The sequence below is a fragment of the Streptomyces sp. NPDC001220 genome (assembly GCF_053597895.1).
This window is the reverse complement of record NZ_JBSFJE010000003.1, coordinates 117,018-173,446: the sequence shown is the minus strand read 5'-3', so window position 1 is coordinate 173,446 and position 56,429 is coordinate 117,018. Positions and strand designations below refer to the sequence as shown.

48 protein-coding genes and 1 riboswitch are annotated in these 56,429 nt (G+C 72.5%); of the genes, 25 read left to right on the top strand and 23 right to left on the bottom strand.

Going from position 1 to position 56,429, the window contains the following annotated elements; translation table 11 throughout:
• Positions 1–4 precede the first annotated feature (4 nt).
• Positions 5–2,371: a SpoIIE family protein phosphatase gene (locus ACWDGI_RS08795; protein WP_450756806.1), complete on the top strand. Its 2,367-nt coding sequence runs from the start codon at positions 5–7 to the stop codon at positions 2,369–2,371.
• A 339-nt stretch (positions 2,372–2,710) separates the two neighbouring features.
• On the opposite strand, the gene ACWDGI_RS08790 is transcribed toward ACWDGI_RS08795, so the two are convergent.
• Positions 2,711–3,517: a peptidoglycan-binding protein gene (locus tag ACWDGI_RS08790; RefSeq protein WP_450756804.1), complete on the bottom strand. Its 807-nt coding sequence runs from the start codon at positions 3,515–3,517 to the stop codon at positions 2,711–2,713.
• 174 nt (positions 3,518–3,691) lie between these two features.
• Between ACWDGI_RS08790 and ACWDGI_RS08785 the strand changes: the two genes are divergently transcribed.
• The 4 genes from ACWDGI_RS08785 to ACWDGI_RS08770 all read left to right on the top strand — a co-directional run bounded on the left by ACWDGI_RS08785 (position 3,692) and on the right by ACWDGI_RS08770 (position 8,418).
• Positions 3,692–4,435 (top strand): TetR family transcriptional regulator, encoded by a 744-nt coding sequence (locus tag ACWDGI_RS08785; protein ID WP_450756802.1) that lies wholly within the window; start codon positions 3,692–3,694, stop codon positions 4,433–4,435.
• 189 nt (positions 4,436–4,624) lie between these two features.
• A complete protein-coding gene (locus tag ACWDGI_RS08780; RefSeq protein ID WP_450756800.1) occupies positions 4,625–5,059 on the top strand; it encodes a Zn-ribbon domain-containing OB-fold protein in 435 nt (144 codons plus the stop codon).
• Between the two features lie 51 nt (positions 5,060–5,110).
• Entirely contained in the window at positions 5,111–5,497 is a 387-nt protein-coding gene (locus ACWDGI_RS08775) for a nuclear transport factor 2 family protein (RefSeq protein ID WP_450756798.1), read from the top strand.
• 155 nt (positions 5,498–5,652) lie between these two features.
• Complete coding sequence (locus tag ACWDGI_RS08770) at positions 5,653–8,418, top strand: hypothetical protein (RefSeq protein WP_450756796.1); 2,766 nt, start codon at positions 5,653–5,655, stop codon at positions 8,416–8,418.
• A gap of 244 nt (positions 8,419–8,662) precedes the next feature.
• On the opposite strand, the gene ACWDGI_RS08765 is transcribed toward ACWDGI_RS08770, so the two are convergent.
• Together ACWDGI_RS08765 and ACWDGI_RS08760 are read right to left on the bottom strand one after the other, a co-directional pair.
• The gene (locus ACWDGI_RS08765; protein WP_450756794.1) at positions 8,663–9,058 is read right to left on the bottom strand and encodes a PPOX class F420-dependent oxidoreductase; all 396 of its coding nucleotides are present in this window, start codon (positions 9,056–9,058) and stop codon (positions 8,663–8,665) included.
• Between the two features lie 37 nt (positions 9,059–9,095).
• On the bottom strand, positions 9,096–10,268 hold the full coding sequence (locus ACWDGI_RS08760) for a MalY/PatB family protein (protein ID WP_450756792.1): 1,173 nt from the start codon (positions 10,266–10,268) through the stop codon (positions 9,096–9,098).
• Positions 10,269–10,459: 191 nt separating this feature from the next.
• Here ACWDGI_RS08760 and ACWDGI_RS08755 point away from each other — a divergent pair, with 191 nt between their 5' ends.
• Entirely contained in the window at positions 10,460–11,833 is a 1,374-nt protein-coding gene (locus ACWDGI_RS08755) for a S1 family peptidase (RefSeq protein ID WP_450756790.1), read from the top strand.
• Positions 11,834–11,915: 82 nt separating this feature from the next.
• Here ACWDGI_RS08755 and ACWDGI_RS08750 read toward each other — a convergent pair whose 3' ends face one another.
• Both ACWDGI_RS08750 and ACWDGI_RS08745 read right to left on the bottom strand, forming a co-directional pair.
• Positions 11,916–12,104, bottom strand: a complete 189-nt coding sequence (locus tag ACWDGI_RS08750; protein ID WP_351323903.1) for a hypothetical protein — start codon at positions 12,102–12,104, stop codon at positions 11,916–11,918.
• A 141-nt stretch (positions 12,105–12,245) separates the two neighbouring features.
• Complete coding sequence (locus tag ACWDGI_RS08745; RefSeq protein WP_450756788.1) at positions 12,246–13,403, bottom strand: ROK family protein; 1,158 nt, start codon at positions 13,401–13,403, stop codon at positions 12,246–12,248.
• 133 nt (positions 13,404–13,536) lie between these two features.
• Between ACWDGI_RS08745 and ACWDGI_RS08740 the strand changes: the two genes are divergently transcribed.
• On the top strand, positions 13,537–14,739 hold the full coding sequence (locus ACWDGI_RS08740) for a Gfo/Idh/MocA family protein (protein ID WP_450756786.1): 1,203 nt from the start codon (positions 13,537–13,539) through the stop codon (positions 14,737–14,739).
• Positions 14,740–14,768: 29 nt separating this feature from the next.
• On the opposite strand, the gene ACWDGI_RS08735 is transcribed toward ACWDGI_RS08740, so the two are convergent.
• Positions 14,769–15,464, bottom strand: a complete 696-nt coding sequence (locus ACWDGI_RS08735; protein WP_450756784.1) for a L,D-transpeptidase family protein — start codon at positions 15,462–15,464, stop codon at positions 14,769–14,771.
• A 141-nt stretch (positions 15,465–15,605) separates the two neighbouring features.
• Between ACWDGI_RS08735 and ACWDGI_RS08730 the strand changes: the two genes are divergently transcribed.
• Positions 15,606–17,000 (top strand): pyridoxal phosphate-dependent decarboxylase family protein, encoded by a 1,395-nt coding sequence (locus ACWDGI_RS08730; RefSeq protein ID WP_450756782.1) that lies wholly within the window; start codon positions 15,606–15,608, stop codon positions 16,998–17,000.
• Here the strand turns inward: ACWDGI_RS08730 and ACWDGI_RS08725 are convergent.
• Entirely contained in the window at positions 16,986–17,804 is an 819-nt protein-coding gene (locus ACWDGI_RS08725) for an SDR family NAD(P)-dependent oxidoreductase (protein ID WP_450756780.1), read from the bottom strand. The two genes, ACWDGI_RS08730 and ACWDGI_RS08725, sit on opposite strands and share 15 nt — an antisense overlap.
• A 50-nt stretch (positions 17,805–17,854) precedes the next feature.
• Between ACWDGI_RS08725 and ACWDGI_RS08720 the strand changes: the two genes are divergently transcribed.
• On the top strand, positions 17,855–18,382 hold the full coding sequence (locus ACWDGI_RS08720; RefSeq protein WP_450756778.1) for a hypothetical protein: 528 nt from the start codon (positions 17,855–17,857) through the stop codon (positions 18,380–18,382).
• Positions 18,383–18,496: 114 nt separating this feature from the next.
• Here ACWDGI_RS08720 and ACWDGI_RS08715 read toward each other — a convergent pair whose 3' ends face one another.
• Both ACWDGI_RS08715 and ACWDGI_RS08710 read right to left on the bottom strand, forming a co-directional pair.
• Positions 18,497–19,126 (bottom strand): MBL fold metallo-hydrolase, encoded by a 630-nt coding sequence (locus ACWDGI_RS08715; protein ID WP_450756776.1) that lies wholly within the window; start codon positions 19,124–19,126, stop codon positions 18,497–18,499.
• Positions 19,126–20,214, bottom strand: a complete 1,089-nt coding sequence (locus tag ACWDGI_RS08710; protein ID WP_450756774.1) for an S-(hydroxymethyl)mycothiol dehydrogenase — start codon at positions 20,212–20,214, stop codon at positions 19,126–19,128. The genes ACWDGI_RS08715 and ACWDGI_RS08710 overlap by 1 nt, the downstream gene beginning before the upstream one ends.
• Before the next feature lie 221 nt (positions 20,215–20,435).
• Between ACWDGI_RS08710 and ACWDGI_RS08705 the strand changes: the two genes are divergently transcribed.
• Positions 20,436–22,214: an ABC transporter ATP-binding protein gene (locus ACWDGI_RS08705; protein ID WP_450756772.1), complete on the top strand. Its 1,779-nt coding sequence runs from the start codon at positions 20,436–20,438 to the stop codon at positions 22,212–22,214.
• A gap of 111 nt (positions 22,215–22,325) precedes the next feature.
• Here ACWDGI_RS08705 and ACWDGI_RS08700 read toward each other — a convergent pair whose 3' ends face one another.
• Positions 22,326–22,622, bottom strand: a complete 297-nt coding sequence (locus tag ACWDGI_RS08700; RefSeq protein ID WP_450756770.1) for a hypothetical protein — start codon at positions 22,620–22,622, stop codon at positions 22,326–22,328.
• A 172-nt stretch (positions 22,623–22,794) separates the two neighbouring features.
• On the opposite strand from ACWDGI_RS08700, the gene ACWDGI_RS08695 reads away from it, so the two are divergent.
• The 3 genes from ACWDGI_RS08695 (at position 22,795) to ACWDGI_RS08685 (ending at position 24,290) form a co-directional block, all read left to right on the top strand.
• Complete coding sequence (locus tag ACWDGI_RS08695) at positions 22,795–23,160, top strand: nuclear transport factor 2 family protein (protein ID WP_450756768.1); 366 nt, start codon at positions 22,795–22,797, stop codon at positions 23,158–23,160.
• Entirely contained in the window at positions 23,148–23,315 is a 168-nt protein-coding gene (locus ACWDGI_RS08690) for a hypothetical protein (protein ID WP_450756766.1), read from the top strand. The genes ACWDGI_RS08695 and ACWDGI_RS08690 overlap by 13 nt, the downstream gene beginning before the upstream one ends.
• Positions 23,316–23,332: 17 nt before the next feature.
• A riboswitch (ZMP/ZTP riboswitch) is annotated at positions 23,333–23,415 on the top strand.
• A 26-nt stretch (positions 23,416–23,441) separates the two neighbouring features.
• Complete coding sequence (locus tag ACWDGI_RS08685) at positions 23,442–24,290, top strand: bifunctional 5,10-methylenetetrahydrofolate dehydrogenase/5,10-methenyltetrahydrofolate cyclohydrolase (protein ID WP_450756764.1); 849 nt, start codon at positions 23,442–23,444, stop codon at positions 24,288–24,290.
• On the opposite strand, the gene ACWDGI_RS08680 is transcribed toward ACWDGI_RS08685, so the two are convergent.
• A complete protein-coding gene (locus ACWDGI_RS08680) occupies positions 24,291–25,274 on the bottom strand; it encodes a CU044_5270 family protein (RefSeq protein WP_450756762.1) in 984 nt (327 codons plus the stop codon).
• Positions 25,267–25,809, bottom strand: a complete 543-nt coding sequence (locus ACWDGI_RS08675) for an RNA polymerase sigma factor (protein ID WP_450756760.1) — start codon at positions 25,807–25,809, stop codon at positions 25,267–25,269. The genes ACWDGI_RS08680 and ACWDGI_RS08675 overlap by 8 nt, the downstream gene beginning before the upstream one ends.
• Before the next feature lie 105 nt (positions 25,810–25,914).
• Between ACWDGI_RS08675 and ctaD the strand changes: the two genes are divergently transcribed.
• Both ctaD and ACWDGI_RS08665 read left to right on the top strand, forming a co-directional pair.
• Positions 25,915–27,522, top strand: a complete 1,608-nt coding sequence (gene ctaD, locus ACWDGI_RS08670) for an aa3-type cytochrome oxidase subunit I (RefSeq protein ID WP_450756758.1) — start codon at positions 25,915–25,917, stop codon at positions 27,520–27,522.
• Positions 27,519–27,854, top strand: coding sequence for a hypothetical protein (locus tag ACWDGI_RS08665; RefSeq protein ID WP_450756756.1), 336 nt, complete (start codon positions 27,519–27,521; stop codon positions 27,852–27,854). Before ctaD ends, ACWDGI_RS08665 begins: the two co-directional genes overlap by 4 nt.
• 95 nt (positions 27,855–27,949) lie before the next feature.
• Here ACWDGI_RS08665 and ACWDGI_RS08660 read toward each other — a convergent pair whose 3' ends face one another.
• The 4 genes from ACWDGI_RS08660 to ACWDGI_RS08645 form a co-directional block, all read right to left on the bottom strand.
• On the bottom strand, positions 27,950–29,929 hold the full coding sequence (locus tag ACWDGI_RS08660; protein WP_450756754.1) for a ricin-type beta-trefoil lectin domain protein: 1,980 nt from the start codon (positions 29,927–29,929) through the stop codon (positions 27,950–27,952).
• Between the two features lie 201 nt (positions 29,930–30,130).
• The gene (locus ACWDGI_RS08655; protein ID WP_450756752.1) at positions 30,131–30,796 is read right to left on the bottom strand and encodes a TetR/AcrR family transcriptional regulator; all 666 of its coding nucleotides are present in this window, start codon (positions 30,794–30,796) and stop codon (positions 30,131–30,133) included.
• Positions 30,797–30,957: 161 nt separating this feature from the next.
• Positions 30,958–32,814: a cellulase family glycosylhydrolase gene (locus ACWDGI_RS08650; RefSeq protein WP_450756750.1), complete on the bottom strand. Its 1,857-nt coding sequence runs from the start codon at positions 32,812–32,814 to the stop codon at positions 30,958–30,960.
• A gap of 83 nt (positions 32,815–32,897) precedes the next feature.
• The gene (locus ACWDGI_RS08645; protein WP_450756748.1) at positions 32,898–34,988 is read right to left on the bottom strand and encodes a GTP-binding protein; all 2,091 of its coding nucleotides are present in this window, start codon (positions 34,986–34,988) and stop codon (positions 32,898–32,900) included.
• Between the two features lie 533 nt (positions 34,989–35,521).
• Here ACWDGI_RS08645 and ACWDGI_RS08640 point away from each other — a divergent pair.
• On the top strand, positions 35,522–36,628 hold the full coding sequence (locus tag ACWDGI_RS08640; RefSeq protein WP_450756747.1) for an XdhC family protein: 1,107 nt from the start codon (positions 35,522–35,524) through the stop codon (positions 36,626–36,628).
• Between the two features lie 403 nt (positions 36,629–37,031).
• Complete coding sequence (locus tag ACWDGI_RS08635) at positions 37,032–38,426, top strand: hypothetical protein (protein WP_450757455.1); 1,395 nt, start codon at positions 37,032–37,034, stop codon at positions 38,424–38,426.
• 120 nt (positions 38,427–38,546) lie between these two features.
• Here the strand turns inward: ACWDGI_RS08635 and ACWDGI_RS08630 are convergent, their stop codons facing one another.
• Positions 38,547–39,047: a metallophosphoesterase family protein gene (locus ACWDGI_RS08630; protein WP_450756745.1), complete on the bottom strand. Its 501-nt coding sequence runs from the start codon at positions 39,045–39,047 to the stop codon at positions 38,547–38,549.
• 90 nt (positions 39,048–39,137) lie between these two features.
• On the opposite strand from ACWDGI_RS08630, the gene ACWDGI_RS08625 reads away from it, so the two are divergent.
• From ACWDGI_RS08625 to rfbC, 5 genes are all read left to right on the top strand, one after another.
• Positions 39,138–39,575 (top strand): MarR family winged helix-turn-helix transcriptional regulator, encoded by a 438-nt coding sequence (locus tag ACWDGI_RS08625; RefSeq protein ID WP_384481385.1) that lies wholly within the window; start codon positions 39,138–39,140, stop codon positions 39,573–39,575.
• The gene (locus ACWDGI_RS08620; protein WP_450756743.1) at positions 39,572–40,984 is read left to right on the top strand and encodes an MFS transporter; all 1,413 of its coding nucleotides are present in this window, start codon (positions 39,572–39,574) and stop codon (positions 40,982–40,984) included. Before ACWDGI_RS08625 ends, ACWDGI_RS08620 begins: the two co-directional genes overlap by 4 nt.
• Before the next feature lie 8 nt (positions 40,985–40,992).
• Positions 40,993–41,577 (top strand): hydrolase, encoded by a 585-nt coding sequence (locus ACWDGI_RS08615; RefSeq protein WP_450756742.1) that lies wholly within the window; start codon positions 40,993–40,995, stop codon positions 41,575–41,577.
• 148 nt (positions 41,578–41,725) lie between these two features.
• The gene (locus ACWDGI_RS08610) at positions 41,726–43,747 is read left to right on the top strand and encodes a glycosyltransferase family 2 protein (RefSeq protein WP_450756740.1); all 2,022 of its coding nucleotides are present in this window, start codon (positions 41,726–41,728) and stop codon (positions 43,745–43,747) included.
• Positions 43,748–43,752: 5 nt separating this feature from the next.
• On the top strand, positions 43,753–44,346 hold the full coding sequence (gene rfbC, locus ACWDGI_RS08605; protein WP_450756738.1) for a dTDP-4-dehydrorhamnose 3,5-epimerase: 594 nt from the start codon (positions 43,753–43,755) through the stop codon (positions 44,344–44,346).
• Positions 44,347–44,397: 51 nt separating this feature from the next.
• Here the strand turns inward: rfbC and ACWDGI_RS08600 are convergent, their stop codons facing one another.
• From ACWDGI_RS08600 to ACWDGI_RS08575, 6 genes are all read right to left on the bottom strand, one after another.
• Positions 44,398–45,225 carry a hypothetical protein gene (locus ACWDGI_RS08600; RefSeq protein ID WP_450756736.1) on the bottom strand — a complete coding sequence of 276 codons (828 nt, stop codon included), beginning with the start codon at positions 45,223–45,225 and terminating at the stop codon, positions 44,398–44,400.
• A gap of 194 nt (positions 45,226–45,419) precedes the next feature.
• Positions 45,420–46,301: a dTDP-4-dehydrorhamnose reductase gene (gene rfbD, locus ACWDGI_RS08595; RefSeq protein ID WP_450756734.1), complete on the bottom strand. Its 882-nt coding sequence runs from the start codon at positions 46,299–46,301 to the stop codon at positions 45,420–45,422.
• Positions 46,301–47,299 carry a dTDP-glucose 4,6-dehydratase gene (gene rfbB, locus ACWDGI_RS08590; protein ID WP_450756732.1) on the bottom strand — a complete coding sequence of 333 codons (999 nt, stop codon included), beginning with the start codon at positions 47,297–47,299 and terminating at the stop codon, positions 46,301–46,303. The genes rfbD and rfbB overlap by 1 nt, the downstream gene beginning before the upstream one ends.
• Entirely contained in the window at positions 47,296–48,363 is a 1,068-nt protein-coding gene (locus ACWDGI_RS08585; RefSeq protein WP_450756730.1) for a glucose-1-phosphate thymidylyltransferase, read from the bottom strand. The genes rfbB and ACWDGI_RS08585 overlap by 4 nt, the downstream gene beginning before the upstream one ends.
• Positions 48,364–48,545: 182 nt before the next feature.
• The gene (locus tag ACWDGI_RS08580) at positions 48,546–48,821 is read right to left on the bottom strand and encodes a hypothetical protein (protein ID WP_450756728.1); all 276 of its coding nucleotides are present in this window, start codon (positions 48,819–48,821) and stop codon (positions 48,546–48,548) included.
• Between the two features lie 81 nt (positions 48,822–48,902).
• On the bottom strand, positions 48,903–51,347 hold the full coding sequence (locus tag ACWDGI_RS08575; RefSeq protein ID WP_450756726.1) for a SpoIIE family protein phosphatase: 2,445 nt from the start codon (positions 51,345–51,347) through the stop codon (positions 48,903–48,905).
• A gap of 196 nt (positions 51,348–51,543) precedes the next feature.
• Here ACWDGI_RS08575 and lanKC point away from each other — a divergent pair, with 196 nt between their 5' ends.
• The 3 genes from lanKC to ACWDGI_RS08560 all read left to right on the top strand — a co-directional run bounded on the left by lanKC (position 51,544) and on the right by ACWDGI_RS08560 (position 56,142).
• Positions 51,544–54,123, top strand: coding sequence for a class III lanthionine synthetase LanKC (gene lanKC, locus ACWDGI_RS08570; protein WP_450756724.1), 2,580 nt, complete (start codon positions 51,544–51,546; stop codon positions 54,121–54,123).
• Between the two features lie 69 nt (positions 54,124–54,192).
• Complete coding sequence (locus ACWDGI_RS08565) at positions 54,193–54,309, top strand: SapB/AmfS family lanthipeptide (protein WP_351696969.1); 117 nt, start codon at positions 54,193–54,195, stop codon at positions 54,307–54,309.
• Positions 54,310–54,408: 99 nt separating this feature from the next.
• A complete protein-coding gene (locus ACWDGI_RS08560; protein ID WP_450756721.1) occupies positions 54,409–56,142 on the top strand; it encodes an ATP-binding cassette domain-containing protein in 1,734 nt (577 codons plus the stop codon).
• The last annotated feature ends 287 nt before the right edge of the window (positions 56,143–56,429 follow it).

The window sequence follows — 56,429 nt, the reverse complement described above, 5'->3', positions numbered from 1 at the left end:
ATCCGTGACGAGCGAGCAAGCGCCGCCGGTCGGCACAGGGGCCGGCGCCGAGCCGGCGGCCCTGGCCAAGGTGGTGTCCCGGCAGCGCGCCGAGCTGGACCGGCTGCGGGACCAGGCGGCCGCCTCCGCCGTGGTGGAGCGGGCCACGGGCGCCCTGATGGCCACCACGGGCTGCGCCCCCGACGCCGCGCACGAGGCGCTGGCGCAGCGGGCCCGGGCCGGGAACCGCACGCTGCTGGAGGAGTGCTGGCTCACCCTCGGCGCCCTCATGCCCGTCGCGCCCCCGGCCGCCGACCCCGTCACCGAACCGCCCGCCCCGGTGGAACCCCGCAGGACGCCCGCCCCGCCCGGCACCGCCGAGACGCTCGGCCGCCTCGGCAAGGCCCTGGTGCACGTCGGCTCGCCGCAGGAACTGGCCGGCACGCTGCTCGACCAGCTGGCGCCCGGGACCGGCGCCGACGCGGTACTGCTGTACCGGCGACTGCCCGGCCAGGGACTCGAACTCATCGGGTACGCCGGTGTCGACGCGGCGCTCGCCGCCCGGTGGCACCGGGTACCGCCACTGAGCGGGTTCGCCCCGCTGGAGAGCCTCAAGACCGGTGCGCCCCTGTGGCTGGAACACTTCGCCCGGGACCGGCAGGACTACCAGCTCATCGACGAGCCGCCCGGTCGCTGGCTGTCCCGGGCCTGGCTGCCGGTCACGGCCGGGGACGCGGCCGGTGTGACCCTCGGTGTGCTGCGCCGGCACGGCGCGGTCTTCGATCCCGCGGAACGCGAGCTGCTGCGGGCCGTCGCCCGGCTGTGCGCGGGCCGGCTCACCTCTCTCGGCGCCCCGGCCGAACCGCCGGCCTCTGACTTCTCCCGGACGGTGCAGACGGTGCTGGACGCGCTGCCCGGAGCGGCGGTCCTGCTGACCCCGCTGCGCACCGCCATCGGGGAGGTCGAGGACTACCGCATCGAGGCGGCCACCCCGAACGCCGTCGACATCCTGGGCCGTACCGGCCGCGAGCTGGTCGGCGCGCACATCCTGGAGAGCTATCCCTCCGTCGCCGGGGAGTCGCTGTGGCAGGGGTATCTCAAGGCGCTCGACGGAGAGCCGTACGAGGGTGAGCCCTTCGTCCACGAGGAGGCCGTCGCGGGCGCGACCGTGCGGGGCGCCTACTCGGTACGGGCCTCGCGGCTCGGCGACGGGCTGCTGGTGACCTGGCTGCGGCACGACATGGAGGGGCGCCAGGAACAGCGCCTGGCGGACATGCAGCGGCTGGGCAACCTCGGCTGGGCGAACTGGAACCTGATCACCCGTCAGATCAACTGGTCGTCCCAGGTGTACACGATCCTGGGCCGTGACCCGGGACGCGGAGCGGTCGCGCTCGACCTGCTGCCGGACCTGGTGCTGCCCGAGGACGCGCACGCGCTGGCCCGCGCGGTCGCCGAACTCGCCCGCAACGGCGGCTCGTTCGACGTCCCGTTCCGTATCAGGACCGGCAACACGGTACGGCATCTGCGCGCCGTCGCAGAGGGGGTGACCGCCGCGGACGGCATGGTCGTCGAGGTGCACGGCTTCGTCCAGGACCTCACCGCGCAGCGCAGTGCCGAACTCGCCCTGGTGGACAGCGAGCGGGCGATCCTGATGCAGCGCGGCGTCCTGGAGGCCGAGCGCGCGCTGGCCACCCGGCTCCAGCACGCGCTGCTCCCGCTGCCCAGCGGGCCGGTGCGGCTGTGCGGACTGCGGGTCGAGGTCGCGTATCTGCCCGCGCAGGCGGGGGTGCACGTCGGCGGCGACTGGTTCAGCGCCATCGAACTCCCGGACGACTCCGCGCTGTTCGTCGTCGGCGACGTGGCGGGCCACGGCGTCGACGCCGTCGCGACGATGGCCCAGCTCCGGTTCACCGCCAAGGGCATGGTGACCACCGGCTCCTCGCTGACCGGTGCGCTCGCCCGGCTGAACTTCCTGCTCCTGCACTCGCGCGACAGCCAGTCCACCGCGACCCTCGTCCTCGCCCGGTACCAGCCCGCCGAGCGCCGGCTCGTCTGGGCCCAGGCGGGTCATCTGCCGCCGCTGCTGGTGCGCGCGGGTGAGGTCCGGCGGCTCGACCGCCCCGACGGCATGCTGCTCGGGGCCTCGGCGGATCCGGTCTACGAGTCCGCCGAGTTCCAGCTGGAGCCCGGCGACCGGCTGCTGATGTACACCGACGGCCTGGTGGAGCGGCTCGGCGAGGACATCGACCTGGGCCTGGCCCGCCTGGCCGAGGCCGTCCGCATCTCCGAACCCGGGTCCCTGGACGCGCTGCTCGCCGCGATGCTGGAGGGCGAACGGCGGGACGACGTGTGTGTGCTGGACATCCGGGTGCCGGTGGCGGACGAGGAGTAGCGGAGCGGCCGCGGCGGTCGGTCGTCGTCGCGGTGCCGCCAGTACCGGAACAGGCCCACCGCCAGGGCCGGCAGGAACACGGCGGGCAGCAGCAGGCCCGGGATGCGGGAGCCGTTCATCGGCATGGCCTTCGGGGCCGTTCGGCGTGACCTTCAGGGGTGTACCGGCGGCGCGAGGCCACCGGTGGCTGCCCCTGGTGACGCCCGCTCCCCGCACGTTCCCGGCGCTTCCTGATCCGTTGCCCGGCGTCGGAAGGCACCGGCCGGAACGGCCGGCGGGATCGCCCACCGGCCGTTCGGTGACGGTCGGCGGGATCGCCCACCGGCCGTTCGGTGCCGGTCAGCCGTCGGTCGGGCTGGTGCGCGACTCCAGGGCGCGGCGGGTGTCGTCGCCGTAGACGCCCCGCTCGTCGCCGCTGATGCCGTACCAGATCTGGAAGCGTTCCACGGCCGCGGTGAGGGCGGCGTCGTACGTTCCGCCGGTGGAGCCGTCGCGGTAGACGTCGGGGATGCGCAGCAGGCGCTGCTCCAGGTCGACGACCTCGGGGCCGGCGTCGCCCGCGCGGAGGGTGCCGGCGCCGTCGGGGTCGGTGGCCGTGTCCGACGCGGGCGGGGTGGTGGCCGGTGACGTGGTGGTGGACGGGGAGGGCTGGGCGGCCGCGGCGGTGCCCTCACGGCCGGGCAGCAGGAGTGCGCAGCCGAAGCCGACCAGGGCGGCCGCGCCGACGGCCACCACGGCGGCGGCCCGGCGCAGTCCCGGGCCGAAACCGAAGGCGCGGGGGGAGCGGGCGCCGTGGCCGTCCCGCCCGGTGCGCGGGCCGTCGACGACCGGCGGCAGCTCCTGGGTCTCGTCCTCCGTGCCGGCGTCGGGCCATCGTTCCCCCTCGAAGGCCTCGAAGCCCGCCGGACCCGGCTGTTTCCCGGCCTGTTTCCGGGGCTGCCTTCCGGACTGGTTCCCGGTCTGGCTCCCGGACTGCCTGCCGGTCTGGCTCCCGGCCTCTCTCGCCTTCTCGTCGGCCTCCGCCTCCTCCCGGATCTCGCGCATCAGCTCCGCGAGAGCGTCGAGTCGGCGGGGGCGCAGGACCCGGACCGGTTCCAGGATCGGCCCGCGGTGCGGTTGCTCAGGGTCGGGCGGTGTCGACAACACTGCTCTCCTTCCACGTCCCGTGCGCACGGGTGTCCGCGATCCCCGGGAACACATACGGCAGGACCGGTCCACCGGTTCAGCACGGGCCGGACCGGCGGCGGAGGAGTGCACTCAGTTCCCCACTGGGTGTGCACTGAGTGCCATGAGGTGCGGTGGAGTGCTACGTTCGCGTCCATGAGCTCCAGCAGCACCGCGCCGCACGCGAAGCCGCCCATGCGGGACGCCCTGGTCGCGGCGGCCTTCCGGCTGTTCCTGGAGCACGGCTACGAGCAGACGACCGTCGACGACATCGTCGCCCTGGCCGGGGTCGGACGGCGCTCGTTCTTCCGGTACTTCCCCTCCAAGGAGGACGTGGTCTTCCCCGACCACGAGGGCTGCCTGGCCGACATGACCGCCTTCCTGGCGGCGAGCGACCCGGAGTGCGAGCCGGTGCGGCGGGTGTGCGACGCGGCGCGGCTGGTGCTGCGGATGTACGCGGAGAACCCGACGTTCTCGGTGCAGCGCTACCGGCTGACCAAGAAGGTCCCGGGACTGCGCGCGTACGAGCTGTCGGTGGTGTGGCGCTACGAGCGCGCGCTGGCCGAGTATCTGCGGGGCCGGTACGCCGGCCGCCCGGACGGCACACTGCGGGCGGACGTGATCGCGGCGGCCGTGGTCGCGGCGCACAACAACGCGCTGCGCTCCTGGCTGCGTTCGGACGGCGAGGGGGACGCCGCGGCGACGGTCGACCACGCCCTCGGGTACGTGCAGACCGCGTTCGGCACCGAGACCGCGGGGCCCGCCGCGGGTGGTGAGCGGGCCGCGCTGTTCGGCACGCCGGTGGAGCATCCGGACGACGTGGTCGTCCTGGTCTCCCGGCGGGACGCCCCGCTGTGGCGGGTGGTGCAGGAGATCGAGACCGCGTTCGGCCGTGCCTGACGGCCCTGGCATCCGCTGATCCTCGCAGAATCCCCGCAATTTTGGGGTACGCAGTGCCTTTACGGCTGACACTGAGTGCCATACGCTGACGGCGTGCACGGTGGCACGGCGAACCGGGCACATGCGTGCGCGGCCGGGTCCGGGCACGCCGGATTCGGGTTTCCGGGCGAGCGCAGGGAGTTGACCAGCGTGTACCACCACTCAGCGAGCGCCGCGCAGTCGGCGGTCGGATTCGCGACGAGCGTTCTCGACCCCGCGCCCGCGGACCAGCGCCTCGCGGACCATCACAAGGACGCCATCGTCTTCCAGCGCTGCACCTGGTGCGGCACCGCCACGTACCACCGGCTGCTGTGTCCGGTCTGCCAGGGCAGCGAACTGCGTACGGAGCGCAGCGAGGGCACCGGTACGGTCCGCCACTCCACGGTGGTGCACCGCAACACGCCCGCCGCGCGCAACGTCTCCCTGATCGAGATGGCCGAGGGGTTCGTCGTGCGGGGCCGGGTCATGGGCCCGCCGATCGGCATCCACAGCGGCGACCGGGTCAGGCTCTCCACGGCCAAGGACCCGGTGCGGGGCGAGCCGGTCTTCCAACTGCTCGACGAGCCGTACCGGGCCTGGAGCTGACGGCCCGAAATCCGCTTGCACGGCAACCGGCGGCCTGGCGAGCATGCGTCCATGAGCGATGAATCGGCCCAGGTGGAGGCGGCGATCGCGGGCGAGCTGCGGCTCATGGACCCGGAGGTGCGCGCCTCGCGGGAACTCGCGGCCGAACTGCTGGACCCGCAGTTCGTGGAGGTCGGCGCGTCCGGCCGCCGGTACACGTACGAGCAGGCGCTCGGCGGACTCGCGGGCCGGGCCGGCGCCTCGAAGGACGGCCCACGCTACGAGCCCTCCGGCATGACCGGGGTGGTGCTCGCTCCCGGTCTGGTGCAGCTGACCTTCGAGGCCCGCCTCGGCGACCGCCGCTCCCGGCACAGCTCCCTGTGGCGCAGGCGCGACGGAGAGAGCGGCTGGCGGATGTACCACCACCACGCCACGGTCGTGCCACCCGGCGTCGCGTAGCGCGGCGGCACCTTCGCCGGGTGCCGCGCCTCCCGTACGTAACCAATCCCTCTTCCGGCACAGGCAACCCACAGACTTTCCTCTCCGTCCTCCGGGGGGCGAGGGGCTCCTCGGGACGGCCGGGGCGCCCGTACTCGCCTTCCGAGGAGGGAACATTGGTCCGTACCCGGCGCATATGGGTCACCGCGGCCGCGGTGCTCGCGCTCGTGGGAGGGGTGTCCGGCACCGCCGCGCACGCCCGGCCGGCCCCGGCGGCCGCCGAGTCCGGCGGGAAGCTGCCGCCGGGCTGGCGCATCGACGGGGGCCGCTCGGCGCCCCAACTGGTGTGGCGGTCCGGCAGACAGGTGCCGATGGGCGACGCACGGGTGGAATTCCGTGCGGGGGGACGGCTGTTGGGGGTGCCGAAGCCGGAGCGGGACGGACACACCTTCCGGCTCGGTCTCGAACCGGCCCGCGCCGGTGAGCTGACGGGTCTTCAGGTCTGGTCGGGCGGACGGCGGTTGGACACCCGGTCCGCGGCCACCGAGGCACCCGCGGCGGCCGCCCGGCCACCGGCCCCACTGCCCGCCGGCCCGGTGGATCCGGGCAGGCCCGGCCGCTACCGCACGACCACCGGCGAGTACCGGCTCAAGCCGGTGCGCCTGCCCGGGTTCTCCGTCCCGGTGGAGATGAGCGCCGTGGTGGTCGCCCCCACCGGCGTCACCGGCCCGCGCCCGCTCGCGCTGTTCCTGCACGGCCGCCACGCCACCTGTTACACCCCGCACGGCGACGACGGGCAGGCCTCCGGCGCCTGGCCCTGCCCGGCCGGGACGCTCCCGATACCGAGTCACCGGGGCTACCTCCGCGACCAGCGGCTGCTGGCGTCCCAGGGCTATGTGACCGTGTCGATCTCGGCGAACGGGATCAACGGCCAGGACTGGCAGGCCGAGGACGGCGGCGCCCAGGCCCGTTCCTCGCTGATCCGACTGCACCTTGGCCACTGGGCCGACTGGGCACGGAACCCGCGGCAGGCACCGCCGATCGTCCGCGGCGCACCGCGCGCCGACCTGTCCCGGGTACTGCTGATCGGGCACTCGCGCGGCGGCGAAGGTGTGAACCGGGCCGCGCTGGACAGTCTCTATCCCCCGCCGGCCGACCAGGACGGCTACCACGGGAAGGTGCGCTGGCACGTCAGCGGCACCGTACTGATCGGCCCCACCGTCTTCGGCCAGAACCCGGTTCCGGACGTCCCGTCGCTCACCGTCCTGCCGGGCTGCGACGGCGACGTCTCCGACCTGCAGGGCGAGATGTACGTCGACGGCACCCGTGCGGTCAGCACCGGCAGGGCCCTGCACAGCGCGGTCTACGTGATCGGCGCCAACCACAACTTCTTCAACACCGAATGGACGCCGGGACAGGCGCAGGCTCCGGCGGAGGACGACTTCTACGACGACCCCGACCAGCGGGACCCCGTCTGCTCCCCGGGGACCGCGACCCGGCTGACCGCCGACCAGCAGCACCGGGCGGGCTCGACGTACATCGCGGCGGCGGCCCGGCTGTTCGTCGCGGGGGACGACAAGGTGCGTCCGCTGCTGGACGGTTCGGGGCGGCGGGCACCTTCGGCGGATCCGGTGCGGGTGCTGAGCCACGCGGTCGGCGCGAACCGTGGCGCCGGGTTCCTGCCGGACGGCAAGGTGACCGTGAGCGGCGGCCGGCTGTGCGCCGCGGCCGATCCGGACCCGGCGGCGGCCTGCCTGGGCGAGGGCACCGAGGGCGGCTCGCCGCACTTCGCCCAGTGGGAGACGGCACGGGAGTCAGGGCGGAACGCGGTCGCACTGCGCTGGACGTCCGCGGGCGCCACGACCCGCGTCACGGTGGCGCGGCCGGTCTCCCTCCGGGGCGCCGAGGCGCTCGCGCTCCGGGTCTTCGTGCCCCCGAACACCCGGGGCACCCGGTTCGACGTGACCGTCACCGACACGCACGGACACCGGGCCGGCCTCGGCCGGGTCCGGGTCGACGGGCTGCCCGGCAGCGGGCGCACCGCGTCCTACTGGGCGCGTGAACTGCGGGTACCGCTGACCGCCGCCCATCGGGCCGGGGTCGAGCTCAGCTCGGTCAAGTCCCTTGAGCTGACCGCTCGTTCGGCCTCGGGGCGGGCCTGGCTGATGGACGCCTGGGGCTGGCGGCCGGGCACTCCGGCGGTACGGGCGGCCACGCTGCCGCGCGTCGACGTCGGCCGTCTCAGGGTCGACGAGGGCGACTCGGGCGTACGCACGTACCACGTTCCGGTGCGGGTGTCCGGGCACGGCAGCGGGCAGGTCCGGGTGTACGTCGTCGACCCGGCGACCGGCACCGCGAAGGACCGCCTGGTCACCGTACGGCCCGGCGGCCACGCCGCCGACGTACCGGTCCAGGTGCGGGGCAACACCCGCTATGGCGCCGACCTGCCGTACGACGTGCTGGTCAAGGCCGTCCACGGGGCGGTCGTCGGCTCCTACCGGGGCGGGCTGACCGTGCACGACGACGACCCGGCGCCCTCCGTCACCGTGACCCCGCTCGCGGACAAGGTGACGGAGGGTTCGGCGCTGAAGTGGCGGATCTCGCTGTCGGAGGCCGCGGACACGGACATCGGTGCGCTGTTCGTCCCGGTCCCGCCCGGCGATGGCGCTCCCGAGCTGTCCACCAAGGACGTCGACCCGCAGTGGCTGGCCGACGTCTCGGGCGCCGCACCGGACCCCGAGCGGCCGCTGTCCAAGGTGGACGGCCTCGGTCTGTGGCTGGACATCCCGGCCGGCCGGACCAGCCTCGACGTGTCGGTGCCCACCGTCGCGGACCGGGTCGGTGAGCCGGCCGAGTCGGTCGGCTTCCGGCAGACCGGCGACGACGGTACGCCGCTGCCGGACGGCCTGCTGCTCAACGGCACGGTGCTGGACGCCTCTTAGCGCTCCTCGCGCCCCTAGCGCCCCTCGCACGCCCGGACGCGTCCGCGCCCCTCACCCGGCCGGACGCGCCTCGGACTTCTCCCGTGGCCGGACGCGCCTCGGACTTCTCCCGTGGCCGGACGCGCCTCGGGCTTCCCGCCCGGCCGGACGCGCCTCGGGCTTCCCGCCCGGCCGGACGCGTGTCCCGGGCCTCGCGCGACGGACGCGTCTTACGCTCCTCGTGCCCCGGGGAGACACGGCCTCCTCAGGGCGCGAGGGTCACCCGGATGCCGACGGTGCCCTCGCGGCCGCGCCGCAGCCTGCTGCCGAGCAGGGTGAGGCGTCCGGTGATGCCGTACTTGCGGGCGATCAGGTCGCGGTAGCGGGCGGTGGTGGCCCCGTCGGTGATCTCGGCGGTGGCCGGGACCGGGTCGCCGGTCGGCCGTCCGCGCAGGTCGCAGGGGCCGACCCGGACATCGGCGCGGCGGCGGATCCGCTTGACCTTCCACGAGTCGGCGGTCGTCCAGACGCCGAGCGTGTCTCCGTCCCGCACCACCCAGACCGGGGTGGGCACGGGGCTGCCGTCCTTGCGGAAGCTGGTGACGAGCAGGTACTTGCCGGCGCCGAGCCGGTCGAGGTCGGTCCCGGTGGTGTCGTCCATGCCGGAAGTGTAGGGGGCACCCCCGCCGCGCGGTGCCTCAGACCAGGGCCGCCGCCATCCGCCGTACCGCTTCCGTGATCACCTCGGGCGAGGTGGCGAGGTTGAGCCGTACGTGCCCGGCGCCGCCCGTGCCGAAGGGGATCCCGGAGTTGACGGCGACCCGGCCGCGTGCCAGGAAGACCTCGGCCGGATCGTCGCCGAGTCCGAGGGCACGGCAGTCGAGCCAGGCGAGGTAGGTGGCCTCGGCGGGCCGGTACCGGACCGCGGGCAGGTGGCGGTCGAGGAGGCCGGCGAGCAGACGCCGGTTCTCGTCCAGGCCCACGAGCAGGGCGTCCAGCCAGGCGGTGCCGTCGGCGAGGGCGGCCGTGTGCGCGATGACGCCGATGTGACTGGGGCCGTGGCTCACCTCCTCCGGGAGCCGGGCGAGGTCGGTGGCGGCCCCGGGTCCGGCGACGGCGAGCGCGGCCTTCAGGCCCGCCAGGTTCCAGGCCTTGGACGCCGACATCAGGGACAGTCCGCGCTCGGCGCCCGGCACGCTCAGATACGGGACGAAGTCGACGCCGGGGGCGGTGAGCGGCGCGTGGATCTCGTCGGCGACGATCCGGACGCCGTACCGCTCGGCGAGTTCCGTCACGGCGGTGAGTTCCTCGGCGGTGTGGACGGTGCCGGTCGGGTTGTGCGGGCTGCACAGCAGATGGGCGGCCCGCCCGCCGCCGAGCCCGCCGAACGCGTCCTCCAGGACGTCGAGGTCGATACGCCCGTCGCCGCCCAGCGGGGCCTCCACCACCCGCCGGTCCATGTGCTCGATGAACTGGTAGAAGGGCGGATACACCGGCGAGTTGACGACCACCGGGTCGCCGGGCCCGGTGACCAGTCTCAGCATCTCGACCACCCCGAGCATCACGTCGGGGACGATCGCGGTCCGGGCCACGTCCAACCCGTGCCAGCCCCAGCGCTTCGCGGCGAACGCGGCGAGCGCCTCGGCGTAGCCGGTGCCCGCCGGGTAGCCGGTGTCCCCGAGTTCCATCGCATCCGTGACCGCGCGGACGACCGGCCCGGCGAGCGGCACGTCCATCTCCGCCACCCACACCGGGAGCACGTCCTGCGGATAGGTGCGCCATTTCATGCTGGTACGGCGTCGCAGCCGGTCGAGGGTGAGGGCGCGCAGCGGGTTCGGTTCGTCCGGGTTCTCCTGCGGGATGCTGGTCATGGGGTCAAGATAGGCGGCCCCCGGGTGCCCGGGAACGCGCCCGGACGGCCATGTCGTGCCGCCATGGGATCGCAAAGATCACCCTCGTGGTGAACACCCCCGCGTCCGGGCCCGTATGGAGAGCAGGGCGCTCGACGACCGGAGGGCCCCGCGGTGTCCGCACCGCGCGTTCGGGGTTTCGGGAGCCATGGATGAGGCACGCACGACGACGGGTCGTCCGGCGGGGGACACAGCTGGCGGCGGTCGGCGGACTCCTTCTGGGAGGCGCGATGGTCACCACGGCCATGGCGAGCGAGACTCCCGGCACGTCCGCCGTCCCGTTCAGCTCCGCGACCCAGGCCGGTGACACCGGCGCCGCGCTGGTGGCCGAGCTCGGTACGGCCCGTACGGCGGGCAGTTGGATCGGCGCCGACGGCAAGCCGGTGGTCGCGGTGACCGACGAGCGGGCCGCGGCGATGGTGAAGCAGGCGGGCGCCGAGCCCAAGATGGTGTCGCACAGCATGAACGAGCTGAAGGCGGCCACCGCCACGCTCCATGGGGCACCGCGGGTGGCCGGCACCGCGTGGGCGGTGGACTACCGGACCAACCGGGTGATGGTGGAGGCCGACAGCACGGTCTCGGCCTCCGACTGGTCGGACCTGAGCCGGGTCGCCGCGGGCATCGGCAGCTTTGTGCGGATGCAGCGCTCCCAGGGCACGTTCTCCCCCCGGCTCAACGGGGCGCAGCCGATCCTGTCGACGGGCGGCCGCTGTTCGGCGGGGTTCAACGTCACCAACGGACAGACCGACTTCATCCTCACCGCCGGTCACTGCGGTCCCGCCAACACCATCTGGTTCGACGACAGCCAGGGCAACCAGCAGCTGGGCACCACGATCAACACCCAGTTCCCGGGCAACGACTTCTCACTGATCCAGTACGCCGGCGGCAAGGCCGGTGACAACGCGGACGTGGTCGCCATCGGCAACGGCCAGGGCGTGCGGATCACGGGGGCGGCCGATCCGACGGTCGGGCAGAAGGTGTTCCGCAGCGGCTCCACCAGCGGGCTGCACGACGGTACGGTGACCGCGCTCAACGCGACCGTCAACTACCCCGAGGGCACGGTCACCGGGCTCATCCAGACGAACGTGTGCGCCGAACCGGGCGACAGCGGCGGCCCGTTGTTCTCCGAGGGCATCGCGCTGGGCGTGACCTCGGGCGGCAGCGGCGACTGCACCGCGGGCGGGGTGACGTTCTTCCAGCCGGTGACGCGGGCGATGGCGGCGCTGAACGTGCAGTTGATCGCGCCGACGCAGAACGCGGCCGGGGGGCAGGGCGCCTCACCGGCACCGTCGGCGGCCGCGACCCACAGCGCGATCGCGCCGAGCGCGGCCTCGCCGGGTTCGTCGGCGCCGGTCGGCTCCTCGGACGACACCAGCCTGGTCGCCCGGCTCACGGACACCCGTAATGTCGGTCCGGGCCTGCTGGTGATCGGGGGCAGCCTGGTCGCCCTGGTCGCGACCCGCTACTTCCGGGCGGAGCAGGACCGTAAGGCCTACCAGCGCTACTACTCGGCTACTTGGGGCTGACGGCGGGGCCCGGGGAGGCTCCGGAAGGGCCCACGGGGCCACGAGAAGGGCACCCGTCCCGACGGGTGCCCGGGACGGGCGGTCAGGCCGCCTGGTCCGGCTGGTGCGGGGAGGCGGCCGCCCATTCGAGGACGAGCCGCTGGTATTCCTCGCGCTGCTCGGTGCTCAGTGTCCCGCCCGACCGGAGCCACAGGGCCCGGATCTCCTCGTTGACCTCGTCGGCCGATCGCTCGGTGACGGCTTCAACAGTGGTGGACATGGTGTGAAGCATATGCCGATCGACGTGAAGGCGCCGTGAGTAAGTACGACCGATATGGACATATCGGACCGTGTTAATCATCACGTCAATGACTCGGGGAGAAAGGGGAGTTAGATACCGGGCAACGGCGGGCGTCCGGGCGGAAACGGCAGTTCAGGCCCCGTCGCCGCCGAGCACGAGTACCTGGATCGCCAGCACGGCCGCGCCGCGCGCCCAGTCGTGGAAGTCGGAGACCTTGGTCTCCAGGTGGATCGGCGCCGCGAGCGGATGCCGGTGGGCGCGGACGGTGTCCCGCACCGTGTCCCCGGCCACCTCCATCAGGCCGACCCCTTCCCCGGCGAGCAGGATCTTCTGCGGCATGACGAAGTTGGCGATGTGCGCGAGCAGGGTGCCCAGCGCCCGGCCGGCCTCGCCGATCACCCGCGCGGACATCGGCTCGCCCGCCGCGGCGCGCGCGAGGATCTCCTCGTAGGACGCGTCCTGGCCGGTGGCGGCGCCGATCTGGTAGCGGATGCTGGGGATGGTGAGCAGCGACACGGCGCTGCCGCGCTCGCCCTGGGGGGTCAGCGGCCCCTGCGGGTCGATGATCCAGTGCCGGCCGAAGCCCCGGTCCTCCTCGGCGTACGGCACCCGCCGGCCGCCGAGCACCAGCCCGTAGCCGATACCGGCGCCGATGGTCAGGACGACGAAACGGTCGAGTCCACGTCCGGCGCCGAACCAGGTCTCGGCCTCGACCAGGGCGGCCACGTCGTTCTCCACCACGACCGGCAGCCCGGTGCGCCGCCGCACCAGCTCCGCCAGCGGGACGTCACGCCAGCGCAGGTACGGCGACTCACCGACCACCGCATGCTCGCGCACGAACCCGCCGACGCCGATGCCGACGCCCGCGACGGCGGGGTGCCGGGCGCCCAGCTCCGCGGCCATCCGGGCCAGCAGGTCGGCGACCTCCTCGGGGTCGTGGCTGGTGAGCGGCCGGTCGAGGCGGGCGACGATGTCGCTGCGCAGGGTGGTGACGACGCCGTACACCGTCTCGTCGGTGACCTTGAAGCCGAGAAAGAGGCGGGACTCGGCGACCACGTCCAGCGGCTGCGAGGGACGGCCCTGGCGCGTCTCGGCGGGGGCGCCCGCCCAGGGGGCCTCGACGAGTAGCCCGGACTCGATGAGCGGTTTGGTGAGGCGGGTGAGGCTGCCCTGGGAGAGGTTCAGCCGGCGGGCCAGCTCGGTGCGCGACAACGGGCCGTGCACGAGCGCCTCGATCGCCACGGAGCGTTCCGCGGGGCTCAGCGGCAGCCAGTCGGACACGGCATCCATTTCCTTTCGCGTCTGAAGTAACTTGGTCAACCCTACCGTGCGCCGGGTGCGCCGCAGAAGCGCCCTTCTGACGTCCTTCCTACTTCCGCCCGCCCCTTGACGGCGAGATTCTTCCGAAGCAAAAGTAACCACCATGACTTTCTCACTCGGCATCGTCGGTGCCGGCCAGTTCTCCGGCCAGTTCGCCACGCTGTTCCAGGCCCATCCCGGCGTCGGTGACGTGTACGTCACCGACCTGCTGCCCGAGCGGGCGGAGCAGCTCGCCGCCGCCCAGCGACTGGCGGGGACCTTCCCGTCGTACGAGGCGATGCTGGAGTCGGCGGACGTCGACGCGGTCGCGATCTTCACCCAGCGCTGGACGCACGGCCCGCTGGTCCTGGCGGGCCTGAACGCCGGCAAGCACGTGTACTCGGCGGTTCCCATGGCGATCACCGCCGAGGAGATCGCGGCGATCATCGACGCGGTCAGGGCGACCGGCCTGACGTACATGATGGGCGAGACCAGCCAGTACAACCCGGCGACCGTGCACGCCCGCAACCAGATCGCCGAGGGCGCCTTCGGGCGGCTGTTCTACGCCGAGGGCGACTACGTCCACGACATGGACCTCGGCTTCTACGACGCGTACCGCTACAGCGGGGGCGACAACTGGAAGGCGACCGCCAGCTATCCCCCGCTGCTCTATCCGACGCACGCGGTGGGTGGGGTGCTCGGCGCCTGGCAGACGCACGCGGTGAGCGTGTCGGCGATCGGGGTGGTGGACGACCGCGGCGACGGCGTCTTCGACAAGGACGTCAGCCAGTTCGGCAACGACGTGTCCAACGCCACCGCGCTGTTCGAGGTCGCCGGCGGCGGTTCGTTCCGCACGAACGAGTTCCGGCGGGTGGGCTACCCGTCGCACATCCGCGAATCACGCTTCCGGTTCTTCGGGACCGAGGCCAGCATGGAGCAGCTGGCGACGGTGGCGCTGTGGCAGGACAAGAAGGGCGTGAAGGACATCAGCGAGCTCCTCGAGCCCAAGCCCACCATGTCGCCCGACGATCCCTCGCTCCAGCACATCGCGCCGGAGCTGCGGGCGGCCTTCACCTCCGGGTCGGCGCCGGTGCACGACCGGGAGCGGCTGCCGCGGGAGTTCGACACGCTGCACAACGGGCATGAGGGCAGCCACCACTTCCTGGTCGACGACTTCGTGACGGCCGTCAACACGCGCGCCCTGCCGACGGTCAACGCGTGGGTCGCCGCCCGCTACACCCTGCCGGGCATCATCGCGCACGAGTCCGCGCGGCAGGGTGGGGCCAGGCTGGAGATCCCGGACTTCGGGGACGCCCCGGAGAGCTGAGCCGGGGCGCCGGCCGGGGCCGGGTGCCGTCAGGTGCCCGGCTTGCGGCCGTACACGTAGACGTCGTCGCCGTTCTTCAGCAGGGACCAGTACTTCTTGGCGTCCTTGGTGGTCATGTTGACGCAGCCGTGCGAACCCGGCGGGTTCCACATGCTGAGACCCACCGAGTGGAAGGCCTGGCCGCCGTCGAAGAACTGGCTGTAGGGCATCGGCACGTTGTACACGGACGAGACGTGGTCGATGTCACGCCAGTAGATCTTCTTCAGACCGGTCCGGGTCTCGTACCCGTTGCGGCCGGTACGGACCGGCACCGGGCCGTAGACCAGCTTGTTGCCGTCCTGGACCCAGCTCAGCTGGAGCGTGAGGTTCACGCAGGCGATGCGCCCCTTGTTGGTGGGGCACTTGCCGTCCTTGTTCGGCTTGTCGCCGACGGCCTTCTGCTTGTTCATCAGGTCCATCACGCCCCAGGTGACGGGGCCGGCGTAGCCGATGTCGGGCGTGATGCCGTGCTTGTCCTGGAAGGCCTTGATCGCCTTGCAGTCGGCGGCGGACTGCTTGCCGTCCACCGGCCGGCCGAGGAACTTCTCCACCTGCTTCTGGTACGGCCCCGCCTGCGTGGTGCAGCTCGCGGCCTGGGCCGGAGCCGAGGTGAGGGCGAGCGTGAGCGGTGCCACCAGTCCGGTGACGCCGAGTACGACGACACCTCGTCTACGTATGTCCCCCATGTGAAGTATGTCTCCTTCCTGTGTCCTGCGATCTCGTGGTCCTAGACCGGTCGATCGAGGGCATTGGTTGTAGCACCGGCCGGGCTGTGACGAAACGGTTAACTTCGGCGTCGTGGGCGCGGGCGGCCTAGGCTGCCGTCCATGCACCGCATGCTTGCCGACGATCTCGCCCGGTTGCCCGAACTCCTGCGGTCGGCGCGTGACGCGGCCGCCCGTGCGCTGGCCGGGCTGGACGAACGGCCGGTGGCCGCGCTCGGCCCCGTACCCGCGCGGGCGGCGCTGCCCGAGCGGGGGGAGGGCGGGGAGGGCGCGCTGGCCCGGTTCACCGAGCGGTGGGCGCCGGGTCTGTCCGCCTCGGCCGGCCCACGCTACCTCGGTTTCGTCACCGGCGGTGTGACGCCCGCCTCCCTCACCGGCGACTGGCTGACCTCGGCGTACGACCAGAACGCGGCCGGGGCCGCCGGCTCCTGGGGTACCGCCCTGGAACGCGAGACGGTGGCCTGGCTGGCCGAACTGTTCGGGCTCGGCGAGGCGCACAGCGGGGCGTTCGTGACCGGGGCCACGATGTCCAACACGGTCGGTCTGGCGATCGCCCGGGAGTGGCTCGGGGAGCGGCTGGGGGTGGACGTCTCCCGGGCGGGCGCCGCCGCGCTGGGCCCGGTCGACGTGCTCTCCGGCAGCCCGCACTCCAGCGTCGGCAAGGCGCTGTCGGTGCTCGGTATCGGGCGGGACCGGCTGCGGCCGGTGCCGCTGCTGCCCGGCAACCGGGAGGCGGTGGACGTGACCGCGCTCGACGCGGAGCTGGCCGCGCTCCAGGGGCGGCCGGCGATCGTCGTCGCCAACGCCGGCACGGTGAACACCGTCGACTTCGACGACCTGCGGGCGATCGCCGCGCTGAGGGAGCGTCACGACTTCTGGCTGCACGTCGACGCCGCGTTCGGCGCCTTCGCCGCCCTCTCCCCCGCCCACGCCCCGCTGGTCGCCGGTCTGGACGCGGCCGACTCGGTCTGTGTGGACCTGCACAAGTGGCTCAACGTCCCCTACGACGCAGCCGTGCAGTTCACCCGGCGCCGCGACCTCCAGGTGGCCGTCTTCCACAACGAGTCCCCCTATCTGGGGCCGCCGACCGGCGACCCGGACTTCCTGCACCTCACCCCGGAGACCTCCCGCCGGATGCGGGCGCTGCCGGCCTGGTTCTCCCTGACGGCCTACGGCCGTGCCGGGTACCGCGAGATCGTCGAGCGCAACGTCACCGAGGCCGGGCGCCTCGGCGTGGGCATCGACGCCCTCCCGGACCTGCGCCTGCTGGCGCCGGTCCGGCTCAACGTGGTCTGTTTCACCCTCGCCGAGAACCCCACGCAGGAGCGGGTGGACGCCCTGGCCCGGGCGCTGGCCGCGTCCGGGGAGACGTTCCTCACCCCGACGGTGTACGGCGGGGTGCCGGCGCTGCGGGCGGCGTTCAGCAACTGGCGGACCACCGAGGACGACACCCGGCGGGTGCTGGCCGCGGTCACGGCGGCGTCAGCCGCCCTGTGAGGCGTGCCGGGCCTCCCGGTGCGGCCGCAGCGCCGCGTGGAAGCCGCTGTGGACCGCGGTGAGACCGCCGTCGACGCGGAGCGTGGTGCCGGTGATCCAGGCGGCGTCCCGGGAGGCGAGGAAGGCGACGGCCGCGGCGACATCGGCCGGCTCGCCGACCCGCCCGAGCGGGTAGAGCGGCCGGAGGGCGTCGAGTTCGTCCTCCCGTCCCGCCCAGGCCGAGGTGCGGACCGTGCCCGGCTCCACCAGGTTGACCCGGACCCCGCGCGCGGCGGCGTGCCCGGCGAGGGTACGGGTCAGCGAGCCCAGCCCGGCCTTGGCGGCGCTGTAGGCGTGGTTGCCGAAGTCGGCCCCGGCGTTGACCGAGCCGATGGTGACGACGGCGCCCCTCCCGGAGGCGGCCAGGTGCGGCAGGGCGGCCCGGCAGCAGCGGTGCACGCCGGTGAGGGTGATGTCGAGGTCGAGGTCCCAGCCGTCGTCCGGCTGGTCCTCGAAGAGCGGGACGTCCGGGGTGCAGTGCGCGGCACAGTTCACCAGCACGTCGAGGCGGCCGAAGGCACCGACGGCACGGTCGACGGCCGCCGCCACGGAGTCGCGGTCGGCCACGTCGCAGCCGAACGCCTCGACCGCCAGCCCCTGTTCGCGCAGGGCGGCCGCCGTCCGCTCCGCCTCCGGCAGGTCCCGGTCGGTCGCCAGCACCCGTGCGCCCTCCTCGGCCAGCCGCCGGGCGACGGCCGCGCCGATGCCGCGGGCCGCGCCCGTGACGAGAACCCCGTGTCCCGCGAAGCGATTGAGTCCGGTCATGGCAACGACCGTACGGGCCAAAGGATCAACAGGACAGATAGCGTGCGGGCATGTCCGCGTTCTTGCAGCAACTCCCGGCCCTCATCGGCGTCGTGATCGGCGCGCTCGGTTCGTATCTCGCCGTGGTGCGGGGTGACCGGGTGCGGTTCCGGCGGGAACAGGAGGCGCGCTGGGACGAGCGCCGGCTGACCGTGTACGCGGAGTGGGCCCAGGCGCTGAAGAAGACCGTCTCCGTCGACTACCGGGTGGCCGCCCATCTGGGCAATGACCCGCATCCCCACCCGCTCTCCCCGCAGGAGGCCGAACCCCTGCTGGCCGCAGCCCAGTTGGCCCGTGATCCGTACGGCGAGAAGCTCATCATGCTGGGCAGTCCGGCGGTGGTCGCGAAGGGCCAGGAGTGGGTGCTCGCGGTCATGGCGATGGAGCGGTTCCTGCGGGAGGGGCGGCGGGATCCCGAGGCGTGGCGGATCCTGCTGGAGCGGCAGCGCGACGGCCGCGACGACTTCTACGCGGCCGTCCGCGAGGACCTGGCGCTGCCGCCCGGTCACCCGGGACGGCTGCCGCTGGCGGAGGCGTAGTCACCGGCCGGTCCGTCGGACGGTCCGGTGGGTCAGGCCTCCGGCGTGCGATCCCTCGCGGTCTTCGTCGAGGGCCGCGCGGAAGCCTGACATCCTCCGTCGCCTTTCCCGGCGTCAGTGGCCGCGGGTGATCCACTCCGCCAGGTGAGGGGCTTCGGCGCCGATGGTGGTCGACTCGCCGTGCCCGGTCAGGACCTTCGTCTCCGGCGGGAGGGTGAGCAGCTTGTCCCGGATGGAGTCGATGATCGTCGGGAAGTGGGAGTACGACCGTCCGGTCGCGCCGGGGCCGCCCTGGAAGAGGGTGTCACCGGTGAAGACGGTGGCCAGGCCGGGCTCGTACAGGCAGACGGCACCGGGCGCGTGGCCGGGCGTGTGCAGCACGGTCAGGTCGGCGCCGGCCGCCTCGATGACCAGCCCGTCGGACAGGTGGTTGTCGGGTTCGCGGTCGGGGTGGGTGAGCTTCCACAGCGGCAGGTCGTCGGGGTGCAGCCAGATCTTGGCGCCGGTCAGGTCCGCGAGGGCCGGCGCGGCGCCGACGTGGTCGTTGTGGGCGTGGGTGCAGACGATGGCCTTCAGGACCCGGTCCTCGACCGCCTCGGCGATGGCCTGGGCGTCGTGGGCGGCGTCGATGACGATCACCTCGCGTTCGTCGCCGATGATCCAGACGTTGTTCTCGACGTCCCAGGTGCCGCCGTCCAGGGTGAACTGCCCGGAGGTGACGACGCGTTCGATGCGCGTGGTCATCACAGCACCACCACCGAACGCAGCACGTCGCCCTGGTGCATCCGGTCGAACGCCTTCTCCACCTCGTCGAGCTGGATGGTCTCGGTGACGAAGGCGTCCAGCGGCAGCCTGCCCTGCAGGTGCAGGTCGATCAGCATGGGGAAGTCCCGGGAGGGCAGGCAGTCGCCGTACCAGCTGGACTTGAGCGCGCCGCCGCGGCCGAAGACGTCCAGGAGCGGCAGTTCGAGCTTCATCTCGGGGGTCGGTACGCCGACGAGGACGACCGTCCCGGCGAGATCGCGGGCGTAGAAGGCCTGCCGGTAGGTCTCCGGGCGGCCGACCGCCTCGATGACGACGTCGGCGCCGAAGCCGCCGGTCAGCTCACGGACCGCCTCGACGGGGTCGCTCTCGCGCGAGTTGACCGTGTGGGTGGCGCCCAGGGTGCGCGCCGTCTCCAGTTTGCGGTCGTCGATGTCGACGGCGATGATCTTCGCGGCGCCCGCCAGCCGGGATCCGGCGATCGCCGCGTCGCCGACCCCGCCGCAGCCGATCACGGCGACCGAGTCGCCACGGCCGACGCTGCCCGTGTTGATCGCGGCGCCGATGCCGGCCATCACCCCGCAACCGAGCAGACCGGCGACCGCCGGGGAGACGGCGGGATCGACCTTGGTGCACTGTCCGGCCGCGACCAGCGTCTTCTCGGCGAAGGCCCCGATGCCGAGCGCCGGGGACAGCTCCTGCCCGGTCGAGGCGAGGGTCATCTTCTGCTCGGCGTTGTGGGTGTTGAAGCAGTACCAGGGGCGGCCGCGCAGACAGGCCCGGCAGTTCCCGCACACGGCGCGCCAGTTGAGGATCACGAAGTCCCCGGGCGCCAGGTCCGTGACACCCGCGCCGACCGACTCCACCACTCCGGCGGCCTCGTGGCCGAGCAGGAAGGGGAACTCGTCGTTGATTCCGCCCTGTTTGTAGTGCAGGTCGGTGTGACAGACCCCGCAGGCCTGTACCTGTACGACGGCTTCGCCCGGCCCGGGGTCGGGCACCACGATCGTCTCGACCCGCACCGGCTCGTCCTTGCCCGGTGCGATCACGCCGCGTACTTCCTGCGCCATGGACCTGCCCCTTTCGTCGCTGTGCTGACGTGCCTGTCTTCCGACCCTACGCGTGACCGCTCGGTAACGGCACGGAGCACGTCGATCATCGCGGATCTTTCCGGCACATATACCCCCTGGGGGTAACGCGACCGGGGTCGGGGAAAGGAGTGCCGCCGTATGGCCGGAGCGGGCCGACGTAGCCTTGGTGCGCGCCGCCCACCGCCCGGACGAGGAGCACCGTGACCACCGCAGACGCAGTTTCACCGCGACGGGCGGGAGACCGCACCGGTCCGTCCGCGTTCCGGCTGCTCCTCTCCTACGTACGGCCGCACCGCTGGGCCCTGTTGGCGGGTGCGGTGCTCTCGCTGCTGACCGGGGCGACCGGGCTGCTGCTGCCGCTGGTGGCGCGCGGGCTGATCGAGGACCTCTCCCACGACCGTTCCATCAGCGGGAAGTTGCTCGCCATGGCGGGTCTGGTGGTCACCAACACCGTGGTGGGCGCCCTGGGTTCGTACGTGCTGCGGCGCACCGCCGAGTCGGTGGTGCTGGGGGCCCGGCGCACCCTGTCGTCCTACCTGCTGCGGCTGCGGATCACCGCCGTGGACCGCACCGAACCCGGTGACCTGATGGCGCGGATCACCTCGGACACCACCCTGCTGCGCGAGGTCACCACGGACTCGCTGGTCGCCCTCGGCACCGGCGGGCTCACCCTGGTCGCCACCGTGGTGATGATGGGGGTGGTCGACCCCGTGCTGCTGGGTGTCACGGTCGCGGTGATCGCCGGGGCGGGCATGGTGCTGGGCACCATCGTGCCGCGCATCAACCGGGCGAGCCGGCGGGCGCAGGACGCGGTCGGGGTGATGGGGGCCTCGCTGGAGCGGGTGCTGGGCGCGCTGCGCACCGTGAAGGCGTCGGGCGCCGAGCACCGCGAGGAGCGTGCGCTGCACGAGGCCGCCGAGGAGTCCTGGCGGCAGAGCGTGCGGGCCGCCAAATGGGCCGCCGCGGCGGGCAACACGGCGGGGCTCGCGATGCAACTGGCGTTCATCACGGTCCTGGCGGTGGGCGGGGCGCGGGTGGCGACCGGCGCGATCGGCATCGGCACGCTGGTGGCGTTCCTGCTCTACGTCTTCTACCTGATGTCGCCGATCCAGCAGGTCGTCGGCGCGGTCACGCAGTACCAGACCGGCGCCGGGGCGCTCGCCCGGATCCAGGAGGCACTCTCCCTGCCCGCCGAACCGCCCTCCGAGCCCGCCGAGTTGCCGTCCGCCGGCGCCGAACCGGCCGCCGTCACCTTCACCGACGTACGGTTCCGCTACGCCGACGACCTGCCGTACGTCCACCACGGGGTCGGCTTCGCGATACCCGCCCGGGGCATGACGGCGTTCGTCGGCCCGTCCGGCGCGGGCAAGACCACCGTCTTCTCCCTCATCGAGCGCTTCTACGAGCCGGAGTCCGGCACCATCACCCTCGACGGCCGCCCGCTCCCCGACTGGGAACTGCCCCTGCTGCGCTCGGCCATCGGATACGTCGAGCAGGACGCCCCCGTACTGTCCGGGTCGTTGAAGGACAATCTGCTGCTCGGCAATCCGGAGGCGGGCGAGGACGCGGTGACGCGGGTGCTGAGGACGACCCGGCTGGACGGTCTGGTGGCGCGGCTGCCGCAGGGCCTGGAGACGCTGGTCGGGCACCGCGGGACCAGGCTGTCGGGCGGCGAGCGGCAACGGGTGGCGATCGCGCGGGCGTTGCTGCGCCGGCCCCGGCTGCTGCTCCTGGACGAGGCGACCTCGCAGCTGGACGCGGTGAACGAGGCGGCCCTCCGGGACACCGTCGCCGATGTGGCACGGTCGACCACGGTGCTGGTGGTCGCGCACCGCCTGTCGACGGTGACGATGGCCGACCGGATCGTCGTGATGGACACGGGCCGGGTCCGTGCGGTGGGCACGCACCGGGAGCTGGTGGCGGCGGACCCGCTGTACGCGGAGCTGGCGGCGACACAGTTCCTGGCGGCCGAGCACTGAGCACGCGGATCCCGGCCGCCGGCCACCGAGCGCGCGGTAGTCGGCCGCCGAGCGCCGAGTACGGCGAAGGGCCGCCCCTTGTCCGGGACGGCCCTCGGGGTGGGGCGCGGGTCAGTACTCGATGCCCGGCACCAGTCCCATGGCCGGCGCGGCCAGGTCGGTGACCTGGTGCAGTTCGCTCAGCTTGTGGACTCCGTTCAGCCCCTGCACCTGCTCCGAGACCTTGGGGATCTGGTCCTGGTACTCCGCCGGGATGCCGATGCGGGAGACCGAGTCCAGCACGCCGAGCGCGGTGAGCTTCCCGGGGTCCTGTGCGCTCGCGTCGGCCGCGTTCGCCATCGGGACGGCGAGGCCGGTGACCCCGACGGCGAGGCCGACGGCGGCGACGATACGTCGTGTTGAGATCATGTCTCCAGCAACGGCCCGGGCGCCGGGCCGGACACGGGCAGCCGGTCCCCCTCACCCGTCAGGCGGAGCGCCCGGCCTGCGCTTGCCGAGCCCGGCGGGGCGGAGGAGGCTCGAAGGTGGGGCTGTCGCGGCCCGCTCCGCATCGGGTCGCGGGCTCCCGCAGGAGGTCATCATGGGCACCGCGACAGGCTCCACGTTCGACATCGCCACGCTGCGCCGGGCCGTAGAGGGGAACACGGGGAACACGCTGCTGGCGCTCTACGCGGACGACGCGGAGATCCGTATCGTCGACCGCACCACCCAGCCCAGCCACCCCAAGGTCCTGCACGGCCGCCGGGACATAGCCGCGATGCTGGACGACGTCTACAGCCGGGACATGACGCACAAGCTGGACCAGTGCATCGTGCAGGGCGACCAGGCCGCCTACAGCGAGTCCTGCGAGTACGCGGACGGCGTCCGGGTGCTCGCCGAGTCGATGATCACGCTGCGCGACGGCAAGATCGCCGAACAGATCATGATCCAGGCATGGGACGAGTAGCCGGAAGGACCGCGAGGGTCCAGGTCAGCGCGCGGCTGACCTGGACCTTCTCGGCACGGGCCGGGCTGGGGCACAGGCGCCGCACGCCTCCGCGCGCGTCCGTCGTGCTGCTGCGGACGGCCCTGCGGGCGGCGCACCGCCGTGGGAAACGCTGAGCACCTCGGTTACGCTGGGCGCGGGCCGTGACTGGCGCTGAGGTGGAGCACCACCGTGGAGCGGCCCGCACCGTCGATGCCGTGCGCCTGGGCGATCAAGGTCTGACCAGCTCAGGAGTGTGCCGCATGACCCATGCCCGTCTCATGGACGGAACCGCCGTCGCCCGCCGGATCGTCGAGCAGACCGCGCGGCGGGCCGCCGAGTTCACCGCACGCACCGGCACCACGCCGTGCCTGGCGACCGTGCTGGTCGGCGAGGACCCGGCCTCCGTCACCTATGTCCGGATGAAGCAGAACCGCAGCCGCAAGGCCGGCATCGCCTCCCGGCACGTGGCGCTGCCCGCCACCACGACCACCGGGGAACTCGTCGGCACGCTGCGGGAGTTGTCGGCCGACCCGGCGGTGCACGGCATCCTGCTCCAGCACCCGGTCGGCGAACACATCGACGAGCGGGCCGCGTTCGAGGCGATCGCGCCGGAGAAGGACGTCGACGGCGTGACCTTCGCGTCGTTCGCGACGATGAGCTTCGGCCTGCCGGGCTTCGTCTCCTGCACGCCCGGCGGCATCCTGCGGCTGCTCGACGCCTACGACGTCGACCCGGCCGGGAAGCGGGCGGTGGTCGTCGGCCGCAGCGCGATCCTGGGCAAGCCGGCCGGCATGCTGCTGCTCGCCCGCGACGCCACCGTCACCTACTGCCACTCCCGCACCCGGGACCTGTCGGCGGCCGTCCGCGAGGCCGACATCGTGGTCGCCGCCGTCGGCCGCCCCCGGCTGATCCGGGGCCAGGACATCAAGCCGGGCGCGGTCGTGCTCGACGCGGGCTACAACGAGGGGAACGTCGGTGACGTCGACTTCGACACCGCCGTCGAGCGGGCCTCGCTGATCACGCCGGTGCCGGGCGGGGTCGGCCCGATGACCATCGCCGTGCTGCTGGAGCAGACGGTCACCGCGGCCGCCCGGCAGCTCGGGGTGTGATCAGCGCATCCAGGCGCTGTACTCCATGACGTCACCGGCCCGCACGCCGTACTCGGGGTCCTCCCGGGTGAACGTGGTCTCCAGGCCGAGTACGGCACCGGTGGCCGGGTCCAGGATCAGCATCTGCCGGGCGCCCGAGGCCTCGTCGTGGACGTAGGCCTGCCCGGTGCGGCCGAGCCGGTCGGTGACCTGGCCGGCCGGGCGCAGCCCCTTGGCGTCGGCGAGGAGGCGGGCGAGGGCGGCCGACTCCCGCGCGCCGAGCGTCCAGTTGTCGAGCAGCTCGCGGGTGGCGTCCAGGAGCTCCGACGTCGTGAGGGTGTGGCTGTGGCTGTAGATCAGCTCGGTCAGGTAGGTGCGCAGCTTCGCCGGGTCGTGCGGGGGTGTGCCGAGCGGCGGGCCGTCGCCCCACATCGGCGGGAAGGTGCGCCGGCTGAGCACGTGGCCGTCCTCGACCAGCCGCGACCGGTCACCGTCGTCGGTGAGGACCGGGCGGCCGGGGTGGGACGGGTCGGTGGCCACGACCACTTCGGTGTGGCTGCCGTCCGCCGCCCAGCGCTCCACCCGCTCCTCGGGCAGTGTCACCGGCGGTCTGCCGTCGCTCATGCCGAGGCTCCAGGACTGCACGTGGGTGCCCTGCCGCAGGGCCGGGGACCCGTCCTGGGCCGCCACGGCGGCCAGTTTCGCGACGTCGGCGAGCGGCACGGGCGTGGAGTGGGCGCGGACCGCCAGCGGCCGGGGCGCGGCGACCGCGGGAGTGCCGGCGGGACCGCCCGGCAGCACGGCCAGCGCGGTGGCGACGGCGACGAGGGTCGCGGCGAGCGACCACACCAGTCGCGGCCGGGTCCGGTGCCGGGGGGTCGGAGTGTCGTGCAGCAAACGGGCGAGGTGCCGTTCGGCGGTGTGGTCCAGGGGGCCGTCGCCGAAATGGGGGCCGTCGGCGGGTGCCGGGTCGGCGGCGCGCAGCAGGTCGAGTTCGTCAGCCATGGCGGTGTTCCTCGGAAAGAGCCTCGGCGGCAGGGGGTCGCAGTCGGTCGATCTCGGCTCTGAGCCGGCGGCGGGCGCGGTGCAGCCGCATCGCGGCCGCCCGGCTGCCGCAGCCCAGGGAGACGGCGACCTCGTCGACACCGAGTTCCTCCCACGCGGTCAGCCGCAGCACCTCCTGGTCGGCCGGGGAGAGCCGGCCCAGCGCCTCGTGCACCCAGGAGCCGGGGCGTTCGGTGTCCGGGCCGGCCACGGTCTGCCGCCCGTGGGCGCTCTCGTCGTTGCCCAGCCGGTCCACCAGCCGGCGCCGACGCCCGTATCCGCGTACCGCGTTGGCGAGGCAGTTGCGTGCCACGCCGTACAGCCAGGGCAGCGGGGTGGCCGGCAGGTCGGCGCGCCGGCGCCAGGCCACCGTGAACACCTCTGCCACCACTTCCTCCACCTCGCCGGTCCGCCCGTCCAGTCGCCGCGCGACATAACGGCTGACCGCCCAGTAGTGCTCGCGATAGGCAGCGGCGAAGATCTCGTCGTTGCTCATGTTCGGTTCTTGTCCGGCACCTTCCCGATCGTCACACCCCTTTCCGTGACGCTCGTCGCATCCCTCGAGTGTGACCGGCGCACCTCGCCCGGACACAGGCGGGGCATGAGGAACCTCAAGTGGCTCACGACCACGGATCACAAGACGATCGGCACGCTGTACCTGGTCACAGCGTTCTCGTTCTTCTGCCTCGGTGGCGTGATGGCCCTGTTCATGCGCGCCGAACTGGCTCGGCCGGGCCTGCAGATCATGTCGAACGAGCAGTTCAACCAGGCGTTCACGATGCACGGCACGATCATGCTGCTGATGTTCGCGACGCCGTTGTTCGCGGGCTTCGCGAACTGGATCATGCCGCTCCAGATCGGCGCACCCGATGTGGCCTTCCCGCGCCTGAACATGCTGGCCTACTGGCTCTACCTGCTCGGCTCGACCATCGCGGTGGGCGGTTTCCTGACCCCGCAGGGCGCGGCCGACTTCGGCTGGTTCGCCTACGCCCCGCTCTCGGACGCGGTGCGCACCCCGGGCGTGGGCGCCGACATGTGGATCATGGGTCTGGCCTTCTCCGGCTTCGGCACGATCCTCGGCGCGGTCAACTTCATCACCACGATCATCTGCATGCGTGCCCCCGGCATGACCATGTTCCGGATGCCGATCTTCGTGTGGAACGTCCTGCTGACCGCCGTCCTGGTCCTGCTCGCCTTCCCGGTCCTGGCGGCGGCCCTGTTCGCGCTGGAGGCGGACCGCAAGTTCGGCGCCCACGTCTTCGACGCGGCCAACGGCGGAGCCCTGCTCTGGCAGCACCTCTTCTGGTTCTTCGGCCATCCAGAGGTGTACATCATCGCCCTGCCGTTCTTCGGCATCATCAGCGAGGTCATTCCCGTCTTCGCCCGCAAGCCGATGTTCGGCTACATGGGCCTGGTGGCCGCGACCATCGCGATCGCCGGCCTGTCGGTGACCGTGTGGGCACACCACATGTACGTCACCGGCGGTGTGCTCCTCCCCTTCTTCTCCTTCATGACCTTCCTCATCGCGGTCCCGACGGGGGTGAAGTTCTTCAACTGGATCGGCACGATGTGGCAGGGCTCGCTGTCGTTCGAGACGCCCATGCTCTGGACCATGGGCTTCCTGGTGACGTTCGTCTTCGGCGGGCTGACCGGCGTGATGCTCGCGTCGCCCCCGATCGACTTCAGCGTCTCCGACTCGTACTTCGTGGTGGCCCACTTCCACTACGTGGTCTTCGGTACGGTCGTCTTCGCGATGTTCGCCGGCTTCCACTTCTGGTGGCCCAAGTTCACCGGCAAGATGCTCGACGAACGGCTCGGCAAGATCACCTTCTGGACGCTGTTCGTCGGCTTCCACGGCACGTTCCTGGTCCAGCACTGGCTGGGCGCGGGTGGCATGCAGCGCCGGATCCCCGACTACCTGGCGGTGGAGGGCCTCACCACGCTCAACACGGTCTCGACCATCTTCTCCTTCCTGCTGGGATCGTCACTGCTCCCGTTCTTCTACAACGTGTGGAAGACCGCGAAGTACGGCGAGAAGGTCGAGGTGGACGACCCTTGGGGGTACGGGCGTTCCCTGGAGTGGGCGACATCGTGCCCGCCGCCGCGCCACAACTTCGTGTCACTCCCCCAGATACGGAGCGAGTCTCCGGCGTTCGACCTGCACCATCCCGGAGAGCCGCTGAAGGAACGGGAGTTGAGCACGCGATGACGGCTCGGAAGGAGGAACGGGCACTGGTCGGCCAGATCGAGGGACATCTGCTGCTGGCGGCGACCCGCGAGGAGGGCCGGAGGGCGGCGGCCCGGGTGGCGGACCGCGTCGGCTGGCTCACGGATGCCCAACGGGCCGACCTTGAGCGGCATTTCGAGACCGAGTACCTGGAACTGAGCCGATCGTCCTGGCGGCGCACGACAGAACGCGGCGAGCAGTTGAGGCGTGAGTACGAGACGAGGTACCAGTCTCTGCGCCAACGCCTCCTGGCCTGCTTCCTGCTGACCTGCGCCCTGCTGACGGCGACAACTCTGCTGACGCTGTCCACATAGGCGCCCCAAGGGGGCGCGGGGCTGTGTCCGATACGCGGCTGCCGCCGCGTGTGCGCGACCAGCCACAACCCACCCGCGCCCGAACGACTACCGCGTCAACTCTGGCTCCACTGCTGATTGGTCCCGCCGTTGCAGGTCCACAGCACCAGCGAAGCCCCGTTACCGGTCGCCGCGCCGTACACGTCCAGGCACAACCCGGCGTTGACGTTCGTGATCGTCCCGTCCGAGTTGATGTTCCACTTCTGGTTGTTCTGCCCGTTGCAGTCCCAGATCACGACCTTGGTGCCGTTGGTGGTGCCCAGGTTGTAGGCGTCCAGGCACTTGTTGCCGTACACCACCAGCTCCTTGCGGGAGGTGTACGTCCAGGCCTGGTTCTGGCCGCCGCCGCAGTCCCAGATCTCCGCCTGGGTGCCGTTGGTGATGGTGTTGTCGTAGACGTCCGCGCACCGGCCGGACTGCTTGCCGACGAGCAGCGTCCCGTTGGTGCCCGGCACCGGACTCACCGCGACGGAACCGAGCGTCGGCAGCGAACTCCCGCTGAAGGTGAGCGAGTTGCCGGACCCCTTGCTGAGGTCGACCTGCACCGACACGGTTCCCTGCGCGGACCCGGTCGGCGGGAAGGAGACCGTCGTCGAGGTCTGGCCGTTGACCTGGAGCGTGCCGGTGACGGCGGCGGAGCCCGTGTTGGTGTAGGCGACGTCGACCACGTTCAGGCCGGTGCTCGCGGCGCCGACGCCGGTGTACCTGCCGGTGGAGGACGCGCTGTAGCTCGTACTCGACGCCTCCGTACCGCCGCTCACCTTCAGCATCACCGAGCCGCCGGCCGGCACGCCGGCGGTGTAACTCGTCGCGTACGAGCCGAGGTTCGTCTGCGCCCACAGGTCCCGGACGGTCGCCGAGGCACTGGTCAGGCCGAGGTCGGACCAGCGGACGGTGATGTTCTGGGCGGCGGAGGTGCGGTTGAGGAGGACGACCGCGCGGTTGCCGGTGCCGGAGAGGACCTTGCCGTACACCTGGAGGCCGGTGGTGTCCTCGGCGACCTTGACGCCCTGGAGGCCGCGCGGGTCCTGGTCGACGGCGACAACGTCGGAGTTCTTGAGGATGGCGGCCGTCTCACCGGTCATGGTGGTGAGGTCGTTGCCGGCCAGCAGCGGGGCGCCGGAGATCGCCCACAGGGCCATGTGGGTGCGGTTCTGCGCCGCCGTGAGGCCGGACATGCCGGCGGTGAGCATGTCGGGGTCGTTGTAGTAGCCGGTGTGCTGGGCGGCCGGGTGCAGGGTCTGGTCGAAGTTGGACAGCACACTCGCCTGCGACGCCGTGCCGCCGTAGTAGTAGATGTCGGTGCTGGTCCGCCACATGGTGCCGACGCCCGGCGCCCAGTTCCACGGGTTCTGGTAGCCCCAGTTGCAGATGGACAGCGTCAGCGGCCGGCCGGTGGCGGCGGTGGCCCTGGTGACCGCCGAGCTCAGCGACCTGTAGGCAGTGGCCGCGTCCAGGCCCTCGGCGTCGCCGCCGCACCAGTCGACCTTCACGAAGTCGAAGCCCCACTCGGAGAACTGGAGCATGTCCTGGTCGTAGTGGCCCTCGCTGCCGGTGTTCGCGGCGGCGGGACGGCCGGTCGGGTAGTAGTAGCCGCAGCCGTTCGCACCCGCGTCGGTGTAGATGCCGGCCTTCAGACCCTTGCTGTGGATGTAGTCGGCGATGGCGCTCATCCCGCCGGGCCACTCACCGGTGTCGACGGTGATGTTGCCGGCGCTGTCCCGGGTGCCCTGCCACCATCCCTCGTCGATGTTGATGTACTTGTAGCCGGCGGCCGGCAGCCCGGCCGCGACGAACGCGTCCACCTGCTGCTTGATGACGTCGTAGTCGATCTTCGCGGCGAAGCTGTTCCAGGAGGCCCAGCCCATCGGGGCGGTGGGCACCGAGATCTGCCGGGCCGTGGCCGCCTGGGCCGGTCCGGGGGCGGCGAACAGGAGCGCGGCGGCGGCCGTCAGGGCCAGGGCGAGTGCGCGTACGGCGGGGGCCCACAGGTGTCGTACGAGACCGCTGCCGGTCGGTCTGGGCGGGGGATACATGCGGCTCCTCCACGGGGTGCACGAGGGTCAACGGCTCCGTCATGTTCGTAATTCCGAACAGGGATCGATCTCCCGAACATGTCGCGCCGACCGTAGAGCCGGTGGAGGGCGAAGTCAACGGCTGCGACAGGGGTGAACTCGCCTTGTTCTAGGGGTCGTTCACCATCGCGCCGACTCGCATGCGCACGCGCGCCCGAACGGCTACCGGGCACCCCCGGACGTCCAGTCCTCCGGTCGCAGCATCCCGACCAGCAACCGGACCAGTTCCTCCACGACGTCGTCCAGCGTCGCGTCCACCCACCCGGCGCTCCAGTCGTGCAGCAACCCGTTCACGCTGCCGATGAAGGCCGTCGCCGCCAGCCGGTAGTCCCGCGGCGCCGCGTCACCGCGCGCCACGGCCGCGTTCGCCTCGCCGCATATCAGCTCCACCCACCGCGCCCGCCGCGCGAGGCGCTGCTCCTCCAGCCGCGCACTGACGCCGATGATCTCGACGAAGGCGACCCGGATACGGCGGGGGTCCGAGGTGACGTCACGGGCATAGGCCCGGAAGAGCACCGTCACCCGCTCCACCAGCGGCAACGGCTTCGCCTCCTGGAACGCGTCCCGCACCGCCTCCTCGGCCCACCCGTTGACCTCCAGGTGCAGCGCGGCGAGCACGTCCTCCAGGGTGTGGAACTCCTCGTAGAACTGCCGGGTCGACAGGCCGGCCGCCTGACTGAGCGCGGCGACGGTCGTGGCGCGGTATCCCGGGGTGTCACCGAAGAGCCGGAGCGCCGCGTCGAGGAAGCGCCGACGCCGTTCGGCCTTGCGTTCCTCGGCGGACCGGCCGCCGTAGCGTCCCGTCGGTGCCTTGAGCCTGCCCGGCAAGATTGCCCCCTCCGTCATCCGCCTGATGACCAATTTTGTCGTCCACGCCTCTTGTCCGGCACACCGCCCCCTTCTTACTTTCCGGTAAGTCCTCTTTGCGCTCAATGGTGTTGCGGCTTCGGCCTCCGGACCCGTACGGCGTCCGGAGGCCGATGCACGCCTCAGAACTTCGCCGTCACCCAGGCGGCCAGTTCCGACCTGGCCGCGGCCAGCAGGGCGGAGCCGGGCGAGGTCGCCCCGTTGGTCACCAGCGCGAAGTGCGGTACGCCCGAGTCCGAGTCGCTGAGCAGCAGTCGGCGGCTGCCCGTGCCACCCGGTTCGACCGCCACACCGACCGGGGTCGAGGACGTGTACGACGGGGGTGCGTAGACGGTTCCCAGATCCGAGACGACCGTGGTGGACGCGGTCGGGAAGGAGGCCGGGAGGTGGAGTTCGGTGGGTGCGGTGGCACTGCCGGAGCGCCAGACCTGGACGGCGTACTGGCCGGAGCCCACCAGCGCGGCCACGTTCGGCAGTGAGCTGGGCACCGGGTTCCAGGTCAGGGTCGTGGACCCGTCCCGGGAGCGGTCCTCGTAGGTGAAGGCGAGGGTGGAGCCGGAGGTGGCGCCCGGGTAGATCCGGTCGAGGAGCCTGGCGTCCTGGCGGAGGGTCACCGTGCCGGAGTCGTTCATGGCGACGGCCGAGAGGTCCTCGTCGTTCCAGGCGTCACCGGAGGTGAGGACCTTGGCGGGGTTGTCGTTCATCAGCTCGTGGTGGCGGCCGTTGTAGATGTCCCACTGCCACTGGGTACCGGAGAGCACCGGACCGGAGGACGCCGGGGTGGTCCACCAGGTGGACCCGGGGAGGCGGGAGTCGAGGGCCTGGTACATGGCCTTGTCGACGGTCGGGGCCTTGCCCGCGGTGGTCCCGGCCAGCGGATGCCCGAACTCGCTGACGACCGCGGTGGTTCCGGCGGCCGAGGCACGGTCGCGGACGGTGCCGAAGTCGGTGCTGTACTGGCCGTCGGAGGCGTTGCCCCACATCAGGACGCCGGAGATGGCCTTCTGGTCGTAGAAGTGGGTGTTGAAGACATAGCGCGAGCCGAGCGTGCCCGCGTCCAGCAGGCCGCCCTCCTGCTTCTGGGTGCTGATGTTGGCGTTCCAGAAGAGGTTCGGCTCGACCAGGGCGGGCTTGGCGCTCCAGCCGGCCGCGTCCATCCGGGCCCGGAACTTCTGGTAGAAGGGCCAGAGCAGGTTCTGCTCCCAGACGCGGGAGGTCTGGCCGGAGTCGTAGGAGCCGGCGTACGGCTCGTTGTAGGGGTCGAAGCCGACGACGCCCGCGAACTCGTCGGACGTCAGATGCTGGGCCAGGTAGGCCATGGTGGTCTGGGCGGTGGCCAGGAAGGCGTCCTGAAGGCCGTAGCTGTTGTGCCAGAAGTCGTACTGGCCTTTCTGGACAGCGGTGTTCTGGGTGATGTTCTGGCCCCAGAACAGGCAGATTCCGCAGGACTCGGCCGGGTAGTTCCCCAGCGCCACCGCCCATGCGGGGGCGCCGTCGCCCGTGTACCAGCTGCCCGAGTTGAACAGGTAGCGGGAGTACAGGTCCTGGTGGAAGTCGGGGAAGACGCGGATGCCGGCGTCCAGGAACGCCTGCATCTGCGCGGTGGCGGCGGCCAGGTAGGCGGTGTCCACCTGACCCCTGGCGGGTTCTGCGTACGCCCAGGAGAGCAGGAAGCGCACGGCGTTGCCGCCGCCGAGGGCGCGCAGCGCGGTGGCCGACTTCTTCGCGTCGGCGACGGAGGCGAACGGCAGGCCGCTGTTCTCCTCCAGCTTCGTCTCGCCGGAGACGTTGTAGCCGCGCAGCACCACCTCACGGCCCTGGCCGTCGACGAAACGGCCGTTCTGCACGGTGAGCGAGGTGCCGTCGAACCAGAGGGAGTCGGACGGGGTGGCCGCGGTGGCGGACGGAGCGCCCGCCACCGCGAGGAATCCGCAGAGGACAACCAGGACAACGATCAAACGCGCCCGGATAGTAGTCATGTCCACTACAGTCCGGTGATTTCCGGACACCGTCAATACTTCTGACTCATGGGTAAGTTGAATACCTGCCTGGCACTTGGGGCTCAGCCACCCACTCGACCCGTCACGTTCAACAGGTACTCCTGCCGGCTGAGCGGGTTGTGATCGGTCCGTGGGCGTTCGGGGACCGTTCCGTGCGAGACGGGGGCGTAGTGGTCGAACGCGCTCTCCAGTTCGCCCTCGCCCCGGGTCAGCCCCGGCAGCAGCTGCTCCAGCCGGTGCACCCGGCCGGCGGGCACCGCGCCCTCCAGCAGGCACAGCGGCCCCTGCGTCCTGGTCTGCCGGGGCGACGCGCCGAGCCGGGTGAGCACCGGGAGCAGCGCGCCCAGCGTGTCCGCCGGGGCCTCCAGCCGGAACCGGTGCATCGGCTCGTGCACCCGGGTGCCGGCCCGGCGCAGCGCCTCGGTCAGCACGAGCGGGGTCAGCCCCCGGAAGTCGTAGCCCGTGCTCGACATGCTCTTGTCGAAACCCTGGTGGGCATGGCTCTGCCGGGGCGAGTAGCCGGAGTGGGTCATGGTCACCGTGCAGTCGGGGATCCGCCAGCCGTGCAGCCCCTGGCCGAGGGTCTCGCGCACGGTGTCCTCGACGGCCTTGAAGAAGGCGTACGGCATCGAGCCCAGCTCCACCTCCAGCCGGAAGCCGACGCCCGTGCCGGGCGGGGCCGGTTCCACCCGCAGGCCGACCGTCGCCAGGAAGGGGTTACCGTCCTTCTTGTTGAACTCGACCGCGGCTCCGGTGCCCGTGAGCCGTTCGACGCAGATGGTGGTCGTCTCCCGGAAGGTGACGTCGAGGCCGTACTCGTCGGCGAGGGTCGCCTGGACCACCTCCTTCTGCACCTCGCCGTAGAGGGAGACGGAGGTTTCCTGCCGTACCTCGTCGTGCCGGACGTCGATCAGCGGGTCCTGCTCGGCGAGCTGGGTCAGCGCGATGTGCAGGGCGCGGCGGTCGGCGGCCGGTCCGGGGAGGACGACGGTCTCCAGGGTCGGGGGCGCGAAGTGGTGCTCGTACCCCCGTCCGGGTACGCCGAGCGCATCGCCGACGCGGATGCCGCCGAGCCCCCACAGCTTGACGATCCGCCCGGCACCGGCACTGTCCTGCCGCAGCTCCGCGCCCCGCTCGGCGACACTCAGCGCGGTGATCCGGCCCTCCGGCCGACCGGCCCCCGCCTCGCCGGCCGACCGGTTCGCCTCGCGGGCGCCGGCGGCCCGGTTCCCCTCGCGGGCGCCGGCCGACCGGCCCTCCCGTGTTCCCGGGCCCTCCGCCGCCCCCCGGTCGCCGCTCGCGATGGGAATCCGGTCGCGGACCCGTAGGACGCCGGTGAAGATGCGCGCGTAGGCGATCTTCTCGCCCGCCGGGCCGCGTTCGACCTTGAAGACCGTGGCCGACAGCGGTCCGGCCGGGTCGCCGGCGGCGGCGGGGAGCAGCCGTTCGACGCCCGCGATCAGCTCGGGCACCCCGGCGCCCGTGACGGCGGACCCGAAGTACACCGGATGGACCTGGGTCCGCCGGGTCTGGTCGGCGAGCGCGGCGCGCAGCCGGCCGTCGGGGACCCCGCCGTCCAGGTAGGCGGCGAGCAGCGCGTCGTCGTGGTCGGCGAGCACATCCACCGCCCCCGGGGCGAGGCCGGGCTCGAAGCGGGCGGCGCGGGTGCCGAGGGCGACCGGCCGGCCCATCGGGACCAGCGGGACGGCGAGCCTGCGGGCGAGCTGGGCGAGCACGGCCTCGTGCCGGGCACCGCGCCGGTCGATCTTGTTCACGAAGACCAGGGTGGGGATGCGCAGCCGCCGCAGCGTCCGCATCAGCACGCGGGTCTGGGCCTGGACTCCCTCCACGGCCGAGACGACCAGGACCGCGCCGTCCAGCACCCCGAGCACCCGTTCCACCTCGGCGATGAAGTCCGGGTGACCCGGTGTGTCGATGAGGTTGACGGTCACCCCGTCGAGGGGGAACGACACGACGGCGGACTTGATGGTGATACCGCGCTGCCGCTCCAGCGCGAGGCTGTCGGTCCGGGTGCTGCCGGCGTCGACACTGCCGACCTCGTCGATGACCCCGGCCGCGTGCAGCAGCCGTTCGGTCAGACTGGTCTTACCTGCGTCGACATGCGCGAGAATTCCGAGATTGAGCAGATGCACTGAGCGTGATGTCCTTCGGCATGGGTGGGATTCCTTCCTGGGTGGACATGCACGCAGCGCGCATCGGTGGTCCTCTCGGTGGGCCGTCGGGTCATCAGGTCAGGGAAGAGTGCAGCAGGGCACCTGACCCGACGGCAATGGATTAACGTTCAACGACAGCCCCGGCGCGGCGGACGCCGCCCCGCTGGTCCACTCCGGCAACTCCACCGACCGCGGTTGTCGAACCGGTGGGGGCGGCGCGGGCCGGCGCGCGGCGCGATCGTCGTGCCGCTGCTCCCGGACGGCCGGGAGCACGGCGTTCCCGAGCCGCTCGGACAGCGGATGCGCGGGCCGCACGCCCTGGCCCACCATGTGGTGTGGGCGGACCCCCGCGCAACGCGGCCCGGTCACGCACCGCCGACGGCCTGCACCGCCGGCGGCGCTGCCCGGCGTCGACACCTTCGTCCAGGGGCACTGCCTGGCGGCGCCGGAGCGGCCGGCGGCCGTGGTGCGCGGGACGCCGGCGGACGCGGCTTCGGGGAAGGGAGCGGAACGTGCGTGAGATTCTGCCGACGCTGGCCGGCTGGCACGCGGCCGGGATCCCGTTCGGGCTGGCCACGGTGGTCGCGGTCAGCCGCAGCGCGCCGCGCGGGCCCGGCGCGGCCATGGCCGTGGGGCCGGGCGACGAGGTGGTGGGCAGCGTCTCCGGGGGCTGTGTGGAGGGCGCCGTGTTCGAACTGGCGCAGGAGGTGGTGGCGAGTGGCGAGCCGCGCCTGCAGACCTTCGGCTACAGCGACGAAGACGCGTTCGCGGTGGGGCTGACCTGCGGTGGCGAGATCACCCTGCTGGTGCGTCCGGTGACCGCCGCGTCGGACCCGGCGTTCGGCGCGGTGGCCGCGACGGTGGCCGCGGGCGAGCCGGTGACCGTGGCCACGGTGGTGGACGGGCCCGCACCGCGCGGCGCCACGCTCGCCGTGTGGCCCGGCCGGGTGGCGGGCACGCTCGGCGCGACCGGTCTCGACGTCGCCGTCACCGCGGACGCGCGCGGTGAACTCGCGCTCGGCGCCTCGGCCTTGCGGCACTACGGCCCGCACGGGGAGCGCCGGGAGGACGCGGTGACGGTGTTCCTGGAGTCGTTCGCGCCGCCGCCGCGGCTGCTGGTCTTCGGGGCCATCGACTACGCGGCGGCGGTGGCCCGCATCGGTGAGTTCCTCGGCTACCGGGTCACCGTCTGCGACGCCCGGCCGGCCTTCGCCACACCCAAGCGTTTTCCCGCCGCCGTCGAGGTGGTCGTGGACTGGCCGCACCGCTATCTGCGCGGCACCGCGACCGACGACCGCACGGTGATCTGTGTCCTCACCCACGATCCGAAGTTCGACGTGCCGCTGCTGGAGGAGGCGTTGCGCCGGCCTGCCGCCTACATCGGGGCGATGGGCAGCCGCAGGACCCACGCGGAGCGGCGCGCCCGGCTGTCCGAGGCCGGGCTCACCGAGGCCGAACTGTCCCGGCTGCGCTCACCGCTCGGCCTCGACCTCGGCGCCCGTACCCCCGAGGAGGTCGCCGTGTCCGTCGCCGCCGAGATCGTCGCCCTGCGCTGGGGCGGCACCGGAGCACCTCTGGCGACGACCACCGGGGCCATCCACACGGCCGCCGTGCACTGACCGCCGGGCGGAGTGAGTCAGGGAACTCCACCGCGAGTTCACCGTCCCGGTCGTGGACGCCCGGCACGCGCTCCTCGACATCGAACGGCACGCTCGCCGCACACGACGGCGGCACGGCGGTGTCGGAGCGCACCGTCCCGACGGTGACGGGACGCCCGGCGCGGTCCGGGCGCGGGGTCCTCGCGGAGCCGGGCGACCGGCTGGTGGGACGGTTCGCGGACCGGGACGTGCCCCGCCCGTCGAACACTATGAACACAACGCCCGAGCCATGGTTCGGTCCCGGCCCGCTCCCTAGCATCGCCGCGGACGGCGCGAAGGAGCGCCGCCGAGGAAAGGGAGCCGCGCCTTGGACAGGTCGAGAACCCCCGCACGGATCCGCCGGACGAGCCGCCGGCGTACCGGACTGCTCGCCGCACTGGCGGCGGCCCTCACCGCCGCCTTCGCCGGTGCCCCTCCCGCGCAGGCGGCGACACCACCGCCGGCCGCCGTCTCCTGCCCGGCGGAACTCGGCGGCAAGGCCACCTGTTACACCGGACAGGACGCACACGGCGCCTACTACGCCATCGCGGTCCCGGAGCACTGGAACGGCTCCCTGGTCGTGCACGCCCACGGCGGCCCCGACCTCGGCACCGGCTCGGACCCCGCGCGCAGCGTCGACGACCTGGCCCGCTGGTCGGTGATGGTGAAGGAGGGGTACGCCTGGGCGGGTTCGTCGTACCGCAGGGGCGGCTACGGCACCCGGATGGCCGCCGAGGACACCGAGAACGCGCGCCGGCTGTTCGTCGAGCACTTCGGGAAGCCGCGGCGGACGTATGTGCACGGCCAGTCCTGGGGCGGGGACGTCGCCGCCAAGGTCGTCGAGGTGTACGGCAGGCGAGGCGGGCCGTACGACGGGGCACTGCTCACCAGCGGTGTCCTCGGCGGCGGGTCCCGGGGCTACGACTACCGCGTCGACCTCCGCGTGGTCTACCAGTACTACTGCCGCAACATGCCCCGGCCGACCGAACCCCAGTACCCGCTGTGGCAGGGGCTGCGCGCGGACTCGACGCTGACGACGGCCGGGCTGCGCGCCCGGCTCCAGGAGTGCACGGGCTACGCCTCGGCCCCCCAGGAGCGCACCGCCCTCCAGCAGCGCAACCTCGACGACATCCTCGCCGTCACGGGCGTTCCCGAGCGCACCCTGGAGTCGCATCTGCGGTTCGCGGTCTTCACGTTCCGGGACATCGTGCGCGACCGGCTCGGCGGCCGTAACCCGTTCTCGAATCAGGGCGTTCGGTACTCGGGGTCGCACGACGACAAGGCGCTGAACGCCGGGGTCGAGCGGTTCAGCGCCGATCCGACGGCGGTCCGCGACCTGTCCTACGACAGCGATCTCACCGGCAAGGTGTCGATCCCGGTGCTCACGATGCACGCGATCGACGATCCGACGGCGTTCGTGGAGCACGAGGCGGCCTACCGGGCCACCCTGCGCGGCGCGCACCGGGACCGCTACCTCGTGCAGACGTTCACCCACGAGTCCGAGCACAGTGCGCTCAGCGACGCGGAGTACGCCAACTCGATCGCGGCGCTGGACGGTTGGGTGCGCACGGGCCGGAAGCCGACGCCCAGGACGATCGCGGACTCGTGCGCCGCGTTCGACCGGGTCCACGCCACGGGCTGCTTCTACGACCCGGACTTCCGCCCCGCCTCCTACGCCTCCCGGGTCCGCCCGCGGCCTGGCGGACTGCGCTGGCCCGCCATGACGGCGGCGCGGGAGAAGCGGTGGAGCGGGATCGACGGGGTGGGGATCGCCCCCTGACGGGTCCCGGGTCGTTCTCCGGCACCGGCGAGGTCCACGGCGTTCCGGCCGATCAGCTCACGGGAACGGAATCGGACATGCCGGAGTCGGAGACCGTCCGCGTATCCCGTCAGGTTGCCGTCAGCGCGGCGGCAGCCGGTGGAGGGCCACCTCCGTCAACGCGCCGTCGGCGACGGTCGCGGTGAGGTACGTGCAGTGCGGCTGGCGGCGCCGGTCGGTGGGCGAGCCGGGGTTGAGCAGGCGCAGGCCGGCCGGCGCCGTGGTGTCCCAGGGGATGTGGCTGTGCCCGAAGACCAGGACGTCCAGGTCCGGGAAGCGGGCGGCGCAGCGGACCTCGCGGCCCTGGGCCGGGCCGGTCTCGTGGATCAGCCCGAAGCGCAGGCCGCCCAGGTCGGCGTAGGCGACCTCGGGGAGCCGGGCGCGCAGGCCGGGGCCGTCGTTGTTGCCGTAGACCGCGATCAGCCGGCGGCTGCGGTCCTCCAGCAGGTCGAGGGTGGCTTCGTCGACCCAGTCGCCGGCGTGGAGGACGACGTCAGCCAGCGGAAGTTCGGCGAGGAGTTGGTCCGGGAGCCGCTTGGCGCGCACCGGGAGGTGCGTGTCGGAGGTGAGGAGCAGGCGCACCTGCCCAGCCTAACGACCGCACGGGATCTTCAGCTCGAACTTAACAGTTCCGACTGGACAGTTTTCGCTGACGGTCCTAGGGTGGCCCGCATGGTTCAGATCTCGGACTCCGCGACCCGCACGGCGCGCAATCTGCGCGTGGCGTTCAGCAGGCTGCGTCGCCGTATCCGGGAGGTCGCGCAGGACGCGGACCTCACCCCGTCCCAGGAGTCGGCGCTCACCCTGGTCTCCAAGCACGGTGCCGCCACGGCCAGTGCGCTGGCCTCCGCCGAAGGGGTGCGACCGCAGTCGATGGCGACCACGCTGGCCGCTCTCGACCAGCAGGGGCTGATCCGCCGCAGCCCGGACCCCACCGACGGCCGCCGCCAGCTGGTCACCCTCACCGAGGCCGGGCAGGCCCGGGTCGAGGGCAACCGGCAGGTGCGCGACGAGTGGCTGGCCCGCGCCTTCCAGGAGCGCTACACCGAGGAGGAACGCCAGACCATGCTCACCGCGTTCGAACTGCTGGAACGGCTCTCCCGGCCGTGATACCGAAGCTCACCGGACGCACCCCCCAGGACACCAGCCCGGCCCCCGCGGGTTTCGACCGGCGGCTGATCGCGCCGATGATCCTGGGTTCCGTACTGAACCCGATCAACTCCTCGATGATCGCCGTGGCCCTGGTGCCGATCGGCATCGCCTTCGGGGCGCCGCCCGCCGAGACGGTGTGGCTGGTCTCCGCGCTCTACCTGGCGACGGCCGTGGGCCAGCCGGTGATCGGCCGGCTGGTGGACGTGTACGGGCCGCGCCGGCTCTACCTCGTCGCCACCGCCCTGGTGGGGGTGGCCGGCCTGATGGGCGCGCTGGCGCCCTCGCTGGGCGTACTGATCGCCTCCCGGGTGCTGCTCGGCTTCGGCACCTCGGCGGCGTTCCCGGCGGCGATGCGGCTGACCCGCAGCGAGGCCGAACGCACCGGGCAGGACAGCCCGGCCGGGGTACTCACCGCGCTCGCCGTGTCCGCGCAGACCGTGGCCGTGATCGGCCCGACGCTGGGCGGGCTGCTGATCGGCGCCGGCGGCTGGCACCTGGTGTTCACCGTGAACGTGCCGCTCTCGGCGGCCTGTCTGATCCTGGGCGTGCTGTGGCTGCCGAAGGCCGAACCCGCCGAACGGCACCAGCGCATGGACCTCCCCGGCATGGCCCTCTTCGCCGTCCTGCTGGTCTCCCTGATGCTCTTCCTGATGGACCCGCGGCTCGACCACTGGTACCTGCCGGCCCTGACCCTGCTCGCGGCCGCCGCCTTCGGGGCCCGGGAACTGCGCGTCCCCGATCCGTTCGTCGACCTGCGCGTCCTCGGCGGCAACGGCCCGCTCATCGCCACCTACCTACGGCAGTTCCTCGGCAACGTCACCTCCTATTCCGTCCTGTACGGCTACACGCAGTGGCTGGAGGAGGGCCGCGGGCTCAGCGCCTCCACCGCGGGGCTGGTGCTCCTGCCGTTGTCGGTCGCCGCGCTGGTCGTCTCCACGCTCACCGGCCGCCGCGAGGCGATCCGCACCAAGCTGCTGGCCGGCGCCGCGCTGCAGATCGCGGGCTGCGCGGCGCTGCTGGTGTTCGACGCCCACAGCCCGCTCTGGTTGCTGCTCGGCACCGGAGCGCTGCTGGGCATACCGCAGGGCCTGCTCGGCCTCGCCGCGCAGAACGCGCTGTACCGGCAGGCCGACAAGGAACGGATCGGCTCCGCCGCCGGGCTGCTGCGCACCTTCATGTACCTCGGCGCGCTGGGTGCCTCCGCCGCCACCGCGGCGTTCTTCCCGCACCGCGCCGACACGGGCGGGCTGCACGGCCTGGCCCTGTTCATGCTCGCCGGCTCCGCACTGCTGCTGGCGATCACCCTGCCGGACCGCTCCCTGGCCCGGCTCACCCCCCAACCCCGTCAAGCCCCCCGAAAGGCCTGATCCACCTCATGTCCCTGAGCACCCTCGACCCGCGTACCGCCCTTGTCGTCATCGACCTCCAGCAGGGCATCGTGGGCATGCCCACCCAGCCGTACTCCGGAGCCGAGGTCGTGGCCCGCAGCGTCGAGCTCGCCGATGCCTTCCGCGCCCAGAACCTGCCCGTGGTCCTGGTCCGGGTGTCCTTCGCCGCCGACGGCGCCGACGCCGTCCCGGGCCGCACGGAGCGGCAGCCGCGCGGTCTCGCCTTCCCGGAGGGCTGGGACATCGTCGTCGACGAGCTCTCCGGCCACGACGGCGACATCCACATCACCAAGCACAACTGGAGCGCCTTCCACGGCACCGGCCTGGACGTCCAGCTGCGCCGCCGGGGCATCACCCAGATCGTCCTGACCGGCATCGCCACCAGCATTGGCGTGGAGTCCACCGCCCGCGACGCCTACGCGCACGGCTACCACGTGACGCTCGCCACGGACGCCATGGCCGACGCCGACCCCGAGGCGCACCGCGGCAGCGTGGAGCGGGTCTTCCCGCGGCTCGGCGAGTCCGGCAGCACGGCCGAGGTTCTGGAGCTGCTCGCCAAGACCCACGGCTGAGCAGGCATTTTGACGCACGGCTGACCCTTCACGACCCGGCCTTGGCCCAAGGTAAGAAATCCCCAGGACAAGGCCGGGTTAGCATTCGGCCACAAGTACGTGCCGTCCGGAGAAACGGACGGCCTATCCCAGGGGGCTAGGAAGCCGGATGCCGGTCAAGGTCAGTGTTGTCGTCCCTGTTTACAATCCGGGGCCCTATATCGAGGACTGCATCGCGTCGGTGCTGCGGCAGTCGCTGCCGCGCGACGAGTACGAAGTGATCTTCGTGAACGACGGCTCCAGCGACGGGACCCCGGCCCGGCTCGACGCCCTCGCGGCCGAGCACCCGCACATCCACGTCATCCACCAGGAGCCCTCCGGCTGGTCCGGCAAGCCGCGCAACGTCGGCATCGAGGCCTCCAAGGGCGAGTTCGTGATGTTCGTCGACAACGACGACTTCCTCGGCGACGAGGCCCTGGAGCGGATGTACAACTACGGCGTCGAGAACGAGGCCGACCTGATCATCGGCAAGATGGCGGGCAAGGGCCGCCCGGTGCCCGTGGAGCTGTTCCGCCACAACCACCCGCGGGCCACCGTCGAGAACGCCCCGCTGATGGACAGCCTCACCCCGCACAAGATGCTGCGCCGGTCCTTCCTGGACCGCATCGGGCTGCGCTTCCCCGAGGGCCGCCGACGCCTCGAGGACCATGTCTTCGTGGCCGAGGCGTACCTGCGCGCGTCGAACATCTCCGTGCTCGGCGACTACGTCTGCTACTACCACCTCAAGCGCGACGACGCCTCCAACGCCGGCTTCCAGCGTTTCGACCCGGTCGGCTACTTCGCCAACCTCCGTGAGGCCCTCGACGTCGTCGAGCGCTACACCGAGCCCGGCCCCAAGCGGGACAAGATGTTCCGCCGCTGGCTGCGCAGCGAGATGGGCGAGCGGCTGCGCGGCAACCGCTTCCTCAAGCTGCCGGACGACTACCGCAGGGAGCTCTTCGACGAGATCCACAAGGTGATCGCCGAGCGCATGGGCCCCTCCGTGTTCGCCCTGCTGGAGCCGGCCCACCGGGTGGTCACCGAGCTGGCCGGCGCCGGCCGCTACGAGGACGTGCTCGCGCTCGCCGAGTGGGAGGCGTCCATCGGCCCCTCGACGGCCCTGGAGAGCATCACCTGGGACGGCGGCGCGCTGAAGATCGACTTCACGGCCGAGTACGCCGCGGACGGCGCGCCCAAGACCTACCCGGCCGACACCGCCGCCGTCCCGCTCGACGGGCCGCCGGAGACCGTCGCCGACGCCATCGCCTGGCTGGAGCGCGGCACCGCCGCGCGCTTCGGGAAGGCCAACGCCGACCTGATGATGCGGGAGCGCGAGACCCACGCGCAGTTCTTCCAGCCGGTCGAGATCACCCGCGAGACGCTGCCCGTCGAGGGCGAGCCCGGCCGCGTCCGGCTCGTGATCAGGGCCACCGCCACCGTGGACCCGGCCACCGCCGCCAGCGGCACCCCGCTGCCGGCCGGCCTGTGGGACGCGTTCGTCCGCCTGACCATCGGCGGCTGGACCCGGGAGTACCGGCTGTTCCCGGCGTCCAGGGAGCCGTTCCCCGCGATGCCGTCGCCCGGTGTGGTCGGCGGCCGCCGGGTGCTGCCGTACTGGACGGTCAAGGACAACTTCGCGCTCGATGTCGACATGGCGGGCAAGCGGCTGGGCTTCGGCGCCTTCCAGCCCGAGGACTTCACCGTGGCGGGCGACCGGCTGCGCGCGGTGCTGCCGTTCCATGTCGCCGGTGACGTCAAGGCTTCGGTCCGGCTGACCGGCCCGAAGCCCGCCGTGGAGGTACTCGAGGTGCCGGCCACGCTGTCCCCGGCCGGGGACGGCGGAGCGGTGCTGGACGCCCCGCTGCCGGTGCGGTCGCTCCAGGAGGGCCGCTGGCGGCTCGCGCTGTGCCTGGTCGCGGACGCGCCCGAGCCGCGTTTCTTCACGCTGCCGCTCGCCGTCCGCAACTCCCCCGAGGGCCTGAAGGTGGTCAAGCCGGCCGCGAAGAAGCCCGCGGCGGCCGCGCCCAAGCCCGCCGCCAAGCCGAGGCCGAGCGCGGCCCGCCGCCTCGCCCGCAAGCTCCCGCTGCCGGTGCGCCGCGTTCTGGTCAGGGCCCTGGGCAAGGGCAAGCCCGCACGACAGGAAGGCAAGTAAGAACCGTGCGACCGCTGGACATCGAAGGCGCCTGGGTCCAGGAGCCCAAGGCCTTCCCCGACGACCGGGGCAGCTTCCACGAGTGGTTCAGGGCCGGGGAGTTCCGTGAGGCCCTCGGCTACGACCTCGACCTCGCCCAGGCCAACTGCTCGGTCTCGCGGCGGGGCGTGCTGCGCGGCATCCACTTCGCCGACGTGCCGCCGAGCCAGTCCAAGTACGTCAAGTGCGTGCGCGGGGCCGTGCTGGACGTCGTCGTGGACATCCGGGTCGGCTCCCCCACGTTCGGCCGCTGGGAGGCCGTGCGGCTGGACGAGGAGAACCGGCACGCCGTGTTCCTCTCGGAGGGCCTCGGGCACGCGTTCATGGCGCTGACCGACGACGCCACGGTGGTGTACCTGTGCTCGGCCGGGTACGCGCCGGGCCGTGAGCACGGCATCAACCCGCTCGACCCCGCGCTGGGCATCGAGTGGCCCGAGGGCCTGGAGCCGGTGCTGTCGGAGAAGGACGCCGAGGCACCCACCCTGGCCGAGGCGGAAGCGGCGGGGCTGCTGCCGGCCTACGCGGACTGCCTGGCCTACTACGAGCAGTTGCGGGCCTGAACACACCCCGAGGGGGCCGAGCCATGGCTCGGCCCCCTCGGGTGAGTGGTGTCAGGACTTGGCGTAACGCTGCTTCAGCGCGCTGCGCTTGTTGCTGCCCTCGGCATTCCTGCCTTTTTCGATGATCACCAGGTTGTGGTAGAAGTGCACGCCGACGATATTGAGGTCGGTGTACGTCGGCTGGTAGTTCTCGGTCACGAATTCCTCGTAATTCAGCCCGTCCACCAGCCGCTTCAGCATCCCCATACTGGTGTGTGCCGCGTCGAGATCCTCGCTGCCCTGCCATTCGGGCCAGTACGACGACTGCGTGTCCTCGACGATGTAGATGCCACCGTCCTTGAGCCGCGGGAAGAGCGTGGCGAAGGTCGTGAGCACATGCGGACTGCGGTGACTGCCGTCGTCGATGATGACGTCCAGCTCACCGATCTTGTCGGCGATGGCGTTCAGGGACGACGGATCGGACTGGTCTCCGATGAACGTGGTGATGCGGTCCTCGTCGACAAATGACTTGTCCTGGATGTCCATTCCGAAAATCCGCGCCTTCGGGAAGAACTGCTTCCACATGCGCAGCGAGGCACCGCCCTGGCCTGGCCTGTTGTAGCCGCCGATGCCGATTTCCAGCAGGTTGAACGAGTCGTTCTTCAGGTGCCCGAGATGGCGCTGGTAGTGCTGGGTGTAGCGGTGTATTCCCCACTTGTCCGTCTTGAAGTGCTGGGCGAGTTTGTTGAGATCGCCGGAGATCGCGTCCAGCCCCGTCGGTTTGGCCGCCGGCTTGGCCGCCGGTTTGGCCGGCTGGGCGGACAGGCGCCGCTTCAGTCGTCGCAGGACCCGCACATTCTTCTCACCCAGTACGGACTTCACGGTCGCTCGCATCGACATCGCGGGGTAAATCCTTTCCCTACCCGACCCACAAGACATTCAAAGCATCATCGTAGTGAACCGGGGCCATCCACAAGGGGCTAACACGAGGGCCCGTGAAAAAGGCCCGGCGGGCTGCGACATTTCCATACACCACAGGGCGGCCGACATGCTCGGTGAGCCGTCGGCCGCCCTGCGGCTGGGTGTGTAGTGCCTTATGCGGACATCTCCTTGCGGATGTGCGGCAGCCCCTCCGCCAGGGCCTGACGCCAGTCCCGCGGCGGCTCGAGACCGACCTCGGCCCACCGGTCGTGGCCGAGGACGCTGTACGCGGGGCGGGGTGCCGGCCGGACGAACGCCTCACTCGTGGTGGGGCGTACCCGCTCCGGATCGGCGCCGAGCAGACGGAACACCTCCCGGGCCAGCTCGCACCAGGTGGCCGCGCCGGAGCTGGTGCCGTGGAAGACGCCGTGCGCGCGGTCGTCCCGCCCGAGGCGGGGGCCGAGGTCGGCGATCCGGGCGGCCAGGTCCGCGCTCCAGGTGGGCTGTCCGCGCTGGTCGTCGACGACGTCGAGGGTGTCCCGGCGGGACTCCAGCTCGATCATCGTGCGCACGAAGTTCTTGCCGTGCGTGCCGTACAGCCAGGCCGTGCGGACCACCGCGCTCGCGCCCGGGAGCTCGGCCAGGACGGCCCGCTCACCGGCGAGCTTGGTGCGGCCGTAGGCGGTGCGCGGGTCGGTGGGATGGTCCTCCGGGTACGGGGTGGTGCGGGCCTCGCCGTCGAAGACGTAGTCCGTGGAGACATGGACGAGACGGGCACCGTGCCGGGCGGCGGCGCGGGCCAGCAGGCGCGGGCCCTCGCCGTTGATCAGCAGGGCCCGCTCCTCGTCGGTCTCGGCGTCGTCGACGGCCGTGTACGCGGCGCAGTTCACCACCAGGTCGGGCCGGTGTCCGGCGAGTGCCGACGCCACCGAGTCGGCGCTGGTGACATCGAGGTCGGCGCGGCCGAGGGCCACCACCTGCGCACCCCGGCGGGTGAGTTCCTCGACCATGTCGTGGCCGAGCATTCCGCCCGCGCCGGCGACGAGCCACTTCATCAGTGCTTCTCCTGCTCCTTGCGGGATTCGAGAGCGGCGCGTTCCTTCAGCGGCTCCCACCAGTCCCGGTTGTCGCGGTACCAGGCGACGGTGTCGGCGAGGCCGGAGGTGAAGTCGTGCTTGGGGGTGTAGCCCAGCTCGTCGCGGATCTTGCTCCAGTCGACGGAGTAGCGCTGGTCGTGACCCTTGCGGTCGGCGACGCGGTCGACGCGGTCCCAGTCGGCGCCGCAGGCTTCCAGGAGCAGGCCGGTGAGTTCCTTGTTGCTGAGCTCGGTGCCGCCGCCGATGTTGTAGACCTCGCCGGCCCGGCCGCCGGTGCGGACCAGTTCGATGCCCTGGCAGTGGTCCTCGACGTGCAGCCAGTCGCGGACGTTGCTGCCGTCGCCGTAGAGCGGGACGTTCCTGCCGTCGAGGAGGTTGCTCACGAAGAGCGGGATGACCTTCTCGGGGAACTGGTGCGGCCCGTAGTTGTTGGAGCAGCGGGTGACGCGGACGTCCAGGCCGTGGGTGCGGTGGAAGGCCAGCGCGAGCAGGTCCGAGGAGGCCTTGGACGCGGAGTACGGCGAGTTCGGCTGGAGCGGGTGGGTCTCGGGCCAGGAGCCGGTCTCGATGGAGCCGTAGACCTCGTCGGTGGAGACGTGCACGAACGGGCCGACACCGTGCCGCAGGGCCGCGTCGAGGAGGGTCTGGGTGCCGACCACGTTGGTGCGGACGAACGCGCCGGCGCCGTCGATGGAACGGTCCACGTGGGACTCGGCGGCGAAGTGCACCACCTGGTCGGCCTCGGCCATCAGCCTGTCGACCAGCTCGGCGTCGCATATGTCGCCCTCGACGAAGGTCAGGCGGGGATGCGACTCGGGCAGGTTGGTGAGGGTGCCCGCGTAGGTGAGCTTGTCCAGCACGGTGATGTGCGGCGCGTCGGGGGCGCTGTCGGCGAGCAGGCCGCGGACGTACGTGGAGCCGATGAAGCCGGCGGCGCCGGTGACGAGGAGGTTCATGAACGGATCTGCACCTTGCTGTGGTCTCCGAGGACGAGGCGGTGGGCACTGGGGGTGCCGGCTGCGGGCGTCACCTCGACATGCCGGCCGATCAGCGAGGACTCGATCCTGCCCACCCCGTCGATGGAGGAGTCCCGCAGCACTATGGAGAACTCCAGCTCACTCTCGGTGATCCGGCAGTTCTCGGCGATCGACGTGAAGGGACCCACGTAGGAGTCGCCGACGACGGTCCCGGCGCCGATCACGGCAGGGCCGACGATCCGCGAGTTGGTGACGCGGGCGCCGGCCTCGACGACCACCCGGCCGACGATCTGGCTGGCCTCGTCGACCTCGCCGTCGATGCGCGGCTCCTGAGCCTCCAGGACGGTCCGGTTGACCTCGAGCATGTCGACGACGTTGCCGGTGTCCTTCCAGTAGCCCTTGATCACCGTGGAGCGCACGTCGGCACGCTGGTCGATGAGGTGCTGGATGGCGTGGGTGATCTCCAGCTCGCCGCGCCAGGACGGCTTGATGGCACGCACGGCGTCGTGGATGGCCGGCGTGAACAGGTAGACGCCGACCAGGGCGAGGTCGCTCTTGGGCTCCTGCGGCTTCTCCTCCAGGCCGACCACCTGTCCGTCGGCGTCGAGTTCGGCGACACCGAAGGCCCGCGGGTTGGGCACATGGGTGAGCAGGATCTGCGCGTCGGGACGGGTCTCGCGGAACTCGTCGACCAGTCCGCTGATGCCGCCGACGATGAAGTTGTCGCCGAGGTACATGACGAAGTCGTCGTCGCCGAGGAAGTCCCGCGCGATCAGCACCGCGTGGGCCAGACCCAGCGGGCGCTCCTGGGGGATGTAGGTGACGTCGAGGCCGAACTTCGACCCGTCGCCGACCGCTTCCTCGATCTCGGCGGCGGTGTCGCCGACGATCATCCCGACCTGCGTGACGCCCGCGTCGGCAAGGGATTCGAGCCCGTAGAACAAGACGGGTTTGTTCGCCACCGGCACGAGCTGTTTCGCCGATGTGTGGGTGATCGGCCGAAGCCGTGTGCCGGCACCGCCGGAGAGCACCAAAGCCTTCATTCACTACACCTTATAGGTGAACATCCGGTTGAGACGTTCTTCTGTTTTCCTGATGGGTTACGACAGTATGGCCCTGGCGCGGATGTCATGTGACCACGAGGTGCCTCGAAGCGGCATCTCGTCTGTTTTTTACGATAATTTGGGCGCACGTTTTGAAGCTGCTCAGCACGTTTTGAAGCTGCTCAGGAGTCCTCCGGCCAGCCCGCCGCCCGCTCCACCTCCGCCTCGATCTCGGACCGCGGCCGACCCTCGTCACGGGCGTACTCGCTCACCGCGGTCAGTTCGTCGCGGGCCAGGTCGCGCCAGGCGCGCAGGGCGGTCTCGTAGGTCTCGGACTGGGCGGCGCCCGGCTGCTGCAGGGCCGGTGGTCCGTAGGTGTCCCGCAGTTCCAGGACCTTGTCGTGGGCCGCGTCGGCCGCGCGGTGCTTCGCCACGAGTTCGTCGAAGGTGTGTGCCACATCAAGGACATTAAGGACGGTCGACGCACCCCGCCTCCCGAGACGGCCGGGTGCCCGCCCACGTGACCCCCGGTCCGGCGGTCAGTCCTCCAGGACGAGGTCCGCCCAGACCTGTTTGCCGCCGCTGACCGGCACGGTCCCCCAGGCGGCCGACACGGCCTCCACGAGCAGGATGCCGCGCCCGCCGGTGGCCTGCCAGCCGATGTTCGCGGGTTTGACCGGGCTGCGCGGCGAGGCGTCGGCGACGGCGATCCGCAGCCGGTGGTCGACCAGGGTCAGATCCAGCCGGACCGGCCCCTCGGTGTGGATCAGGGCGTTGGTGACGAGTTCGGAGACCACCAGCAGGCCCGCGTCCATGGCCTCGTCGGTGACGCCCCAGGAACGCAGCGTGCGGCGGCTGAAGCGGCGGGCGTGCCGGGCCGCCTCCGGGACCCGCCAGACCGTCCAGCTCTCCCGCAGCGGGCGCACGGCCATGCCGTCGTAGCGCATCAGCAGCAGAGCGACGTCGTCGGTGCGGTGGGCGTTGCCGAGCAGGGCGTCGGCGACCAGCCCGAGGTGGCTGGGGTCGCAGGCGCCGAGGTCGCGTGCGAACCGGGCCATGCCGTCGTCGATGTCGGTGTGCGGGGACTCGACCAGACCGTCGGTGGTGAGCGCGAGCAGGGTGCCCGGGCTCAGGCTGAGCTGGGTCAGGGGGAAGTCGGCCCGGGCCACCACGCCGAGCGGGGGGCCGCCCTCCGTCTGCGTGACCTCGGTGGTGCCGTCCGGGTGACGCAGGACCGGCTGCAGGTGCCCGGCGCGCACGCACCAGGCGGTGCCGGCCTCCATGTCGACGTCGACGTAGCAGCAGGTGGCGAAGAGGTCGCTCTCCATGTCCATGAGGAGCCGGTTGGTGTGGGAGACGACCACATCGGGGGTGTGCCCCTCGGCCGCGTAGGCGCGCAGCGCGGTGCGCATCTGGCCCATCAGGGTGGCGGCCGCGGCACTGTGGCCCTGGACGTCGCCGATGACCAGGGCGACGTGGTTGTCGGTCAGCGGGATCACGTCGTACCAGTCGCCGCCCACCTCCAGGCCCTCGGTGGGGGGCAGATAGCGGGCGACGGCGACCGCGCCGGGCAGCCGGGGCAGCCGGCGGGGCAGCAGGGCTCGCTGGAGCATGCCGACCAGTTCGTGCTCGGCGTCGAAGGCGTGGGCGCGCATCAGGGCCTGTCCGGCGAGGCCGGCGGCGGCGGTGAGCAGGGCGCGCTCGTCGGGGCCGAACTCGTGCGGGCTGTCCCAGCCGATCAGACAGGCCCCGGCCATCCGGCCGCCGGCGGGCAGCGGGAGGATCGCCAGGCCACCGGGGCCGACCTCGGCGAGGGCGGGTTCCAGGGCGGTCGTGACGGGCCAGATCCGGGGGCGGCCCTCGCGCAGGGCGGCGGCCAGGGTGGGCATCGCGCGCACCGGCGCGTCCGGCCATTCGGTGCGCCATTCGCTGCGCCACAGCTCGGGCCAGGACTCGGCGTCGGGCGGGTCCAGGACGGTGACGACCAGGCGCTCGTTCTCCAGTTCGGCCAAGGCGATGCGGTCGGCCTTGAGCGGTGCGCGCAGGGCGGTGACGACGGCCTGGCTGACGTCCTTGACCGTGCCGGCGGTGGCCAGCGCGGCCGCGAGCCGCTGCACCCGGGCCACGTCGGTGACGTCGGAGCGGAGCGTGGAGGCGTCGGCGACGGTGCCGGCCAGCCGGGCGGGGCGCCCCCCGGCGCCCGGCACCATGCGGCCGCGCAGCCGCAGCCACTTGGGCGAGCCGGAGGGCTCCAGGATCCGGAACTCCAGCTCGCGGTCGCCGATGGACATGTGGTCGGCCTCGACCACGGACATCAGGGCGGGCACGTCCTCGGGCACGGTACGGCCCAGGAGTGTCTCGACCTTGCCGTCGAACTCGTCCCGGCCCATGCCGAAGAGGCCGAGGATGGCGTCGCCGACCTCGATCCGGCCGGTGTCCATGGCGAGGCTGAACGCGTCGGCGGGCAGTTCGCCGGTGTCGGAGACAGCGGGGAACGGAGCGGGCAGGGCGATCGCGCCGGCGATCAGTTCCAGGCAGGCGCGGTCCTCGGGGCCGAACCCGCCGTCCCGTTCGCTGACCACGACCAGGAGTCCGGCGCGGCCGGGCACCGGCAGGACCGCCAGCGAGAACTCCTGGGACGGGGTCCGCCGCGCCTCCGGGCAGTCGGCCAGTTCCTCGGGTGCCAGCCAGACGGGCCGCCCGGTGCCGTAGGCCTCGGCGGCCGGGGACCGCCCCACGGCCGGGTAGGCGTCACGCAGGCCGAAGATGGTGCGCGGCACTCCGGCGGACTCGGCCAGTCGCAGCACGGTTCCGTCGTCGCCGGGTGTGTACACCCCGGCGAACGCGGCGCAGGCGAAGACCAGCGCCTGTTCAAGGACACGCCGGAGCCGGTCGGGTGCGCCGGGATCGCCCGTGAGCGTTTCGAGGGCTATTTCGGCGCGCTCCGTTCTGATTCCGCGTACCGCAGCGCCCTCACTGACCACGCCGCCATTACAGCGCTTATGCGGCGTCTGCGCAGCCCCTGTGACCGTTCCGTGGAGGCGGGGGCCCGTCGCGCTCGAAAGGCACCGAACATGACTTGACCCGTGCGTTCCGCACGGTGACCTCGTGACAGACATGACTGTCCGCGACCGTGCGGCGCCTGCGAGTGTCGGGGCCGGGCCACGGAGGGGGAGGCGGATGGACAGGCGGTACGAGGTGTACGCGCTCGCCGACGGGCATTTCTACGAGACGCCCGACCGGCTCGGAGCCGGCGGGCCGCAGACGCAGCCGCTGTTCGCGGCGGCGCGTCGCACGGTGCCGGAGGGCTGGCACGCGGCGCGCTCCGGAGACTGGCTGACCATGACGCCGGTGGGTCCGGACGGTGCGCCGCTGCCGTCGCCGGCCCAGGGCTGGAAGATCCACTCCTCGGCGACCCGGGCGAACGCGGAACGGATCGCCGCGATCGTGTGGGACTACTGCGTGCCGCGCCGCATCCCGTTCAAGTTCGTTCCGGGACCGCATCTGCTGCATCTGCGCAACGCCAAGTACGCGGGCCGCGACACCAGCGGCAAGTTCGTGACGGTCTACCCGGCCGACGAGGACCGGCTGCAGGAGGTGCTGCGCGAGCTGGGCGCGCTCCTGGAGGGTTTCGAGGGTCCGTACATCCTGACCGATCTGCGCTGGCACGAGGGACCGCTGTACGTCCGCTACGGCGCGTTCGCGCGCACGTACGTCGTCGACGAGCGCGGTTCGCTGGTGACGGCGGTGCGGGACGGCGCGGGCAGGCTGGTGCCGGACCGGCGGGCGCCCTCCTTCCAGGTGCCCCCGTGGGTGACGCTCCCGGAGTTCCTGCGGCCGCAGCTGGCGGCCCGGGACGCCACCACGGTCGGCGAGCTGCCGTACCGGATCGAGAAGGCGCTGCACTTCTCCAACGGCGGCGGGGTGTACGCCGGGACCGACACGCGGGACGGGCGGCGCGTGGTGCTCAAGGAGGGGCGGCCGCACGCGGGGCTCGCGGCCGACGGCGCCGACGCCGTCGCCCGGCTCGCCCGGGAGAAGGCCGCGCTGGAGGCGGCGGCCGGCACCGGGGTGGTGCCCGAGGTCCGGGACTGGTTCACGCTGGGCGACCACCGGTTCCTGGTGATGGACTTCCTGGAGGGCCGTCCGCTCAACGCCTTCTTCGCCGAACGGCATCCACTGCTCACCCCCGACCCGGATCCGGCGGCCGTACGCGGCTACACGCGGTGGGCGCTGCGCATCCACCGGAGGGTGGCGGCGGCCGTCGAGGCGGTGCACGCGCGCGGGATCGTCTTCAACGACCTGCACGTCTTCAACATCATGGTCGGGCCCGACGAGGAGTCGGTGTTCCTCATCGACTTCGAGGCGGCCGCGCCCGTCGAGGAGAACGGCCGGCAGGTCGTCGCCCACCCCGGCTTCTTCGCCCCGCCGGACCGCCGGGGCGTCGACGTCGACCGGTACGCGCTCGCCTGTCTGCGGCTCGCCCTGTTCCTGCCGGTCACCACCCTGTTCGTCGTCGACCGGGGCAAGGCGGCCCATCTCGCGGACGTGATCGCCGGGCAGTTCCCGGAGGTGCCGCGGGCCTTCCTGGACGAGGCGGTCGCGGAGATCACCCGGGGCGCCCCCGCCGCGCGTCCCGTCGTACCGGCGGACTGGCCGCACAGCCGCGACTCGATGGTCAAGGCGATCCTCGCCTCCGCCACCCCCGAGCGCGACGACCGGCTCTTCCCGGGGGACATCGCCCAGTTCGGCGACGGCGGCGGACTCGGCCTCGCGCACGGCGCGGCCGGCGTGCTGTACGCCCTGGACCGGGCGGGCGCCGAACGCTACGACGAGGGCGAGCGCTGGCTGCTCGACCACACCGCACCGCCACCGCCCGGCACCCCGCTCGGCCTGTACGACGGTCTCGCGGGCGTCGCCCACGTCCTGGACGGACTCGGCCACCGGCAGCGCGCCCTGGACCTCGTGGCAGGGATCCTCCGGGAGAACTGGCGCAACCTCTCCTCCGACCTGCACGGCGGCCTGGCCGGTCTGGGCCTGGTCCTCGACGCCCTCGCCGACTCGGCCGGGGAGCCGGAGCTGCGCGAGCGGGCCGCGGAGGCCGCCGAGATCCTCCTGCGCCGGCTCGCGGAACCGCTCCCGGACACGCCCGGGCGGCGCGCCGGTCTGCTGCGGGGCGCGACCGGGCCCGCGCTGTTCCTGCTGCGGCGGTACGAACGGACCGGCGAGCCGGCCCTGTTGGCCGCGGCCGGCGAGGCGCTGCGCCGGGACCTGGACCGCTGTGTCGTGCAGAAGGGCGGCGGTCTGGAGGTCGACGAGGGCTGGCGCACGCTCCCCTACCTCGGCGACGGCAGCGCGGGGATCGGGCTCGTCCTCGACGACTGGCTCGCCCACGGCACCGACGAGAGCGGGGTCTTCGAGCGGGCCCGCGCGGCCGTCCTGACCGCCGCCACGTCACGCTTCTACGCCCAGCCCGGCCTCTTCCAGGGCCGCGCCGGGATGATCCTGCACCTCGCCCGGACCGGCGCCGACCCGGTACGGCTCGCCGCCCAGGTCGACGGGCTCGGCTGGTTCGCGATGGCCTACCAGGGGCAACTCGCCTTCCCCGGACACCAGATGATGCGGCTCTCCATGGACCTCGGCACCGGAACCGCCGGGTGCCTGCTGGCGCTGACCGCCGCCCTCGACGGCGGCCGCGCCGCCCACCTGCCGTTCCTCCCGCCGCCACCGGCGGCCCCCGCACGCGGCTCCGCACACTGACGGAGCCGTGACACAACCCCGTCCCCAACAACACCGGGGGGACCGCTCGGTCCCCGGAAAGGACACGCTATGGCCCTTCTCGACCTGCAGACCCTGGAGTCCGAAGAGCGTCACGACGGCGGCGGCGCCAGCACGGTGAGCCTCCTGTCGTGTGTGTCGGCGGCGAGCGTCCTGCTCTGTCTCTGACCAGCACCGCGAATCCGGCTCCGGGCGGCCCTCTCCTGCGGGAGGGGCCCGTCCGGGGCCTTCGCCCGAAGCCGTCGACCGAGGCGAGGCCCCCGCCCGATGACAGCACCCGCACCAGAACCGGCACCAACCCCTTCTCCTCCCCCAGACCTTGTGCGCACCGCCCTGCGCCACGCCGGGGCGCGCTGTGCCGTCCTGTGCCTGGTGAGTACGGCCGCCACCGCGGCCGGGCTGCTGCTGCCCGCCGTGCTGGGCCGGACCCTGGACCTGCTGCTGGCGGGCGCCCCGGCGGCCGGCTGGGTGGGCCGGGCCGCCGCCCTGGTGCTGCTGCTCGCCCTGCTGGACGCCTGCGCGAGCCTGCTCGCCGGGACCGTCGACGCACGGGCCACCGCCGGGCTGCGCGGCCGGGTGACCGCGCATGTGCTGGCCCTCGGGCCGCGCGCCCTGACCCGGTTCGGCGCCGGGGACCTGGTCGCCCGGCTGGTCGGGAACGCCGCGCAGGCCGGCACCGGGCCCGCCGCGCTCGCCGCGCTGCTGGCCGCGTCCGCCGGTCCGGTCGGCGGCGTGGTCGCGCTCGGCGTCGTCGACCCGTGGCTGGCGGCCGTGTTCCTGGCCGGGGCACCCGTACTCGCCGTGCTGCTGCGGGCGTTCACCCGGGACACCTCGGCGTGCGTGGCCGAGTACCAGCGGGAACAGGGCCGGATCGCGAGCGCGCTGGCGGAGGCGGTCGACGGCAGGCGGACCATCGCGGCGGCGGGCCTCCAGGACCGGGAGACGGCCCGGATCCTTCGCCCGCTGCCCGCACTCGGCCGCGCGGGGCACCGGATGTGGCGGGTACAGGGCAGGGCGGCCGCCCAGGCGGTCACCGTGGGCCCGCTGCTCCAGCTCGCCGTCGTGGCGGTGGCGGGCTTCCTGCTCGCCCGGCACCGGATCTCGGTCGGCGAGGTCCTCGCCGCCTCCCGCTACGCGGTCCTCGCGACCGGTGTCGGCGTACTGGTCGGCCAGCTCGCCGCCCTCACCCGGGCCCGCGCGTCGGCGCGGCGCCTGGCCGAGGTGACCGGGTGTCCCGCGCCCGCCCACGGCACCCGCCCGCTCCCGCCGGGCCCCGGCCGCCTGGAACTGCGCGGGGTCGCGGCCCACCGGGGCGGCCGCGCCGTCCTCGACGGCGTCGATCTGACCGTTCCCGGCGGCACCGTCCTCGCGGTCGTCGGCCGCTCGGGCACCGGCAAGTCCCTGCTGGCCGGGCTCGCGGGCCGGCTCACCGACCCGGACGCCGGAGAGGTCCTCCTCGACGGCGTTCCGCTGCCCGCGCTCCCCCACGACGAGCTGCGCCGGGCCGTCACCTACGCCTTCGCCCGGCCGGCCCTCCTCGGTACGACCGTCGGGGACACCATCGCCTTCGGCCTCACCACCCCCTCCCCCGCCGAGGTCGGCTCCGCCGCCGCCCGCGCCCGGGCCGACGCCTACATCCGCCGGCTGCCCGACGGCTGCGCGACCCCGCTCACCGACTCCCCGCGCTCCGGGGGCGAGGCCCAGCGTCTGGGCCTCGCCCGGGCCTTCGCCCACCCCGGACGGCTGCTGATCCTCGACGACGCCCTCTCCAGCCTGGACACGGTCACCGAACACCACATCACCGAGTCCCTGCTGGCCCCGGGCCCCGGACCGACCCGCCTGATCGTCGCCCACCGCGCGGCGACGGCGACCCGCGCGGACACGGTGGCCTGGCTGGACGGGGGGCGGGTCCGGGCGCTGGGAACCCACGCGGAGCTGTGGCAGGACCCGGAGTACCGAGCGGTCTTCGGGACACGACCGGCCGAGGAGCCGGCACGGTGACCTTCCGACCGCTCCGGCCGCCCGGCGGTGTGCGGGACACGACTGCCCGAACAGCCCACACGATGACCGGCCGACCGCTCCGGGCGCCCGGCCGCGTCCGGGACACGACCGGCCGAACAGCCCGCACGATGACCGGCCGACCCCTCCGGGCGCACGGCCGCGTCCGAGACACGACCGGCCGAACAGCCCACACGATGACCGGCCGACCCCTCCGGGCGCACGGCCGCGTCCGAGACACGACCGGCCGAACAGCCCACACGATGACCGGCCGACCCCTCCGGGCGCCC

Bases quoted from the DNA above. Each gene is read 5' to 3' on its own strand.
- ACWDGI_RS08785 (WP_450756802.1), top strand. From the start codon at position 3,692: ATGAGCTCCAGCAGCACCGCGCCGCACGCGAAGCCGCCCATGCGGGAC.
- ACWDGI_RS08775 (WP_450756798.1), top strand. From the start codon at position 5,111: ATGAGCGATGAATCGGCCCAGGTGGAGGCGGCGATCGCGGGCGAGCTG.
- ACWDGI_RS08765 (WP_450756794.1), bottom strand. From the start codon at position 9,058: ATGGACGACACCACCGGGACCGACCTCGACCGGCTCGGCGCCGGCAAG.
- ACWDGI_RS08760 (WP_450756792.1), bottom strand. From the start codon at position 10,268: ATGACCAGCATCCCGCAGGAGAACCCGGACGAACCGAACCCGCTGCGC.
- ACWDGI_RS08755 (WP_450756790.1), top strand. From the start codon at position 10,460: ATGAGGCACGCACGACGACGGGTCGTCCGGCGGGGGACACAGCTGGCG.
- ACWDGI_RS08750 (WP_351323903.1), bottom strand. From the start codon at position 12,104: ATGCTTCACACCATGTCCACCACTGTTGAAGCCGTCACCGAGCGATCG.
- ACWDGI_RS08745 (WP_450756788.1), bottom strand. From the start codon at position 13,403: ATGGATGCCGTGTCCGACTGGCTGCCGCTGAGCCCCGCGGAACGCTCC.
- ACWDGI_RS08740 (WP_450756786.1), top strand. From the start codon at position 13,537: ATGACTTTCTCACTCGGCATCGTCGGTGCCGGCCAGTTCTCCGGCCAG.
- ACWDGI_RS08735 (WP_450756784.1), bottom strand. From the start codon at position 15,464: ATGGGGGACATACGTAGACGAGGTGTCGTCGTACTCGGCGTCACCGGA.
- ACWDGI_RS08730 (WP_450756782.1), top strand. From the start codon at position 15,606: ATGCACCGCATGCTTGCCGACGATCTCGCCCGGTTGCCCGAACTCCTG.
- ACWDGI_RS08725 (WP_450756780.1), bottom strand. From the start codon at position 17,804: ATGACCGGACTCAATCGCTTCGCGGGACACGGGGTTCTCGTCACGGGC.
- ACWDGI_RS08720 (WP_450756778.1), top strand. From the start codon at position 17,855: ATGTCCGCGTTCTTGCAGCAACTCCCGGCCCTCATCGGCGTCGTGATC.
- ACWDGI_RS08715 (WP_450756776.1), bottom strand. From the start codon at position 19,126: ATGACCACGCGCATCGAACGCGTCGTCACCTCCGGGCAGTTCACCCTG.
- ACWDGI_RS08710 (WP_450756774.1), bottom strand. From the start codon at position 20,214: ATGGCGCAGGAAGTACGCGGCGTGATCGCACCGGGCAAGGACGAGCCG.
- ACWDGI_RS08700 (WP_450756770.1), bottom strand. From the start codon at position 22,622: ATGATCTCAACACGACGTATCGTCGCCGCCGTCGGCCTCGCCGTCGGG.
- ACWDGI_RS08695 (WP_450756768.1), top strand. From the start codon at position 22,795: ATGGGCACCGCGACAGGCTCCACGTTCGACATCGCCACGCTGCGCCGG.
- ACWDGI_RS08690 (WP_450756766.1), top strand. From the start codon at position 23,148: ATGGGACGAGTAGCCGGAAGGACCGCGAGGGTCCAGGTCAGCGCGCGG.
- ACWDGI_RS08685 (WP_450756764.1), top strand. From the start codon at position 23,442: ATGACCCATGCCCGTCTCATGGACGGAACCGCCGTCGCCCGCCGGATC.
- ACWDGI_RS08680 (WP_450756762.1), bottom strand. From the start codon at position 25,274: ATGGCTGACGAACTCGACCTGCTGCGCGCCGCCGACCCGGCACCCGCC.
- ACWDGI_RS08675 (WP_450756760.1), bottom strand. From the start codon at position 25,809: ATGAGCAACGACGAGATCTTCGCCGCTGCCTATCGCGAGCACTACTGG.
- ctaD (WP_450756758.1), top strand. From the start codon at position 25,915: ATGAGGAACCTCAAGTGGCTCACGACCACGGATCACAAGACGATCGGC.
- ACWDGI_RS08665 (WP_450756756.1), top strand. From the start codon at position 27,519: ATGACGGCTCGGAAGGAGGAACGGGCACTGGTCGGCCAGATCGAGGGA.
- ACWDGI_RS08660 (WP_450756754.1), bottom strand. From the start codon at position 29,929: ATGTATCCCCCGCCCAGACCGACCGGCAGCGGTCTCGTACGACACCTG.
- ACWDGI_RS08650 (WP_450756750.1), bottom strand. From the start codon at position 32,814: ATGACTACTATCCGGGCGCGTTTGATCGTTGTCCTGGTTGTCCTCTGC.
- ACWDGI_RS08625 (WP_384481385.1), top strand. From the start codon at position 39,138: ATGGTTCAGATCTCGGACTCCGCGACCCGCACGGCGCGCAATCTGCGC.
- ACWDGI_RS08615 (WP_450756742.1), top strand. From the start codon at position 40,993: ATGTCCCTGAGCACCCTCGACCCGCGTACCGCCCTTGTCGTCATCGAC.
- ACWDGI_RS08610 (WP_450756740.1), top strand. From the start codon at position 41,726: ATGCCGGTCAAGGTCAGTGTTGTCGTCCCTGTTTACAATCCGGGGCCC.
- ACWDGI_RS08600 (WP_450756736.1), bottom strand. From the start codon at position 45,225: ATGTCGATGCGAGCGACCGTGAAGTCCGTACTGGGTGAGAAGAATGTG.
- rfbD (WP_450756734.1), bottom strand. From the start codon at position 46,301: ATGAAGTGGCTCGTCGCCGGCGCGGGCGGAATGCTCGGCCACGACATG.
- rfbB (WP_450756732.1), bottom strand. From the start codon at position 47,299: ATGAACCTCCTCGTCACCGGCGCCGCCGGCTTCATCGGCTCCACGTAC.
- ACWDGI_RS08585 (WP_450756730.1), bottom strand. From the start codon at position 48,363: ATGAAGGCTTTGGTGCTCTCCGGCGGTGCCGGCACACGGCTTCGGCCG.
- lanKC (WP_450756724.1), top strand. From the start codon at position 51,544: ATGGACAGGCGGTACGAGGTGTACGCGCTCGCCGACGGGCATTTCTAC.
- ACWDGI_RS08565 (WP_351696969.1), top strand. From the start codon at position 54,193: ATGGCCCTTCTCGACCTGCAGACCCTGGAGTCCGAAGAGCGTCACGAC.
- ACWDGI_RS08560 (WP_450756721.1), top strand. From the start codon at position 54,409: ATGACAGCACCCGCACCAGAACCGGCACCAACCCCTTCTCCTCCCCCA.